Annotated in this window: 36 protein-coding genes, 2 tRNA genes and 2 pseudogenes (1 of these 40 running past the window's edge); 27 read left to right on the top strand and 13 right to left on the bottom strand. The window is 54.9% G+C overall.

All coding sequences use genetic code 11. The features are described from left to right. Positions 1-10: the beginning of a helix-turn-helix domain-containing protein gene (locus tag DQG13_RS25530; RefSeq protein ID WP_113023010.1), read on the bottom strand. It extends 782 nt beyond the left edge of the window; the window shows 10 of its 792 coding nt (coding positions 1-10); its start codon is at positions 8-10; the stop codon falls past the left edge of the window. 278 nt (positions 11-288) lie between these two features. On the opposite strand from DQG13_RS25530, the gene DQG13_RS25525 reads away from it, so the two are divergent. From DQG13_RS25525 to DQG13_RS25515, 3 genes are all read left to right on the top strand, one after another. Next, complete coding sequence (locus tag DQG13_RS25525; RefSeq protein ID WP_113023009.1) at positions 289-1,245, top strand: AAA family ATPase; 957 nt, start codon at positions 289-291, stop codon at positions 1,243-1,245. A gap of 70 nt (positions 1,246-1,315) precedes the next feature. Further along, on the top strand, positions 1,316-2,473 hold the full coding sequence (locus DQG13_RS25520; protein WP_113023008.1) for a DUF58 domain-containing protein: 1,158 nt from the start codon (positions 1,316-1,318) through the stop codon (positions 2,471-2,473). After that, positions 2,463-3,986: a DUF4129 domain-containing protein gene (locus tag DQG13_RS25515; RefSeq protein ID WP_113023007.1), complete on the top strand. Its 1,524-nt coding sequence runs from the start codon at positions 2,463-2,465 to the stop codon at positions 3,984-3,986. The genes DQG13_RS25520 and DQG13_RS25515 overlap by 11 nt, the downstream gene beginning before the upstream one ends. 376 nt (positions 3,987-4,362) lie before the next feature. Here the strand turns inward: DQG13_RS25515 and DQG13_RS25510 are convergent, their stop codons facing one another. Next, positions 4,363-4,542 carry a hypothetical protein gene (locus DQG13_RS25510; RefSeq protein ID WP_113023006.1) on the bottom strand — a complete coding sequence of 60 codons (180 nt, stop codon included), beginning with the start codon at positions 4,540-4,542 and terminating at the stop codon, positions 4,363-4,365. A 260-nt stretch (positions 4,543-4,802) separates the two neighbouring features. Here DQG13_RS25510 and DQG13_RS25505 point away from each other — a divergent pair, with 260 nt between their 5' ends. The 7 genes from DQG13_RS25505 (at position 4,803) to DQG13_RS25475 (ending at position 18,303) form a co-directional block, all read left to right on the top strand. Beyond that, positions 4,803-6,641 (top strand): sensor histidine kinase, encoded by a 1,839-nt coding sequence (locus tag DQG13_RS25505; protein WP_113023005.1) that lies wholly within the window; start codon positions 4,803-4,805, stop codon positions 6,639-6,641. Then, a complete protein-coding gene (locus tag DQG13_RS25500; RefSeq protein ID WP_113023004.1) occupies positions 6,638-8,164 on the top strand; it encodes a response regulator transcription factor in 1,527 nt (508 codons plus the stop codon). The genes DQG13_RS25505 and DQG13_RS25500 overlap by 4 nt, the downstream gene beginning before the upstream one ends. Positions 8,165-8,320: 156 nt before the next feature. Then, positions 8,321-9,304, top strand: a complete 984-nt coding sequence (locus tag DQG13_RS25495; RefSeq protein WP_113023003.1) for an ABC transporter permease — start codon at positions 8,321-8,323, stop codon at positions 9,302-9,304. Positions 9,305-9,314: 10 nt separating this feature from the next. Beyond that, positions 9,315-10,196: a carbohydrate ABC transporter permease gene (locus DQG13_RS25490; RefSeq protein ID WP_113023002.1), complete on the top strand. Its 882-nt coding sequence runs from the start codon at positions 9,315-9,317 to the stop codon at positions 10,194-10,196. A gap of 56 nt (positions 10,197-10,252) precedes the next feature. Beyond that, positions 10,253-11,953 carry a type 2 periplasmic-binding domain-containing protein gene (locus DQG13_RS25485; protein ID WP_113023001.1) on the top strand — a complete coding sequence of 567 codons (1,701 nt, stop codon included), beginning with the start codon at positions 10,253-10,255 and terminating at the stop codon, positions 11,951-11,953. Positions 11,954-12,046: 93 nt separating this feature from the next. Continuing rightward, the gene (locus DQG13_RS25480; RefSeq protein WP_181592994.1) at positions 12,047-18,052 is read left to right on the top strand and encodes an S-layer homology domain-containing protein; all 6,006 of its coding nucleotides are present in this window, start codon (positions 12,047-12,049) and stop codon (positions 18,050-18,052) included. After that, positions 18,052-18,303 carry a hypothetical protein gene (locus DQG13_RS25475; RefSeq protein ID WP_113022999.1) on the top strand — a complete coding sequence of 84 codons (252 nt, stop codon included), beginning with the start codon at positions 18,052-18,054 and terminating at the stop codon, positions 18,301-18,303. The genes DQG13_RS25480 and DQG13_RS25475 overlap by 1 nt, the downstream gene beginning before the upstream one ends. A gap of 115 nt (positions 18,304-18,418) precedes the next feature. Here DQG13_RS25475 and DQG13_RS25470 read toward each other — a convergent pair whose 3' ends face one another. Next, the gene (locus DQG13_RS25470; RefSeq protein WP_258525861.1) at positions 18,419-22,537 is read right to left on the bottom strand and encodes an S-layer homology domain-containing protein; all 4,119 of its coding nucleotides are present in this window, start codon (positions 22,535-22,537) and stop codon (positions 18,419-18,421) included. Positions 22,538-22,552: 15 nt separating this feature from the next. Next, positions 22,553-22,732 (bottom strand): annotated as a pseudogene (locus DQG13_RS31945) (S-layer homology domain-containing protein); the annotation flags it as partial. A 435-nt stretch (positions 22,733-23,167) separates the two neighbouring features. Between DQG13_RS31945 and DQG13_RS25465 the strand changes: the two are divergent. The 4 genes from DQG13_RS25465 to DQG13_RS25450 all read left to right on the top strand — a co-directional run bounded on the left by DQG13_RS25465 (position 23,168) and on the right by DQG13_RS25450 (position 30,331). After that, the gene (locus tag DQG13_RS25465; RefSeq protein ID WP_181592992.1) at positions 23,168-24,751 is read left to right on the top strand and encodes a glycoside hydrolase family 43 protein; all 1,584 of its coding nucleotides are present in this window, start codon (positions 23,168-23,170) and stop codon (positions 24,749-24,751) included. 25 nt (positions 24,752-24,776) lie between these two features. Next, entirely contained in the window at positions 24,777-26,360 is a 1,584-nt protein-coding gene (locus tag DQG13_RS25460) for a glycoside hydrolase family 43 protein (protein ID WP_113022996.1), read from the top strand. A gap of 75 nt (positions 26,361-26,435) precedes the next feature. After that, complete coding sequence (locus DQG13_RS25455) at positions 26,436-28,817, top strand: AraC family transcriptional regulator (protein ID WP_113022995.1); 2,382 nt, start codon at positions 26,436-26,438, stop codon at positions 28,815-28,817. Next, the gene (locus DQG13_RS25450; protein WP_258525860.1) at positions 28,814-30,331 is read left to right on the top strand and encodes an extracellular solute-binding protein; all 1,518 of its coding nucleotides are present in this window, start codon (positions 28,814-28,816) and stop codon (positions 30,329-30,331) included. Before DQG13_RS25455 ends, DQG13_RS25450 begins: the two co-directional genes overlap by 4 nt. A 67-nt stretch (positions 30,332-30,398) precedes the next feature. Here the strand turns inward: DQG13_RS25450 and DQG13_RS25445 are convergent, their stop codons facing one another. Next, positions 30,399-32,417, bottom strand: coding sequence for a GDSL-type esterase/lipase family protein (locus tag DQG13_RS25445; protein WP_113022994.1), 2,019 nt, complete (start codon positions 32,415-32,417; stop codon positions 30,399-30,401). Positions 32,418-32,610: 193 nt separating this feature from the next. On the opposite strand from DQG13_RS25445, the gene rbr reads away from it, so the two are divergent. The 3 genes from rbr to DQG13_RS25430 all read left to right on the top strand — a co-directional run bounded on the left by rbr (position 32,611) and on the right by DQG13_RS25430 (position 33,766). Next, on the top strand, positions 32,611-33,204 hold the full coding sequence (gene rbr, locus DQG13_RS25440; protein WP_113022993.1) for a rubrerythrin: 594 nt from the start codon (positions 32,611-32,613) through the stop codon (positions 33,202-33,204). Between the two features lie 410 nt (positions 33,205-33,614). Further along, a tRNA-Gly gene (locus DQG13_RS25435) sits at positions 33,615-33,689 on the top strand. A gap of 3 nt (positions 33,690-33,692) precedes the next feature. Continuing rightward, positions 33,693-33,766 (top strand) — tRNA-Arg (locus DQG13_RS25430). A 390-nt stretch (positions 33,767-34,156) separates the two neighbouring features. Here the strand turns inward: DQG13_RS25430 and DQG13_RS25425 are convergent. The 4 genes from DQG13_RS25425 to DQG13_RS25410 form a co-directional block, all read right to left on the bottom strand. Next, positions 34,157-35,029, bottom strand: coding sequence for a carbohydrate ABC transporter permease (locus tag DQG13_RS25425; RefSeq protein ID WP_113022992.1), 873 nt, complete (start codon positions 35,027-35,029; stop codon positions 34,157-34,159). 70 nt (positions 35,030-35,099) lie between these two features. After that, entirely contained in the window at positions 35,100-36,053 is a 954-nt protein-coding gene (locus DQG13_RS25420; protein ID WP_113022991.1) for an ABC transporter permease, read from the bottom strand. 93 nt (positions 36,054-36,146) lie between these two features. Beyond that, positions 36,147-37,682 carry an extracellular solute-binding protein gene (locus tag DQG13_RS25415; RefSeq protein WP_113022990.1) on the bottom strand — a complete coding sequence of 512 codons (1,536 nt, stop codon included), beginning with the start codon at positions 37,680-37,682 and terminating at the stop codon, positions 36,147-36,149. A gap of 346 nt (positions 37,683-38,028) precedes the next feature. Further along, positions 38,029-39,564 (bottom strand): extracellular solute-binding protein, encoded by a 1,536-nt coding sequence (locus DQG13_RS25410; RefSeq protein WP_113022989.1) that lies wholly within the window; start codon positions 39,562-39,564, stop codon positions 38,029-38,031. Positions 39,565-39,660: 96 nt separating this feature from the next. On the opposite strand from DQG13_RS25410, the gene DQG13_RS25405 reads away from it, so the two are divergent. After that, positions 39,661-42,045 (top strand): helix-turn-helix domain-containing protein, encoded by a 2,385-nt coding sequence (locus DQG13_RS25405; protein WP_113022988.1) that lies wholly within the window; start codon positions 39,661-39,663, stop codon positions 42,043-42,045. Further along, a complete protein-coding gene (locus DQG13_RS25400) occupies positions 42,038-43,141 on the top strand; it encodes a hypothetical protein (RefSeq protein ID WP_113022987.1) in 1,104 nt (367 codons plus the stop codon). The genes DQG13_RS25405 and DQG13_RS25400 overlap by 8 nt, the downstream gene beginning before the upstream one ends. Positions 43,142-43,412: 271 nt before the next feature. Here the strand turns inward: DQG13_RS25400 and DQG13_RS25395 are convergent, their stop codons facing one another. Then, entirely contained in the window at positions 43,413-43,601 is a 189-nt protein-coding gene (locus tag DQG13_RS25395; protein WP_113022986.1) for a hypothetical protein, read from the bottom strand. Between the two features lie 518 nt (positions 43,602-44,119). Between DQG13_RS25395 and DQG13_RS25390 the strand changes: the two genes are divergently transcribed. Both DQG13_RS25390 and DQG13_RS25385 read left to right on the top strand, forming a co-directional pair. Then, a complete protein-coding gene (locus tag DQG13_RS25390) occupies positions 44,120-44,686 on the top strand; it encodes a cysteine hydrolase family protein (RefSeq protein WP_113022985.1) in 567 nt (188 codons plus the stop codon). Positions 44,687-44,829: 143 nt separating this feature from the next. Further along, entirely contained in the window at positions 44,830-46,287 is a 1,458-nt protein-coding gene (locus DQG13_RS25385; protein WP_113022984.1) for a nicotinate phosphoribosyltransferase, read from the top strand. A gap of 379 nt (positions 46,288-46,666) precedes the next feature. Here DQG13_RS25385 and DQG13_RS25380 read toward each other — a convergent pair whose 3' ends face one another. The 3 genes and pseudogenes from DQG13_RS25380 to DQG13_RS25370 form a co-directional block, all read right to left on the bottom strand. Continuing rightward, the gene (locus tag DQG13_RS25380) at positions 46,667-47,293 is read right to left on the bottom strand and encodes an NUDIX hydrolase (RefSeq protein ID WP_113022983.1); all 627 of its coding nucleotides are present in this window, start codon (positions 47,291-47,293) and stop codon (positions 46,667-46,669) included. Positions 47,294-47,324: 31 nt separating this feature from the next. Then, on the bottom strand, positions 47,325-48,521 hold the full coding sequence (locus DQG13_RS25375) for a trans-sulfuration enzyme family protein (protein ID WP_113022982.1): 1,197 nt from the start codon (positions 48,519-48,521) through the stop codon (positions 47,325-47,327). 545 nt (positions 48,522-49,066) lie between these two features. Continuing rightward, positions 49,067-49,264 (bottom strand): annotated as a pseudogene (locus tag DQG13_RS25370) (helix-turn-helix domain-containing protein); the annotation flags it as partial. Positions 49,265-49,648: 384 nt separating this feature from the next. Here DQG13_RS25370 and DQG13_RS25365 point away from each other — a divergent pair. The 6 genes from DQG13_RS25365 (at position 49,649) to DQG13_RS31635 (ending at position 57,079) form a co-directional block, all read left to right on the top strand. After that, positions 49,649-52,372: a PA14 domain-containing protein gene (locus DQG13_RS25365; RefSeq protein ID WP_181592991.1), complete on the top strand. Its 2,724-nt coding sequence runs from the start codon at positions 49,649-49,651 to the stop codon at positions 52,370-52,372. A gap of 137 nt (positions 52,373-52,509) precedes the next feature. Beyond that, a complete protein-coding gene (locus tag DQG13_RS25360) occupies positions 52,510-53,523 on the top strand; it encodes a nucleotidyltransferase domain-containing protein (protein ID WP_181592990.1) in 1,014 nt (337 codons plus the stop codon). Between the two features lie 17 nt (positions 53,524-53,540). Further along, the gene (locus tag DQG13_RS25355; protein WP_113022979.1) at positions 53,541-54,329 is read left to right on the top strand and encodes a hypothetical protein; all 789 of its coding nucleotides are present in this window, start codon (positions 53,541-53,543) and stop codon (positions 54,327-54,329) included. Then, positions 54,329-54,595: a PqqD family protein gene (locus DQG13_RS25350; protein WP_113022978.1), complete on the top strand. Its 267-nt coding sequence runs from the start codon at positions 54,329-54,331 to the stop codon at positions 54,593-54,595. The genes DQG13_RS25355 and DQG13_RS25350 overlap by 1 nt, the downstream gene beginning before the upstream one ends. Beyond that, positions 54,585-55,058, top strand: a complete 474-nt coding sequence (locus tag DQG13_RS25345; protein ID WP_113022977.1) for a S24/S26 family peptidase — start codon at positions 54,585-54,587, stop codon at positions 55,056-55,058. The genes DQG13_RS25350 and DQG13_RS25345 overlap by 11 nt, the downstream gene beginning before the upstream one ends. Continuing rightward, the gene (locus DQG13_RS31635) at positions 55,055-57,079 is read left to right on the top strand and encodes an ABC transporter ATP-binding protein (RefSeq protein WP_113022976.1); all 2,025 of its coding nucleotides are present in this window, start codon (positions 55,055-55,057) and stop codon (positions 57,077-57,079) included. The genes DQG13_RS25345 and DQG13_RS31635 overlap by 4 nt, the downstream gene beginning before the upstream one ends. Positions 57,080-57,671 lie beyond the last annotated feature (592 nt).

Here is a 57,671-nt window from a genome sequence, read left to right as displayed (position 1 = left end):
GGGTGATCATAACATTCTCCTCCAAAAAACAATCCCCCAAAAGTGACGACAAGCTTCGAAGCGGAATCCGGGTACTTTTGGGGGAGCCCCCGAATGAAAACGGCGCAGCGCAGTATACTGCATTTTCGTAAAAAAAGCACAATCCGTCAGTTGCCTTTCATTATAAAGGATCGGGCGCAGTTGAACAAGGTTATGACGAGCCGCGGTGATAATGGAATTTTTTTGCTGAAGGGGAATGGGGTTTGTGGTATCCTTCTATTAAAATCTACTGGAAAGTTGGGTGCGGACATGACGGGAACAAAGGAGCTGTACAACCGCCTGTGTGCGGAGGTGGGCAAGCTGGTAGTCGGACAGGAGCAGTCCATCCGGCTGATGACGGCAGCGCTGTTGGCAGAGGGCCATGTGCTTTTGGAGGATGTGCCGGGCACCGGGAAGACCACCTTGGCCAAGGCCATGGCAAAGGGCTTCGATGCGCGTTTTACGCGGGTGCAGGCTACGCCGGATTTGCTACCCCAGGATTTGCTGGGCGGGCTGGTGTATCAGCCTCACACGGGAGAATTCACTTTGCGGAAAGGCCCCATATTCACGCAGTTTCTCCTGTTCGATGAAATCAACCGGGCTACGCCCCGCACGGCGTCGGCTCTGCTGGAGGCGATGGCGGAGGGGCAGATCAGCCTGGACGGGCTGTCGGAGAAGCTGGAGGAGCCGTTTTTTGTGATTGCCACGCAAAATCCGCTGGAATCCCAGGGAGTGTTTCCGCTGCCGGAGGCCCAGCTGGACCGCTTCCTGCTGAAGGTGCGGCTGGGTTATCCCAGTTTGGAGCAGGAGTCGCAAATTCTGCACCGGTTCCGGTCGGCTGTAACGCCGGAGACTCCGCAGGCGGTTATTACCCCGGAGATGCTGCGGCAATGCCGCTTGGAATGCCGGCAGGTCCGGATCGCTCAGGAGGTAGAGGATTATCTGCTGCGGGTGGTCCGGTCCACCCGGGAGGATAAGCGGTTCCTGTTCGGGGCCAGCCCCCGGGCCGGGTTGGCGCTGCTGGCTGTGGCCCAGGCCTTGGCCAGTCTGGACGGAAGGGATTATGTGACCCCCGATGATGTGAAGGAGGCGGTAATTCCCGTTTTTGCCCACCGTATTCAGTTGATGCCGGAATTCCGCGCCAGGGAATTTACCGAGGAGCAGGTGTTGGCGGGACTTCTGGCGGAGATTCCGGTTCCCACGGAGCTGGCGGCACAATCCGTATGAGGCGGCGGCCGGTTTTTTCTGAAAGCATGGGGAAACGGCAGGCTGCTCCGGAGGGAAGGGGGGATGCGGCATGTGGTTTTTGCTTTGGCTGGGTTTGGTGATGCTCCTGGTTGGACTGTGGGCGGCTCCTAACTATTGGGAAAGGCGGGTCTATCCCCGGGTTCGGCTGGAGGTTCGTGTGTCCCGGGATTATGCGGACCCCGGCGAAGAGCTGGAGCTGCGGATTCGGGTGGTGAATCCCACCCGTTTGCCCTGCCCGAAGATTCGCTTGGATTTTGTGCTGCCGGATGAGCTTGCGCTTCTGGGAAGCGGCGGCGAACGCCGGGTCCGGCTGGATACCTATCTGCTGGCCCGCCAGTCTGCGGAGCTGATTGTATCGGCGGTGGCCGTCCGGCGGGGAGTGGCCCGCTGGAATCAGGCGGTGCTGGAGTGTGTGGATCTGTTTGGCCTGCAGCGCAGCATTCTGACGGTGTATCCGCAGATGCAGGTGGTTATCCGGCCTGCCAGGCTGGCTCCCGGCGCGGGCCGCAGGCTGCTGGACGGGCTTATGGGGGAGATCCGGGTGCGGCGTTTTATTCAGGAGGACCCCAGCCTGTTTACCGGAGTGCGGCCTTATGCAAGCGGAGATCCGCTGAAAAGCGTCAGCTGGTTTGCCACTGCCCGTACAGGCGGGCTGATGGTGAAGCAGTTCGGGCATACGGCGGATGCCCGGGTGTGGCTGCTGCTTAACGGCCAGATGAGCACAGAGCAGTGGGCTGTGGCCTCCCGGGACCGGCTGGACAGGCTGTGTGAGCATGTGCTGCAGCTGGCTGTGCAGCTAACGGGTGAGCAGGCAGAGGTGGGTTTTCTGACCAACCTCTCGGATAGCTTGGGCAGCTCTACGGAGCTGCCGCCTGCCGCAGGGCCGGTGCAGCCTGAACGGTTGGCCAACCGGCTGGGTTCCCTGTCCCGGTATACGTCAGGCTCCCAGGCGGACATGCTCCGGGCCGCCGGCCGGGCAGTCCGTCCGGGGGATACGGTGGTGCTGGTGACGGATTACCGGGACGCGGAGAGCTCCCGGTCCCTGGAGGCGCTCCGGCGGCTGGGCTGCCCGGTGCATGTGGCGGATCTGGAGCAGGGGAGCGGCAGCGGAGAGGTTAGCCGCGGGCAGAACCGCCGCGGCCAGACCGGGGAAGTAGAAGGAGAGCAACTCCGCGGCAGGGAGGAGGCGTTGGCGTATGGCGGGTAGTGGCGGAAGCAAGGCGGAGCGTGAGTATATGGAAGGCAGTGGTGGAGGCAAGGCTGGGCGTGAGTATACGGAGGGCAGTGGCGGAAGCACGGCAGGGCGTGAGTATACGGAGGGCAGTGGTGGAAGCAAGGCGGAGCGTGAGTATATGGAAGGCAGTGGTGGAAGCAAGGCGGAGCGTGAGTATATGGAAGGCAGTGGTGGAAGCACGGCAGGGCGTGAGTATACGGAGGGCAGTGGCGGAAGCAAGATGAGCATGTGGCTGTTCTTTGCTCTGGAGGCTGCGGTGCTGCTGTGCGGTCTGCTGCCTTTTGCCCCGGCTGCCTCGGGAGGTGAGCGGCTTCTTTTGCTGCTTTTTGTTCCCTTCGCTCTTTTGACCGGATATGGGATGAAAAAGGTGGAGCGTCTATACGGCTACCGGTCCGCTTTTGTGGGCGGCGCGCTGGCCGTTTTCATTGCTGCCGCTGTGGTGCTTGCGGTTGTCGGGCGGACGGGCTTTCTGGTCTGGGAAGCGGTGCTGGCCTTTGTTTTTGTGGCCCGCGCAAGCTTATGGCTGGAGGGCTCCCAAACGGCGTCGGAACGGTTCCGCAGCTTTTTTCTGTGGGAATGCTTCGCTGTCCCGGCGCTGATCCTGGTGGGCTTCACGCATACGGCGGATCATCCGCTGTTGGCGGCTGCTGCCGCTGTGTACCTGCTCCTGCGGGGATTCGGGCTGATCTACGCCCAGCGGCTGGACGGCGGCGCAGGGGTCCCCGGTTTGCTGGGAATCCTTGTGTTCCTGGGGATTGTCCTGGCGCTGCTGTTGCTGCTGCTGGTGTTTCCGGGAGCGATGCTGGCCTTTGCCCTAGTGGGGACGGGGTTGTTTATGCTGGTGGATTGGCTGGGGCTGGACATTACCTTTACGATGGATTTAGGGGGGCTGCCTATTATAGGCGGGGGTAGTATGCAGGAGGAGCCCCCCTCTCCAGAGGAACTGGCGGCGATGGCGGAGTCCGCCCATATTCCCGGTGTGGTCTGGCTGGGGTTTGTCCTTGTGGTTGCGGTAGCGCTGCTGGCGGCCATGTACCGCTACCGCTCCCGGAAGAAGCCGGCGGAGGCTGTGGCCAATCCCGCCATCCGCCTGGTGCGGATGAAGGAGGCCGCGCCGCCGCGGCTCAGTTATGTGCCGGGAGCCACAGGCGTCCGGCAGGTGTACCAGGCCCTTCTCCGGGGCATGGAGGAGAAGGGCTGGCCGGCGAAGCCGGCCGAGACGCCGCGGGAGTACGCCGCGCGGCTGGAGGAAGCGCATCCCGCTGTGAAGCAGGAGCGGGATGCGCTGGGGGAGCTGGTGCGCCAATATGGCGCGGCGCGCTATGGGGTTGACCCGCCCCGGGGCAGCGGGGCGGGGGATGCCGGCGGCGTTTCACCGCCGCCGGAGCGGGCCAGCCGCCTGGTGGCGCGGCTGGTGGGCGCTGTCCGGCCCGCCGGGCGCAGCGGCGGCAAGGATGACCGCGGCGGTGGAGCCTTGCGGAACTGAGGAGCGCTTAAACACGAAAATATGCCGGCTTTGAGATATAGCGGAACTAAGGAGCTCTTATGCACCCTTATTGGGCGCAAATCCCGCTATTCCGGCTGTCTGCTCAGCTATAAGGGCCTCTCAGTTCCGCAAAAATGGCGGAGAGGCCCTTTTTCCCGTTTAAGCGTCGCTGAGTTCCGTTGCCATTGGAGCATCTGCAATCCGAGCCTACTGAGTTCCGTTGCCATTGGAGCAACTGCAATCCGAGCTTACTGAGTTCCGTTGCCGCCGAAAGCACGTAAACCTCTGGCGGCGCTGCGGGCTGCTTGGCGGGTAAATGGGACGGTTGGCCGATTCCATACGGATTCATTATGCCCTGCGGGCCCAGCCAGAGCAGCTAAAGCTCTTGATACCCCTTTGTTTCCTCCGCCGCGGCAGCTGCTGCCAAACCAACTGCAGTCCAAATCGTCATTCTCCAGCGGCCCGTCCGCCAGCTTGCGGTAAGCAATTCTTCCTTCCCTTCGTCCACGTCCCTCAACATGTCCCCGATATTTTTGCCCAGCCAGCCGCTGTACACCGTCTTGTATAATCCTGTTCATTTAAGCTGCTCACATTCATGGTCAACTCCCCCTATCCTGTTCCGTGTTATAGTGGTTGCGGTTGCAAATGAGATTTTTCATTGAAAAATACGGCTTTTTCATCCATCATGAAAGGAGGGCAAGCCCTTATGATTGCTCTATGTCCCGGTTGTCCGTGTGCCGGGCATTCAAATAAAATGCACAAAATAACCACACGCGGCCGGATAGGCTCCGGCTCTTGCGGGAGAGGAAAACACCCATGCCGAAACGCATTAGTTTTTCCGCACGGATCATGGTTCATATGTCGCTTATCATCATGCTTGCCTTCGTGGTATCGGGCTATATTTCCTTCCGGATCAATGTAAGCCTGTTTACCGAAGAGATCAGCAAGCAGTTTACCAAGGCGAATGAGCAGGCTGCTGCCAGGCTTGATCTTCAGCTGCGCGATATCTACCGCATCTCCAATTTCATTGTCTTCCACCCTTATATTGAGCAAGTGGTGCGGCGTTCGGGGGAATCGGAGGTACGGGAGAGCCATACGCAGCTTGTCGATCAGGATGAACTGAACCAGCTTCTGTATCAGGTCAAAAACGACGAGAACAAATTAAATTCCATGTTTCTTTATGACAAAAAGGACAACAGCTTTTTCTTCAGTGTGTCCCCTTCCTCCAAAAATTCTCTGGATCAGGAAACCTATACGGAGGTTAAGAGACGGCTGGAGGGTTCGTCGGGCAACCTGGTCTGGTTCCCTGTCAGGATACAAAATTCGACAGACGATTCCGGCTACCGGAACTTTTTCGCGGCGGCCCGCTATATGAAGAATAAGGACTTGCAGCAATATGGAACAATGGTCATGCTATTTGAAGAATCTTTGTTCTCCGAGGATTTGAAGGAATTGGTCAGCAACGAGCGGGCCAATGTGTTTTTGTTCGACCGGCAGGAAGAACTGGTATATACGGACATGCGTGAATGGGAAATGGAACAGCTTCCTGCTCCGGCGAAGTTTTCCGGCAGTAAGGTAATGACAAATGACGGAACCTCCTATTTATATGTGAAAAGCTACTCCAAGCAAGTGAATTTCACTCTAATCAGCAGGGTGGCCCTGGATTCTCTCCAGGAAAAAAGCTCGGTAATCTTCAAAATCTCCATGCTGGTGGGCATTCTGGGCGTACTGATGGCGGCGGCGCTGATTTCGTGGAGCGGCAGGCGGTTGTTTCGGCCCTTGCGCCAACTGGTGCAGGGCATGCGTCAGATGCAGGATGGAAATATGGGAACGAGAGTGGCGGTGCAGACCGGTGACGAACTGGCCTATATCGGGCACAGCTTTAACTCCATGGCGGAGAATCTGGAATTGCTGATCAAGGAGGTATACGAGCGGCAGCTGAATGAACGGGAAGCAGAGCTTACGGCGCTGCAAACCCAACTGAATCCCCATTTTCTCCACAATACCCTGGATACGATCTACTGGAAGCTGTATTTGAAGGATGACCGGGAAACGGCGAAGCTGGTGATCTCTCTTTCGAATATGCTTCGTTATGCCCTTGAACCAGCCGGAACCGTGACGGAATTGCGTGAGGAGATGGCCCAGATCCGCAATTATCTGACCATTCAGAACACCCGGTACGGAGATGAATTTGAGACCATTATCCAGATGGAAGAAGGTACAGAGCAGGCGCTGGTGCCCCGGTTGATTCTTCAGCCTCTGGTGGAGAATGTGTTCGTCCATGCCTTTGCGGACCAACTGCTGGCCAGGGCACTGGTCATCAAAGCAGCCTTTGGCCAAGCGGATTTTGATGAAGAAGGGTCCAGTCCGCAGGCGGCGCTGATCATTGAGATTACTGACAACGGCAAGGGAATGGGTGAAGCGGAGATCGAGCGTATCGTCTCCACAGCAGCAACCCCCAGAAGCGACAGCCGTCAGGAAGAAGGCCCGGTACTGGGCAGCAAACGGATTCATATCGGCATCCGCAGTGTGATCCGCCGTTTGAATTTGCTTTACGGGGAACCCTACGGGGTCAAAATCATATCTAAAGAGGGAGCGGGCACAACCATTCGGCTGCTGCTGCCGCTGGAACAAAAAGGAGGAATGAGACCATGAAGGGCGGTTTACTGATTGTAGATGACGAACCATTGATCCGCAAGGGGCTGGTCAAGCTGGTGGAGAACAATTCCCTTGGCTGGTCTGTGATCGGGGAGGCCGGCAATGGGAGGGAAGCCGTCGCCAAACTGGAGGAACTGCGGCCTGATCTGGTGATGACGGATATCCGCATGCCCTTGATGGATGGTTTGGAGCTGGCCAACTATATCGCTGCGAACTTTCCTGAAACAGCAGTTATTATTTTGACGGGCTACAGGGATTTTGAATATGCGCAAAAAGCCATCACCTGCGGCGTCAAGCAGTTTCTGATCAAGCCTTGCCCGGAGGAGGAGGTATGCCAGATTCTGCAATTGGCATACGAGCAGTACCGGCAGCTGGCTGCTGCAAAGGAGCGGGAAGCCAGCCAGCTTAGGGACAAGGAGGATCAGCAGCTGCGGGCTGTTTTGCTCCAGCTGCCGTATGATGTGGAGGAGGCAACGCGCCTGGAAAAGGTACTGGCAGGCAGTGAGCTGTGGCTGCTTCAGGTGAACAGCTATTACCCGGACAACCGGCAATTTCGGCGGGAGGACTTGAAGCTCCTGCAATTCGCCATCGGCAATATTCTGCAGGAATTGCTTGCCGCCAGGCCGGGGAACAGCCGCTGGATCACCCTGGAATACGACTGTTTTGCATTTTTCCTCTCGAAGGATGGGGAGAATGAACCATTATTCACGCAAGCGGCGGCTATCGTTCACAAGCTGTTGGGGATTGTGCTGACGGCGAAGTGTTTAGGCATTCCAACAAGTTTAAATCAGATGGAAATATGGGTGGAGGGACAGCTTAAAACCAGGGAAGAAAGGGATTCGGCAGCGGCAGGAGATTCACGGGAATTTTCGGTTAATGAAACCAACGTGAAGCTTATCCGCAGTGAACTGGCGGAGCTGCTGCTGTTGGGGCGGCCTGCCGAGCTGCATGATTATCTGGCGGGGATACGCCAGTCGGTGCGGCAGCCCTCCATCTCTTTGGAGGAGGCAAAGATCGGGGCGTTTTGTGCAGCTATGGGGATGCTGGACGTAAGAAAAAAAGAACTAAATTCAAAGCCGATAGGAGACATCGGCAAACGGGTGGCGGAGCTTAACCTGATCCATAGCAAGCCGGAAGTGGAGCGATGGCTTGACGGTCAGATCCGCGCCTTCGAAGATGCGCTCTCCAACTGGCAGAATCAACGCACCAGCGGCATTATTAACCGGGCAGTGCTTTATATTGAGGAGCATTACACAGAGGATTGCAACATCGCTGCCGTAGCCGCCCATTTTCACCTGAGTCCCAACCATTTTGGAAACCTGTTCAAGCGTGAAACCGGGGAAAGCTTCAGCGGGTATGTTGCCCGCCTCCGGATGAATAAGGCCAAATTTCTTCTGAAGAACACGGATTTAAAGGTGACGGAAATTGCCCAAGGAGTGGGCTATCTGGACTCCAACTACTTCGCTACTGTCTTCCGGCAGACCGTTGGGCTCTCTCCTACGGAATACCGCAAGCAATAGGCCATATTTTTTGTTGTTCTCCGTGCAGTCGTGCAATATTAGAGATTTTCCGTTGCAGATTAAAGACTCGCCGTTGCAATTTCAAGGATTCTGTTTCCGGCCTATTCTATAATAAAATCCTAGCACGATATGAGAGCGTGAAAGGAGAAACCAAGAATGGCCGTTACACAATCTGCCGCATCATCCGAATCCGGCATAGAAAAGTCAACAAATGAAGAAGCTCCCTCCAAAACTGCACGAAGAATTACAAAGCGCATATGGAAGGCCAATATCCCCCTCTTCCTGCTGTTCCTTCCGGGAGCCCTGTATTATATTTTGTTCAAATACATGCCCATGGGCGGCCTGATTATTGCGTTTAAGGATTATAACTTTGCCGATGGGGTGTTTCATAGCCCCTGGGTGGGAATGGACAATTTCCAAACCATTTTCCGCCAGCCGCAAACCCTGAATATCATTCGCAATACGGTGGTTTTATCATTCCTGAACGTGTTCGTGGGATTTCCCTTCCCGATCTTGCTGGCCATTATGTTAAACGAAGTGCGGAGAGGCTGGTACAAGCGCATTATTCAAACGGCAGTATATTTGCCCCATTTTTTCTCCTGGGTCATCATTGGAGGTTTTGTGATCACCTTGTTTTCTGTGGAATCCGGTACGATCAATCACTGGATTGAGGCGCTGACGGGAAAACCTTATCCGTTTTTGTTCAATGAAACTTCATGGATTGCCATTTATGTCGGTTCAGGCATATGGAAGGAAACAGGATTTGGGGCGATTATTTACTTGGCTGCATTAACGAGCATTGATCCCAGCCTCTATGAATCCGCCAGCCTGGACGGCGCCAGCAAGTTTCGGCAAATCTGGCATATTACTCTCCCCGGGATCAGCTCGACAGTTGTCATTATGTTCATTCTGGCTATGGGCAGGCTCATGGAGGTTGGATTTGATCAAGTGTATGTGCTGCAGAACAGCGTGGTTTCCAATGTGGCGGATGTGATCAGCACCTTTATGTACCGTGTGGGGCTGCAGGGGGCGCAGTTCAGTCTGACATCTGCAATGGGGATGTTTGAGTCCTTGATTGGCTTATCCCTTGTTCTGACTGCCAATGCGCTGGCGCGCAAATTCGATAGAGGACTTTGGTAAGGAGGACAACATGAAACCCACTGTTGGAGAAAAAATCTTTTATTTCATCAATGCCTTCCTGCTGCTCCTGCTTGGAATCAGCTGCTTGTTTCCGCTGGTTCATACGGTGGCGCTGTCACTCAGCGATCTGCATGCCATCGTATCCGGCAAGGTCACATTTTATCCGGTGGGATGGAACACAGACGCCTACACCTCCCTGTTTAACGGAACGCGAATTGTGCCGTCCTTCCTGAACAGTGTTGTGATCACCGTCGTCGGCGTTTGCCTGTCCATGCTTGTTACGATTATTACGGCCTATCCCCTTGCCCGCAAAATTTTTATTGGCCGGCGCTTCTTCACCCTGGCAATGGTCTTCACGATGATGTTCAGTGGCGGATTGATTCCGACCTATCTCGTTGTCAAATCCTACGGACTCATTAATTCGTACTTTGCATTGTGGCTGCCGGGATTGGTTGGTACGTATAACCTGCTTGTGATGCGCACATTCTTCGAGAATATACCGGATGAGCTTGACGATGCTGCACGAATTGACGGCTGCTCGGATGTGAAATATCTCCTGCGGATTGTACTGCCGCTGTCCATGCCAGTATTGGCAACGATTACCCTCTTCTACGGTGTAGCCTACTGGAATGCGTTTATGAATGTGCTTATTTACATCAACGAGACGAGCAAATTCAATCTGACTGTATTGGTGCAGAATATGATCAGAAGCCAAAGTCTGCTGCAGGAGATCGTAGCGGCCAGCGGAAATGCGGAGGAACAGATCCAAGTGGTGCCTGAATCGTTGAAAGCGGCAGGTATCCTGGTGATGGTAGTACCAATGCTGCTGGTCTATCCATTCCTGCAAAAGTATTTTGTCAAAGGCGTGATGCTTGGCTCTATTAAAGGCTAAGCTTCTGCATATATTCATGTTTGCTCTCATGACCAAATACGAAAGGGGTAACAGATGTGAAAAAGACAAAATGGATGAAAGCAGGGCTGGCAGTTTTATTGGCAAGCGGCGCCACTCTGGCCGGCTGCGGAGATGAGAAGCCGAAGGGAGACGCAAGCAGTTCGCCAGGCGGGCAGGCATCGTCGGCGGCCAGTCCCGAGGTGAAGAAGGATATTACGGTTTCCATCTATGATCGCGGGATCGTTTCCCCGGAGGAAGGCACAGTAGAAAACAATCGTTGGACCAAATGGATGAATGAGAATGGGCCGGCCCATGTGAACTATGTGGCTATTCCACGGACGAATCCGGCGGAAAAAATCAACGTTCTCTACGCATCAGGCAGCGCTCCGGATTTGCTTCTTGAATATTTACCCGCCATTCGCAATACCTTATACGACCAAAAGCAATTAATGCCGATTGACGATCTGGTTGAGAAGTACAGCACTGTTTACAAGAAGCTGCTGGATGAGAACCCCATCCTCAGAAAAGTCGGCACGAAGGCTGACGGAAAGCTCTATGAATTCGGCAAACTGAACTGGATAGTCCCGCAGCGCGGCATTCTGATCCGCACGGACTGGTTGACCAAGTTGAATCTGAAGGCGCCTGCAACAACAGAGGAGCTGTATGAGGTGGCCCGGGCTTTTACGGAGCAGGACCCGGATGGCAATGGAGCCAAGGATACCTATGGATTGGCCATAAGCAGCCAGTCTGCCTCAACCTTAATGCAAGTTTTCGGCGCCTTCAGCAAATGGAAGGTAAAGGATAACCAACTGGTATTGAGCTGGGAGCCCCAGGTGGAGTACCATACCTTTGTTAAAAAATTGTATGACAACGGCATTATAGACCGGGACTTTGCTACGGATCAGAATGGCAGCAAGGCCAAGCAGGATTTCATCAACGGCAAGATCGGCATCTATCCTTATCAGAACGGGGATGCCATGAATATTTTGCAAAGCTTGATCGACCCGCTGAAGAAGAATGTGCCTGCTGCAGATGTAACCTTTATTCCTTATCCCAAGAGCAAGGAAGGGGCCTTCGTTCCCACATTGGGCAATCCGGTTCAGATGACAGCCGTGATCAGCGCTACGGCCAAGAATCCGGATGCTGTTATGAAATACGTGGATTTCAATATGAGTGAAAGCACAATCAGTACATTGGGGTATGGAATAGAGGGTGTTCATTACAAAATCAACAGTCTGGGTGTCCGGGAAATTATTGATGCCGCCAAGTACAAGAAGGAAGTAAGCGATATCACTCAGGACATGCGGACCATGATGAACAGCTCCGCTCTGACCTTCAGCAAAGAGGATCTGCCCTATTTCAAATTTAACAGCGATGCCCGCAAGGAAGAATATCAGAAATTCTATGATTTGCACCGTGATACGTATTTAACCCTTGACAGGCCTTATTCCGAATTAACCGGCTCCGAGCATATGCCTGTGCTTCCCAAGGAGCTTGCTACCTCCAGTACCAATGCGGATAAGGCTATCGGTGATTTGTGGCAGAAGGCGGTTGTAAGCGGCAGCAAGTATACCGTGGAGCAGGCGCTGGCGGAGGCCAAGAATATCTGGCAGAAGAGTGATGGCAAGGCCATTGAGGATTGGCATAAAAAGTGGTATGAGGACAATAAAGATAAGGCGCTGTTAGCCGGAGATATTTATGATTTCGCCAAAGCGCAAATTGAAAAATACAAAAAGATTAAGCAGGAAATAAAATAACGTTTGATTTGCAGGCGGGGCATCTGAATGGGGAAAGACTTATGAATGGAGATGCCCTGCTGCAGCTTACATTTCAAAGAAGGGAAGGGCAAAATGATGAAAAAACGCTTCATATCCCTATTGATTGCGTTTGCGCTCCTTTATGGTGTTCTGCCTCTGCCGGCAAGGGTTTTAGCAGATAGTGGTTCAGGCGGTGAAGCCCCGGTAGAGTATTCCCAACTCGTCAACGATGATTATCAGCAGCAAAGCAGCACATTGTTTATTACCCCCAAAACCAATCGGTACGAATATGTTGCGGAAGGAGATGGAAACGTATTCCTGAATTTAATCAGGAAAACAAATGCGGATATCACCATGGATTATGTGAGTACGGCCAAACCGATTAAAGCCAATTCTTTCTATGTGGAATTCGATACGAAAGGGATGCCCTCATCCACCCCAACGGGGCCGAGAGGAGTCGTGCAATTCCGCAACACCGGAGACAGTGACGGCTTAAACAAGAAATACAGCAAGCTGTTTACACTGAACCCCAATGGCACCCTGACATTTGATCCCACAAATACGGTCATTCCCCAGTTTTCTTCTGAAGGGTGGACGACGGTAAAGGCTGTTGTGGATTTGGCGAACAGAACCGTAACCTTGTATGTGAATGGTGAAGAAACGGTAACGAATGCTGCCATGCATAATGCTGCGGCTTTTGAAGACAATGTTGACATTGAATTGATTCGCTTTCAACTGTTTAACGATAATGGCTATGGAGGCTGGGGGCTGGATAATGTAAAGCTGTTCCAAGAAAAAGAGCCGGAGGTGGAATATTCCCAGCTGGTCAACGACGATTATCAGCAGCAAAGCAGTACGTTCTTCATCACCCCCAAAACCAATCGGTACGAATATGTTGCGGAAGGAAATGGAAACGTTTTCCTGAATTTGATCAGGGAAACAGCTTCGGATATCACCATGGATTATCTGAATATGGCCAATCCGATTAAAACCAATTCTTTCTACGTGGAGTTCGATACGAAAGGGATGCCCCCATCCACCGCAACGGGGCCAAGAGGAGTCGTGCAATTCCGCAACACCGGAGACAGTGACGGCTTAAACAAGAAGTACAGCAAGCTGTTTACCTTAAATCCCAATGGCACTCTCACATTTGATCCCACAAATACGGTCATTCCCCAGTTTTCTTCTGGAGGGTGGACGACGGTAAAGGCTGTTGTGGATTTGGCGAACAGAGCCGTAACCTTATATGTGAATGGGGAAAAAACGGTAACGAATGCTGCCATGCATAATGCTGCGGCATTTGAAGGCAATGTTGACATTGAATTGATTCGTTTTCAGCTGTTTAATGATAATGGCTATGGAGGCTGGGGGCTGGATAATGTAAAGCTGTTCAGAGAGAACGGACCGGAACCGGAGAGGAAAAGCGTGTTTCCCGATGATTCCGAGGCGCTGAGTCTGCTTCAGGGAAAAACGGCCGTACAAATGGGCTCTGGGGCGTATTATCTAAATGATACAAAAAAGGCGCCATTGTACAACACATTGATTCGCAACAATGCTGCCATGGTTCCGGCTCAAATGGCAGCGGAGCTTTTGAATTGCCCGTTAGTTTGGAACGAAGGGACGCAAACCATCCTGCTGGATAACCGGATTTCCATTCCCATAGGCAGCAATATGGCTAATGTGGACGGCGTTTCCAAAGAAATGGAAGCGATTGCATTTGTTGAAGACGGCGTTCCCTATGTTCCCATTGTTTCGGTGGCGGGGTTCTTTGGCAAGAACGGCCTGTTTCATGAACGCAGAAATCTGGTTGTGATCAGTGACAATGCGATTACCTTGACCGATGCGGAAATTCAGCTGATGAACGGATATCTGCTTTACGACCGTCCGACGAAGGAGCGGATTCAGGAGGATTTCCTCGCAAAGAATCCCAATAACAATCACCCGAGGATTATCGCCACTGCCGAGGATTTCAACCGAATCAAGCAGACTGTCCAATCCAACCTTTTGCTAAAAGGATGGGTTGACGGACTGATTGCAGCGGCGGACAGCCAGCTTACGGCACCTACCGCCCAATATATCATCTTGGACAATAAGCGGCTTTTGGATCAGTCGCGGGCCGCCCTGAAAACATTCGAAGCAGTAAGCTTCGCTTATCAAATGACAGGGGACCATAAATATGTGCAGCGCGCTTGGCAGGAAATTCAGGCGGTGGGCAGCTTTCCGAACTGGAATCCGATCCATTTCCTTGATGTGGCCGAGCTTACTGCCGGCGTTGCCCTGGCGTATGATTGGATGTATGACGCCTGGACACCGGAGCAGCGAACATATATCGAAGGCATCATTACCGACTTCGGCTTGAAGCCCGCGGAGGATACCTATTACGGCGCTGGTGTTTCTGGTACAAAATGGGAAAAAGCTACACAGAACTGGAATATCGTGTGCAACAGCGGAATCTCCATGGGCGCTCTGGCTATCTTTGAAGCCGATCCCGAATATAACAGCATGATTCTGGCCAATGCGGTGCGCTCTGTTGAATATTTGTTTGACCAGTTTGCTCCTGACGGTGGATATGATGAAGGGCCGGGGTATTGGGAGTATACGCTGAATTATGGGGTGAAGTTTTTCTCCACGCTGGAGAATGGATTTGGTACAGATTATCATATAACCGATGCCAAGGGCTTGGACAAAACGGCGGATTTTGTGCTTCATGCCGACAGCAGCTACGGTGTGAATAATTATCACGACGCCTCTCTGGGACATGTAAATCCATCCTGGCTGTTCTATCTGGGAACGAAGTATAAGAATCCCGGAGTCATCAGCGCCAAGCTGAGGAAGAACGAGCTGCTGGGGACAAAACCAACCATCTATGACCCTATTTTTTATAAAGATACCTCAATTACCGCTTCCGGCATTCAGCTTCCCTTAGATGCTTATTTCAGAGGGCCGGAATTTGTGGCCATGCGCAATTCATGGGATGCGGCAAAGGATAATTATTTATCTTTCCATGCCGGCCAGCTTAATGTCAACCACTATCACGTGGACAGTGGCAGCTTTGTCTATTATGCCATGGGTGAGCCATGGGCAGTGGATCTGGGGATGGACAATGTAACCTACAAGGTCGGATATGGAATCCGAAATGACATCTACCGCGTTCGTGCTGAAGGGCATAATTCGCTGGTGATAAACCCGGATCTGTCTCCGGGCATGGTTCTGGATTCTTTTAGTCCAATCACAGAATTTGTGTCCAAGGACAGAGGAGCGTTCTCTATTGTGGATCTTACACCGGCTTATGCCAATCAGGTTTCGGATTATAAGCGGGGATATATGATGTCCGATGACCGGAAAGGCGTTATCGTACGTGATGAAGTGCAGCTTAACGGTCAGTCCGAGCTGTACTGGTTTATGCACACTGGGGCAAATGTAGAAGTGATTGACAATCATACAGCCATTTTAACGCAAAATGGAAAGCAGCTCCGTTTCGAGTTTGTAACGGATGCAGGGGATGTTGCCCTTAGTGTCATGGAAGCAAAGGCCCTCCCCACTTCGCCGACAACCTACCAGTCACAGGAAGCATCCAACAGCAAATTCAGAAAAATAGCCATCAGAATGAACACTTCCGGGGAATTGAATCTTGAGGTGCGGCTGATTCCCGTGGGAGATCCCCGTGAGTATAGCGGTGTCCCCAATGTTAAGCTTGCGGATTGGGTCATCCCGGATGGGGCGCTGCAGGCGCTTCCCGAATTGGATCAAATTCTGGTGAACGGGGAACCGCTTGAGAATTTCAGCAAAGACATCTATCAATATACGGCAGACGTTGCTAATAATAGTCCGTCTCTCCCTTTGGTTGAGGGGCAGGGCGCCAATCTTGCCATTGAGAAAACCATTACGGAAGAGAAGGCCATCCTGAAGGTGTTCTTTCCGGAAGATCCTGAACGGTATAATTTGTATGTGATTTCCTTTCACTATGTTGATCCTCTGTCCAGCATGGCCGGTTATAACCGGTATCCCATTTCCGCCGTTTCGGCAAGCTCTGTTCCCCAACCGGAAAATCCGCCGGAAGCGGTGATGGATAGTGATTTGTCCACGCGCTGGTCCGCTTCCGGAGAGGGAGAATGGATCGCCATTGATTTGGGTGAAAGCAAAAAGGTGGATGCCGTCGGTATTGCATTCTATAACGCGGTGGAGCGAACCTATACTTATGCCATAGAAGCATCTTCGGATGACATTCATTATGAAACGGTTTATTCCGGTCCCTCCAAATCCATTGATGGCTATGAGATTGTCCGTTTGGATCATCCGGTGAATGCAAGATTTATTCGCTACAAAGGAAACGGAAGCAACGTGAACAGCTGGAATAGTGTATTGGAGCTGCGGGCTTTGTCCACGAAGCCGCAATACCAGCAGCATTCAGGAGCACGCATCACCGGGCCGGCTGTTGTCAGCTCCGGGGAACTGCTGGAGGCCACTTTTCGGCTGGAGAATGTAACGTCAAGTGTGTATGCCATGCAAACAACAGTTTCATACTCACCCGCCCTGCTGCAATTGGTTTCGGTGGCCTCCCTTGCGGACGGCTTCTCCGTTACCCATTCGGTCTACGGAAACGGCCAGGCGCAAATCGCGGCCTCCAATCCGGCTCGGGATAGCGGAGTGTCCGGCTCGGCGGACCTTCTCCGGCTGAGCTTCCTGGCACTGCCTGCCGCGCAGACGGTAACCGGCACCGTGTATGCGGCGGATGTCCGCGTGGCCGACCGCCAGGGACATGTAACGGAGCTGGATGCCGGAGCGGCGTATAACGTCAGCATAACCGCGGCTCCCGCGGTTGACCGTGAAGATGATGCTCCTCCGGAAGAGGATGCTCCGGCAGCGGAACCATCACCGGCGAATAAGGAAGAGGTACAGGCGGAAGTGTTCACCGGTGCAGGCAAAGGGACTGTAAATGTGGAGATGGACAAGGAGAGAAGGGCGGCGAGGGTAAACTTGAACGGCAGCTTGCTTGAGCAATTCGCCAAGGATGCGATGGATCAACGGCAGTCGCTTGTTTCGATTCCAGTGGTGCAAGGAGCCCAATCTTATGCCCTTCGAATCCCCGTCTCCCTGTTGGATTCCCAGAATGGCGGCCTCAATCTAAAGCTGGCTACGCCAGAGGGTTCCATCGTCTTGAAAGAGGCTTTGCTGCGGGAGTTGGCAGATGAGGATGAACAGACGGCATTCATAGAGATCAAGTTTGAACCGGCATCCCAAACAGAGCTGTCTGCTGCTGTCCGGGAGGGAATTGGCCAACGGCCGCTGGTTCGAATCAGCGCAGCTGTCAATAACCGAGTGATTGCCCCGCCGCTTAACACCACATTTGCAGTCGAGCTTCCTTACAGCCCTGCGAAACATGAATTGTCCGGGCATGAGCATCTGGTGATTTGGGCTATTGATGAAGCGGGAGCAGCACATCCGGTTCCTAACGGCAGATATCAACCTGTGACAGGCACGGCTGCATTCACAACCCAAAGCTTTGGCCCATACGGAATTGCCTTCGTGCAGAAAACCTTCTCGGATCTTGGGCAGGCGGAATGGTCGCGTAAGGCTGTGGAGGTGCTGGCTTCCAAGGGCATTATTGATGGAGTGTCTGCTTCGCAATTTGCCCCTGAGCATTTCGTGACGCGGGGAGATTTCCTGAAAATGCTGATTCCCGCGCTGCAATTAGAAGCAAGTGGAGGGTTGGCACTGCCCAGCTTCGAGGATGTGTCGCCGGAAGATTATGATTACGAAGCGATAGGTATCGCACAAGCTCTGGGCATCATCCAGGGTACCGGGGATAACCGCTTCTCCCCCAGGGCACTTATCAGCAGAGAGGATATGTTCGTTATGGTGCACCGGGCGCTGCTGCTGGCGGGGGTTGAATTGAAATCGGAGAACGCGGCGGGACTGAAGCGCTTTGCGGACTACGAGAAAATCGCGGATTATGCTTCCGCGGACACAGCAGCCTTGGTCAATACCGGTATTGTATCCGGCGACGGCGACAAGCTGAATCCGAAAAGCACCGCAACACGGGCAGAAAGCGCCGTTCTGCTGTACAGACTCTACAATCTGCAAACGGTGGATAAATAATGGCAATGGCAAAGCCCCTGTCGGCGCTGCAAGGCATAGATGAAGAGCTGCGGGAAGTGATGCGGGATTCCCTGTTTATCGACGCTGCCCGCCGCGACGCCCTGTGCGCAGCTTTATTGAGGCGCATCGACATGCTGGCCGAGTTTGTCCGCTCCCGAAGCTCCACATCCTGGCGGGATGAGCGCAGCGCCGATGTTGTTGAAGATATTGCTTACAGCGGCGCGCAAGCCGAGGAGGAGCGGGGGCAATAATTGCTTATGAAGCCGCCTGGGTGGCGCAAGGGCCAAAAAAAAAGATCGGGTACAGAGGCGGAAACCCGCTCCTGTACCCGTTTTTTTGTTTACGGTCCATGCTCATGCAGCGTGGTTAAGGGTGAACTGTTCCTACTGATTGATCAGCACCTGCTTCGGGTGATACACTACCGCCACCGCCGCCAATACCACCTTCAGAACCATTATCGCTATCCATGATTTCCATGGGTAATCTGACATAAAAAAATACGGAATTTTCACCCGGCGCCAGAGCTTCAATGGGTATTTCGGTCCCCGGTTCGCCCTTGGCATAAAGTACAAAGTTGCCGTTTTTATCGGAATAGGTATCGATCACGCCGCCCTTCAGCAAGGTGAAGGGTTTGGCAGTATAACCTGTAACTGTTACAATCCCGCCCGGATAATCATATAGATTGCTTGTCACAACAGGAGGAATGGTAACATCTGCCGACCAGTCCTGCTCTACGTAAAACTCGACTTGACTGGGATTGCGGCCAGGCAGTTGTGCGGTAACCCTCAAATTTTGATTCAACTGTTTAACATTGAATGTAATTATGTCTTTTTCCAAGTGATCTCCCGGTTGTCCAATCCAATCTCCGCTGTCCAGCAACTCGCCGGCCTGGTTGTAAATGGCCACATAGGAGCCAGCAGGGGCTTCCATTTCCAGCCTAATATTGGTCCCGCCTGACACGATCTTTTGAGGTACTATCGGTTTAGGCGTTTCTCCTTGCGCAGAGTAAACAGCCAGAGTAACTGTCTGACTGGGAACGAAGCCGGGTAACTGTGCTGTCAGATGCAAGGAAGTTTCCGACACCAGGCTGGGGCTGGGAATGCCTATTTGGAAGAGACCAAAAGCATCGACTGTATTTGTAGTCACGATTTGACCTGCAGCGTTGGTCACTGTAATAACGGCGAAAGGTTCCGAACTTCCTCTAATGGTTTCAACCGCATTGGTGCTTCGGTAAACGGTTTGGGTGACGGTCTTTAATTTAGTGGCATGAGGATCATTATAAATGGAAATCTCCACCGGATCGCTGGGATCTTTACCATGTTCCTTAATGGAGACGAGAAGCCGTGAGCTTCCGTTAATCAAGTGTTGATCCACCCTATACCGGCCGCCAAAATATTCTGCAGGATCATACCATATGCTCTCGTTTGTATCGGTTGACTTGATCTGGACGCCGAATTTGTAAGCATCGGATAGGATAGAAAGCACAGGAGCTTCCATATGCTTCAGCAGAGTTCCTGCAACCACCAAGGGCGTCTTCGTTTTTCCTTGATTCGCCTGTACCTTTAGGGAGCGTACTGCGCTTGGCGCCTTGCCTGGAGCGGTTGCTGTGAGATATACGGTTTCTCCGCTGACAAGAGAGGTGTTTAGGTGTATGCTGTCCAACAGCACGATATTGCTAAATTGCTCCCCCTGCTGACGGTAGATCACTGTACCATCCTGTTTCTTCAAAGTAACAACGGAGCCATTGTCAGCCGTAACTTTAAGATTCACACTATCGGTATAAACAATCCCCGAGATGGAAGAGACGCTTGTTTGTTTAAGGATGCTTAACTCTTGAGGGTCGCTTTTGGCTTTGCCGGCAACTTTTGCATAGATGATAACCTTGCCTCCTCCGTATATTTCGGGAGCACCAAGCATCAGCTTGAAAGGATAACTTCCGTTAGGACCGGCGCCCAGTTGATATGCCAGGCTTTTGACGCCGTTGGAATTAGGCCATTCGAGGAGCAAGGTTGCATAATTCGGGAAAGAGCCTTCAATAACTACAGTTCTATCCATAAAAGATACATTCGCCGCAGGCTTTTGCGTTTTGCCGCTTGTTGTTTTTGCTTGAATGGTTAAGGGAGTGCTAGGATTCTTTCCGGTTTCTTTCACTGTGACGGCAACCTGGTCTCCTGGATTCAGATTCCAATCTGTAATCTGAATAGTGGCTAAGCCTGCCAAATTGGCTACTTGTTGAACGGTTTGGCCGTTATGGACAAGTGTCACCAGGGCACCGGCAGTAGAGCCGACATTCATTAGGAAATCACCCGCATAAACATCGCTTATCTCGGGTTGTTGGGAAATTCCTGAAGCAGCTTGCACTTGGAACCGGACCGGTGCGCTGGTATTCCGCTCCTGAAACATACTTCTGGCATATGCAGTGAGTATCTCGCCCGGGGTGGATTGTACTGCTCCATTCGGGTAAAGGGAAGCTCCTGTATAGGAGTAAGTATTCTGATGCAGGATTACCTGTCCTTTTTCATTTACTACCAAAATAAATTGCTGGTCTTGAGGCTGGTTATTGCCATAATCAAGCTTGATAGGGTCCCCTTGATAATAGGGTTGTATGATAGCCGGTGCAACGGTTGTTTCAGTAGTAGAGGTGGTGACGGGATAGCTTTTTTCAACAGAGTAGCTGCTCCCCGGCCGCTGTGCCTTTAAGCTAAACGAGTCTCCGGCTTTAAGGGGAAATATGGAAGGATCATAAAGCATAAAAATGCCATATTCATCCGGAACGGCCTCTGTCACGAAAAGCTTGCTTGAACCGTTGGCAAATGTGAATTTTTCCAGGGTGATCTTGACGCCAGGCTGAGCTTTTCCGTAAATGGCCATGTCCCCTGCAAGGGTTCCTGTATAAAGATGTATGTAATTTAAATCAAGGAAGGACTTCAAGCTGGACCAGTTGTAATAACCTGACAGCTCATGCGTCTGATTTCCCCAGTTTATGGCGGCATCAACAGCTTGTTGTGCTGCGGCGATGGCTTCTTCATAATTATAAATGTCCATCCAGCTTACATCAGCATCTGCTGGCAACTCACTTAGTTTGTTCACCGCCTCGTCTTTGGTGAGGGCCTTCATTTGGATCTGGGCGGCTTGCAGCTGGTTTTTTAGTTGCGCGTTTATGGCGTCAGCCATATTCATCTTTACCAGGGCGTTGTACTGGCTCACGGCCTGCAAAACCTTTGCCTGATCCGCCAAAACAAGCTTGCTGGTATCCCCTAAGGCTTGGATGGATTCCTTGGTGGTTTTTCCTGTGTTTTCCTTCAGCACAGCCACTTTGGCGCCGCTGAGATCCACTTCCACATTCGGGTTCAGGATGCCGTACCCGCTCACATTTCCATCCGCTTGCACCCGGCCGTTGGCTTCCATGATCAGGCTCTGCACGGAGGCGCCGTCGCGGACCAGGATGGAAGCATCAGCGGCTTGGCTGCGGACGGTTCCGTTGATGCTGCCGCGAAGCTCGATGGTTTTGCCCGCGGCTGAAGAGGGGATAATCACTTCACCGGCGGAGCCGGCCGATGCCTCCAGTATAGCTGCCGATTCCACAAGGGTTCGGGCAATGGCGGTGCCGGATTGGACCAAAATGCGCACCGGTGTGCCTTGACTGCCGGTGTTGACGGTGAGGGAGCCGGATACCTTCACATCCTGAAGGATAACGGAGTGATCCGATCCGGACAGTACCCGCAGATCAGCTGCTTGTATATTGCGCAGGGTTACCTCGCCGGATGGTCCCGGGTTGACGGTGAGCGTACCCGATATGACGGCAGCTCCCGTCTGCGGTCCGAATACGGTAACGCCCGCCGCAACGGTGAAGCTGCCGGTATAGTTGCCGGCAGGCAGGTCCGTCAAGATACTCCCGTCTGCCGGAGCAGGAGTGGGGGTTGCAGTAGGTTTGGGTGTTCCGGCACCTGGTCCTCCGCCCCCAAATCCCCCACCGCCAAAAGCAGCGGACGGAGACGGGGAGGGAGAGGGAGTAGCCGAAGCGGCCGGGCTGGCCAGCGCCGCCGCTTTGTCCAAATATGTATCCTTGTTTTCCAGCAGCTCATACGCCAGCCGCGCCAGCGCCTGACGGTCCGCTTCCGCCTTCGGACGGTACAGAAGCTTGCCGTTGTCGTCCTGGGAGCCTTGGAGGAATCCGATTTGATAAGCAAAGGAAACGTAGTGCTGGGCCCATGGAGAAATATCATTAAAATCGCCAAAGGCGGAGGTGTCAACAGGCAAGGCCTCAGCCGCTTCGCTAAGCTTGAGCGCCCGCATAAAGAAGGCGGCCAGCTCTTCCCGGGTTACCCATTGCTCCGGCGCAAACTCATTGTCGCTGACGCCGTCGGTAATCCCCTCCTTCACAAGCGCTCCCGTATAGCCGGCATACCACGAGTCGGCAGGCACATCGCGGAAACGGGAGGCGATTTCCGGCTCTGCTTCCAATTTGAGAATGCTGGCGATCACCTTGGCAAACTGCGCCCGCGTAACCCGTTCCGTGGGGCGGAAAGTGCCGTCGTCGAAGCCGTCCAGAATGCCGGAAGCGGTCAGAGAGGCAATTTCCTTGGCCGCGTAGCTGGCGGATAAATCCGAATAATGGGCAGCCGGACTGGCTGCAGCGCTTTCCTCGGCTCTGGCCGCGGGCAAGGCAGGTGAAAGCATGGAGGTCAGTAGCGCGCCGCTCATCAAGAGCGCCGCCCATTTGGGTTTCCACCGGGGTTTGGCAAATAACATAGATATACCTGCTTTCTCAAAGTTTTTATGAGAATCCATTATAAGTATAGGAGATAAGTGGAAAATGGAAAAGAAAAATTATGCGGGAATGAGGGGGAAAATCGTTTTTTCTGGCGGAAAGGCTCAAACTAACGAGGGGATCATAAGGATGGTGGAAATAATCCAGAAAAAGGTCTTTATATGGCGAACTCGGGGCTCCGCAAAAAAATCCTGAGTTAATTTGTTTAATGAACAAACAAATATATATAATAAATGAGAAAGTAATCAACTGAATTCAAAGATTTTTTATGTATCTATGTTAAACTATTGACATTAGATACTGTGGTTAAAAAAGTTCTTTTGTGAAAGGAGTCACGACTGCAGATGACAAACCAGCAAAGCTTTACCCCGGTGTGGCAGGCGGATTTGGGGGATGGGCGTTTCCAGAATCCGATTTTGTACGCGGATTACTCCGATCCGGATATTGTGCGTGTAGGCGACGATTTCTATATGACGGCTTCCAGCTTCGTCAGCTCCCCGGGGCTGCCGATTCTCCATTCCAAGGATTTGGTCAACTGGACCATTATCGGCCATGCGGTGGACCGGCTGCCCGGCGGCTACGACGGCAATGTGCGGCATGGCGACGGCGTATGGGCCCCGGCTATCCGTCATCATGACGGGAGGTTCTGGATTTTCTTCAGCGCGCCTGACGAAGGCATCTATATGACCACTGCCGTGAATCCGGCGGGACCGTGGACGCCGCTTCATATGGTCAAGGAGGTCAAGGGCTGGATCGACCCGTGCCCGTTCTGGGATGACGATGGACAAGCGTACCTGGTTCACGCCTTCGCCAGAAGCCGCTGCGGCATCAAGCACCGGCTGAAAATGTGCAGAATGAAGCCGGACGGCACGGCGCTGCTGGATGACGGCGAGGTGATTTTTGACGGGGAAATCGATCATCCGACTATGGAAGGCCCCAAGATGTACAAGCGCAACGGCTACTATTATATCTTCGCTCCGGCAGGGGGCGTGCCCACAGGCTGGCAGACCATTCTGCGCTCCAAATCCGTGTACGGTCCCTATGAGGATAAAATTGTGCTGCATCAGGGAGACACTCCAGTGAACGGCCCCCACCAGGGCGGCTATGTGGAGCTGGATTCCGGCGAAAGCTGGTTTGTCCACTTCCAGGACAGAGAGGCATACGGCCGGATTGTCCATCTTCAGCCCATGGGCTGGGAAAATGACTGGCCGGTTATGGGCGTGGACATCAACAATGATGGCGTCGGCGAACCGGTGCTGGTCTACCCGAAGCCCAATGTGGGCAAGGAATATCCCGCAGCTGTCCCGGAAACCAGCGATGACTTCAACGCAACCGTGCTGGGCCTCCAGTGGCAGTGGCAAAGCAACCGCAAGGAGGAGTGGTATTCCCTCGAAGCCAATCCCGGATTCCTGCGGCTCTACGCCCAGCCGCTTCCGGAAGGGGGCAGCATTCTCTATCACGCTCCCCATGTTCTCTGCCAGAAGCTTCCCGCGCCGGAGTTTGCCGCTACCGCCAAGCTGGAGCTGAATCTGGCTCAAGGCGAGTCGGCGGGACTGACCGCCTTCGGACATGATTATGCGTATGTAGCGGCGGAAGCAACGGAGAACGGACTGCGGCTTGTGTATGCCGACAGCTTCGGCAACAAGGAGAAGGAAACAGCTCCCGCCGAAAGCCGGAAAGCGGAGCTTGATCTGCCTGCCGGAACCAAAACCGTATATCTGCGGGCGGAATGCAGGCTGGAGGCGGTATTCACCTTCTTCTACAGCCTGGACAATGAAACCTATCTTCCCATCGGCGAATCCTTTACAGCTGTGCCCGGAGGCTGGGTGGGGGCCAAGGTGGGGCTGTTCGCCCTGAAACCAACGGCGGTTGCTCAAGGCGGTTATGCCGATGTGGATTGGCTCCGCTTTGATCTCTTGAAGGCATAAGCGGACAAAGGAGCGTACAAACCATATGGCGACTTTTCGCAACCCGATTATTCCCGGCTTCAATCCTGATCCGTCCGTTTGCCGGGTAGGCGATGACTATTATCTGGTGGTATCCACCTTTGAATATTTTCCCGGTGTGCCCATCTTCCACAGCAAGGACCTGGTGCATTGGCGGCAGCTTGGCCATGTGCTGGATCGGCCATCCCAGCTGAATCTGGATGGCACTCCCTGCTCCAAAGGGATTTATGCCGCTACCATCCGGCACCATCAGGGCATCTTCTACATGATTACCACCTTCGTGGAGAGTGTCACCGGGGCCAGACGAAATTTCTATGTGACGGCAGAGGACCCAAGCGGTCCCTGGTCCGATCCGGTTTGGCTGCCGGAGGCTCCCGGCATTGATTCCTCCCTGTTCTTCGACGATGACGGCCGGGCCTATATCATGGCTAACCGCCAGCCTCCAGGCGGGCAGCAGTATCCCAAGCATATGGAGATTTATTTGCAGGAGCTGGACCTGGCTGACCGCAAGCTGGTAGGGGAGAAATACAGTCTTTGGGACGGGGCGCTGAAGTTCATTCACGCCCAGGAAGGTCCCCATTTGTACAAGGTGGATGGCTGGTACATTCTCCTGATTGCGGAGGGCGGCACCGGACACACCCATTCCATTACCGTCGCCCGCAGCCAAAACCTTACCGGCCCTTACGAGGGCTGCAAGATGAACCCCATTCTGACCCACCGCCATCTGGGCAAACGCCACCCCATCTCCAACGTGGGCCATGGCGATCTGGTACAAACCCAGAACGGCGACTGGTGGATGGTGTGCCTGGGCTCCCGTCCCTACGGCGGATATTACCGCAATCTGGGCCGGGAATCCTTCCTGGTGCCGGTGGAGTGGGAGGACGGCTGGCCTGTGGTCAATGCCGGCAAGGGTATGGTGGAAATGGAGCTGGAACGTCCCAACCTTCCGCAGCACCGGTTTTCGCCGCCTTCGGCCTGCGATCATTTTGACCAAAACAAGCTTGCCCCTTCCTGGATGTTCATCCGCACCCCGCGGGGGAATTTCTGGTCCTTGGAGGAGCGCCCCGGTTATCTGCGCCTGCGGCTGAAGCCCGAAACTCTGATGCAGGAGGCCAACCCCGCCTTTGTGGGACGCCGCCAGGAGCATATGAGCTTCGCGGCGCGGACGGCGTTGGAGTTCACTCCGCAGACGGAGCAGGAGGCTGCCGGGATTGTGCTGCTGCAGAACACCGAGTACCAGTACCGGATGGAAGTGGCGCTGGACCGCGGGAAAACCGCCGTGCGCCTGATCCGCAGAACCGCGGGAGCCGATGAGCTGCTGGCTGTTCAACCGCTCCCTGGGGCGGAGCCGGGCAGCCGGATCTACCTGAAGGTGGAAGCGGTTGGCCAAAGCTACAGCTTCTACTGGGCTGTCCGCTCCGAGGAGTGGCAGCCGCTTGTGGAAGGAGCGGACGGCACTATCCTGAGCTCCGATGTGGCAGGCGGCTTTACCGGCTCTGTGATGGGCCTTTATGCCACCTCCCATGGGACCGCCAGCCGCGGGTACGCCGACTTCGACTATTTTGAATATTTGCCGTTAAACGCCGAGTAGCACGTGTACAGTTTAGAGCCCTGCCGGGAAATTCCAAGCGGCGGGGCTTCTTTTCCTATAGAAGGGGGGCCGCCCATGCATAAATATCTCACCCGCTTATTAACTTACAGTCTGCTGCTGGGAGCTTTGCCTGCGGTTCTCATCGGAATCATCTCCTACTACATTGCTGCCCATGATATCAAAGACAAAGTGAATGAAGCCAATGAGCAGCTGCTGGCCCAGACCCAACTGAGAGTGGAGCAAACCCTGCGGTCCATGGAGCTGTCCGCCATGCAGTTCGCCAATTCCAGTCTGGTCCAAGCCGCCATGGACAAGCCGCTTACCGCCGAGGACTTTATGGAAGTGCGCAGCCTCATGACCGAGCTGTTCCAGCTGCAGACCCAAACCATTATCAATCAGGCGTATTTGGTGAATCTGGAGCATAACTGGATGATCAGCCATCAGGCGCTGGATACCCTGTGGAACCATCCTGAAAGCGCGGAATTTTTGTCCTATGCCAGGAACGGCCGGGATTTTTTCTGGTCCTCCGTCAATCTGGACAGCATCGGCAAAGCACCCGGGAGCGAGGAGGAGGAAGCTCCGGAGAAGCCGGCGGATATGATCCGTCTTGTCCAGAAGATTCCCATGATTCCCGGCAGCACCACGCCCAAGGGCCTGCTGGTGCTGCAGATTTCCGCCGCGGATATCAAGAGCCTGCTGACCCCGGATAATGTGCTGGGCACCCAATATATTTTGGACCGGAGCGGCAGCGCTTTCCTTTCTCCTGTGGAGGAAATGCGCCGTTATGAAGCTGTCAATCTCCGCATCTCCAGCCAGGTAAGCAGGCTTTCGGAGGAGGGGGCGGCAGGGCTGGAGCCGGTGACCCGGTTCTTCTATTCAGAATTGACCGGGTGGAAGGCAGGAATTACATACCGGACCTCCAGCTTAAACGGCTGGACCTATGTTTCTGTGGTTTCCGTGGCCGACATCACCAGGGAAAGCTCCAAAATCGCCTGGGCCACTGTGCTGGCCAGCCTGCTGATTCTTGCCGTTGTCCTGCTTTTGTCCCTTTTGGGCACCCGGCACATGTACCGTCCCATCCGCCGTTTGTTGGAGTTCTCCAAAAGGGTTGCTCCCGCGGATGGCAGGGACCGGACGGGCCGGAACGAACTGGAGCTGATTCAGGAGAGCCTGCAGCTTCTCTCCGCCTCCCGCAACCAGCTGGACAAGGAGATGGAGTCGCAAACCGCCCACCTGAAGGAATTTTATATGCTGAAGCTGTTTACGGGCCAAATGTCCGATGACGAATATTTGCGCAAATCTGCCATGTACGGCTTTCCCGCCGAATGGAAAAGCCTTGGGGTGCTGTCCCTGCAAATCGATCTGCTGCCGGACAGCCGGTTTCAGGAGCAGGACCGGGAGCTGCTTTTGTTCGCCGTCAACAACATGGTGGTGGAGCTTCTGCCTCCCCATTCCCGTTTCAGCCCCATCCTCCTGAACGATTCTCAAGTAACTCTGCTGGCGCTTACCACCGATGATCCGGAGGCGGGAAAAGCCATGCTTTACAGCTTCGCCGAAACCGTCCGCTCCAAGGTGGAGCAATATCTGAAGCTTCCGGTCAGTATTGGGCTGAGCCGCCCCTTCGCCCAATTGTCAGGCACCGTCAACGCCTACGGGGAGAGCCTGGCCGCGCTGAAGGCGCGGATTAATCTGGGGACGGACATTATCGTCCATTATGATGATTTTATGGTCCGGAAAGGCTCCGGCTCCGCCGTCTATTCCCGGCTGAAGCTGGTGGAGGAGCAATTGGCCCAATCCGTCCGCGAGCTGAAGCCCGGCAAAGCGGAGGAGGAGCTGCGGGAGTATATGGGGATGCTGCTGGATGAAAGCAGCGACCGGGCGGAATACCATATTCCGCTCCTGCAGCTGGCCATGCGGCTGTTGGAAATTGCCCAGGAGCAGGGAGTGCCCGTGTCCCAGGTGCTGGAAGGGGAAAAGGAAATCCAGCGGTTTCTGCGGCTGCAGACCCGGGAGGAGCTGCTGCTGTGGTTTCAAACCAGGCTGTTCGCTCCCCTTATCCAGCTGCTTGCCGAGAGGAATGAGCATCAGTATACCAATATTGCCCAGCAAATGGCCGACATCATCCACAGCCATTATGACAAGGAACTGTCGCTGGAATCATGCGCGGCGATGATGCATTTTCACCCTTTTTACCTGAGCCGTGTGTTCAAAAAAGAAATGGGCATTACCTTCAGCGACTATGTGGCGGAGTACCGGATGAATATGGCCAAAATCCTGCTGGAAACCACCGATCTGAAGATCGCCGAAATCGGCGCCAAGCTTCAATATAAGAATAACAGCGCGTTTATCCGCAGCTTCCGCAAGGTGCACGGAATAACTCCGGGACAGTACCGGGAGCACGCGGAAAAAGGGGGCAGCCCGGCCAACGATGCAGCTGAAGGAGGGGAGAAGCCATGAGGAGGAAACTGGCGGCGGCATCTGCAGCGGGGGCAATGGCGGTGGCGCTTCTGGCGGCAGGGGGTTGGTTTTGCGCCGGACGCGGCGGCAATGGAGCAGGGGAGCAAAACGAGGGGGAGCCGGAACTGGTGCTTAGTATGGTGACCAATCAGGTTGGGGAAGTCCCTGAGGAGAACAATCTGATGGAGCAGGCCATTCAGGCCTATACCGGCGTCCGGCTGAAGATCGGATGGGTTCCGCCCACCGCATATGATGACAAGGTCAATGTGATGCTTGCCGCAAGGGAGCTGCCCAAGCTCCTGAAGGTCAATTATACCCCCACCGTAATCAGCTCCCTGAAGGCTGGACTTTTTTGGGAGATTGGCCCTTATGTCCAGCAATACCGGAATTTCTCCGCCCAGCCCCGGGCTTTCTTCGACAACGTGGCGGTGGAGGGCAAGCTTTACGGCGTTCCCATCTTCCGCAATATGGGCCGGGTTTCCCTTGTATACCGCAAGGACTGGCTGGATGCCCAAGGCTGGACGCTTCCGGTCACTCTTGAGGACTGGTACCGGGTGATCAGGGCGGGGACTGTGGACGACCCGGACGGGAACGGCAAGCAGGATACCTACGGGATGATGCTGGACAAAAATTACAATCAGGGCACCGCCTCCACTCTAAGCCGGCTTGCGGTGGCCCAGGGCGCTCCCAACAAGTGGGGCGTGGACCGGGAGGGGAGCTTTATTCCCGAGTTTGTCTCGGCGGAATATCTGGAGACCATGCGGCTGTTCCGGCGGCTTTATGCGGAGAAGCTGATCAACCCGGATTTCGCCGTGGTGGACGCCTCAACCATCGACAAGGCCTATGAATCCGGCAAGGCGGCTTTCCGTTTGACCGGAGGCAATGCCCAAACCATTCAGAACCAGCTGGAAAAGCTGAATCCCGCCGCCCAGGTGGACAGCGCGCCGCTTAAAGGTCCAGAGGGCATCCGGGTGCCGGGAGAGGGAGGCAATGCGGGGATGCTGGTGTTTCCGAAAAGCGCCGTCAAAAGCGAGCAGGAGCTTCAGCAGATTCTGGGCTTTCTGGACAAGCTGATGGACCCGCCAATGGTGAATCTTCTGGTGAAGGGCATTGAGGGGCGGCATTACAAGGTGGAAGGGGAGTTTACGGTTCCCCTGGACAAGGATTTGGACTTCAAGGAGGTGAAGCCGTACCGGGACACCTTCCCCAACCGGGACGAGCAGTATCATATGGACAAACCCTCCAAGGACACGGACTTGGCCCGCAAAAGCAAGCTGATCGGCTACGAAAATGAGCAGCATGCTGTCCCTAACCCGGCGCTGACCTTGGACTCTCCTACCTATGCGGAGCGGGGGAAGGAGCTGGATCAGCAGATCGCCGATGCCCAGACCCTTTATATCATGGGAAAAATAGATGACCGGGGCTGGCAGGCGGAGGTGGAGCGCTGGCGTTTGGCCGGCGGGGACAAGGTTGCCCGGGAATATAAGGAAGCGTATCAGCGCGTTGTGCGTTGATAGGCAGGAAAAACACCGCCTGTCCGGGCTTTAAGCCGGGGGCGGTGTTTTGGTGCGGAGCGGGTTGTTACAAATATCCCACATCATTCTCCTGCTTCACGGGATGGGCCAGCACCCACATGAAATAAAGGGCTTTGGCCGCCTTTTCCCGGCTGACCGCAAGCTTGGGCTCCAGCAGGTCGCCATTCGCCATGCGGCCCCGGACAAGGCCGTATTCGGAGCGGATCAAACCCAGCCCGTAGGCCTCCTTCAGCTCCGGCTCCAGAGCGGCGTCCACCTGCTCCGTATCCTTCAGCTGCTCCCACGGGACCAGCGGATCATAACGAACCCCCTGGGCGCCGGAGCTCAGGTTGGGATCGTAGCCGGGCATACCCGGCAGGAGAGTAGCGCCGTTGTAATCCGTCATATAGGCGGGCTTGGAGGTGAAGGCGGCGTGATAGGCTTTTGCCAATAGTATGCCCATCCGCTCCCGGGTGAGAGGGCCGGCGGGCCATTCGGCCGTTGGCAGCGGCGCCAAACCAAGGAGGCGATAAAGCGCCTTGGCGAACGTTTCGGTATCCATGGGCTCATAGGGCCGGAAGCGGTTGTCCGCATCCTTCTCCAGCACGCCCAGTTGCAGCAGCTTTTCGATCTGGTTCCGGTAATAGGCTCCCCGGCCGGTGGTGGTATCCGCCGCCATCTGGGGGAAGAGGGGCGCCCAATGATGTCCGGCGATGGCCGCCTTCACCTCCGGCTTCAGAAAAGCGGCAATGGCGGCTGCTGTCCGGTCGCCCCGGGCTCCCATTTCCGCCAGCTCCTCCGCCACCATACGGGCCAACTGCCGGGCCAGCGCTTCCTTATAGTGGGTACCGTCGATTTTGTTGGACGGGTGGCCGTTGGCGAAGCTGCCGTCATTGGTTTTTCCCGGGGTTTCCCCCGCCTCCAGGGACATAAATAGGGCTATGGTGGCCTCTGCTCCGATTTCATTATAATAGTCCACGCTGCGGGCGTTTAAATCCAGCAGCGTGACGCCTTCGGCCAGAGCCGCCTGCTTCATCAGCGCGGGAAACCGCCGTGTCTGGAAAGAGTCAGCAAACACATGGCCGGGCTGGGCCTGGCCGTTCACCCGGGATACCGGCGTGATCAGAACGGGGATCACGCCGCGGGAACGGATGGCCGGCAGATGCACCTCCCGCAGATACTCCTCGTAGGAGGCCTCCGTATTGCCCCGGCCGAAGCGGTGCAGCTCATCCTGGCGCTCATCATTGTGGCCGGATTGGAGCAAGAGGTAGTCGCCGGGATAGGCGGAGAGCAGCAGATCGTTGAACCGGCCTTCCCAGTAGCTGTTCTTGAGGGAGCGGCCGCCCATGGAATAGTTGATGACCCGGACCCGCTCAAGCTCGAACAGGTCGTCAAACACCTGCCCCCAGCCGCAAAGTGGCGCTTCCTCAAAGGTGTAGGATTTGACGGTGGAGTCCCCAAGGGTGTACACGGCGGGAAGCACATCCGCAGGCCGTTCCTGAAGCAGCAGGGAGGTGATCCGGATTTCCTTGACGCCAACGGCGGCGCCGGGCTGTTTGGGCTCGATTTCAATATCCACGATATTCCGCCCATTCACATAGTGATAGCGCCACTCCCGGGCAGATGGGGAGACGGAGGCGGGATGGCGGACGGGAATGAGGCCCGCGGCATCCCAATGGCCGCCCTCCAGGATGCGCCCCGGATGCAGGCCGGAGATGGACACATCCGTTATCTCCAGCGGAGTGGCGGTAACCACTTCGATTTCATAGGCTCCGGGAGGAATCCGCACCCGGAAGGCCATGCCGAAGCGGTTGTAATGCTCCTGCTCCAATCCGGCAGGGGCTTCAAACTCCCGTACCGCCGCATAGAAACCGGAGGAATCCGCCGTAATTTCCTCCCATTGAACCGGGCGCGGGGGGACTGCGCAGGTCTGGCGGACAAACCCCCAGCCTCGCTCTTCATTATATATAGGCGGCGCTCCGTGGTATGGAACGTGAATAAACCCAAGCTTGTCCGCGGATTCAAAGTTAAATCGCAGGGTCAGGGAAGTCTGTGTCTGTGTGGAGATGGATGGTTGAGAAGACATAAGCGCGAGTGTCCTTTCTTTTACGCAAATTTGGGAAGCGGCCGGTCACAGTAGGCCATCTGTCTATTATACCGCAAAATTATGAACGAACTGCTAACCTTTTGCGGGATGCTTAAAGAGCCTTGTGAAACGTGGTACAATATAGGAGAATTTCATTATATATATAGATAGAGAGAATACGGAGGATAACACAATGAAAAGCTTGAAAGGCACACAAACGGCAGAAAATTTGCTGAAGGCTTTTGCCGGGGAATCCCAGGCCAGAAGCCGGTACACCTTTTTCTCTGAAGTAGCGGAGAAGGAAGGCTACCATCAAATCAAGAAGATTTTCATGGAAACCGCAGAAAATGAAAGAGAGCATGCCAAGCGCTTCTACAACCTGCTGGTGGCGGGTTTTGCGGGTGAGCTTCCCGTAGGCTTGGAGATCAACGCCGCTTACCCTGTTGCTCTGGGCACCACTCTGGAGAACCTGGCCGCTGCAGCCCAAGGCGAGAACGAGGAGTGGACCGAGCATTATCCGGCTTTTGCCAAGGTTGCCCAAGAGGAAGGTTTCCCGGAGGTGGCCGGCGCCTTCAAGCTGATCGCTTCCGTTGAAAAGCACCATGAAGAGCGGTATCGCAAGCTGTATGCCAATGTGGAAACCGAGGCTGTGTTCAAAAAGGAAGAAAAGGTTCAATGGAAATGCGACAAATGCGGCTATATTCACGAAGGCCCCGCAGCGCCGGGCAAATGCCCTGCCTGCCAAGCCGAAAAGGAATATTTCGAGCTGGCCAGCGAAAACTATTAAGGTGCTACAAAATAACAGGTGCGAAGCCTTTTGGCTTTGCGCCTTTTTTGTAATGTTGGAAAACATCAAGCCGTCGCGGACACAGCGTCCGTTATTTTCCTCATTTGGCCCTTCTACCGATTTTCGCGGCCAGACAATCCGTTATTTTGCTATGGAAGCATGGAAACCCCTTGTTTTTTCACGCTTAACGGATTCTGTGTCCGCTCCCGCGGAAAAAAGGCCATTTTTTGCGAAATAACGGAATCAGGGTCCGCACAAGGAGCGCATGAGCAGGAAGCAGGAAGCAGAAAGCGCAGGGAGCTCGGAGGGGCGCCCGTTGAAGGGCCATACTTAGAAAAAAAATACTTAGAAAAAAGCTTGTCTTTTCCCACAGGCGGTGGTATACTGATATTCCTGAGTAAAAATCAGATGCGGACGTGGCTCAGTGGTAGAGCATCGCCTTGCCAAGGCGAGGGTCGAGGGTTCGAATCCCTTCGTCCGCTCCATATGCACCCTTAGCTCAGCTGGATAGAGCGTTTGACTACGAATCAAAAGGCCGGGAGTTCGAATCTCTCAGGGTGCGTCAGCAATCAGAAAACGGATGGCGGAGCAAGTCTCTGCTGTCCGTTTTTTTGTGGTTTGCGTGCGTGCGGGTCACACGGGAGCACGCTTGTTGCAAACGGACGGAACTTAGCGACTCTTATGGCGGCAAAAACGGCGATTGGGATTTTTAACGGAACTGACCGCTCCTTACGTGCTCTGATACGGCAAAAATGGACGGAAAAAAGGCCGCGGCGGAGAATAAGCGCTTCTCAGTTCCGCAAGGACGCCCAATGGGCCTCAAAGCTGCTGTAAGAGTCGCTAAGTTCCGTTGGCGGTCTACCCGGCCACTCGCCCTGCCATAGCCTTGACGCGAAGAAAGCCCCGGAGCAGCTCCGGAGCTTTCTTTTTTGCCGGCGTGGCTTTCTGTGGATCAGCCCTTGACGGAGCCAACCAGCGCGCCCTTGGCAAAGTACTTTTGAATGAACGGATACACCATCAGAATCGGAAGCGTGGACACGACGATAACAGCCATCTTGATGGTTTGTTCCGGCGGCTTGATAAAGTCGTTGTCGGTATCGGCAGCCATGCCGCTTGCCGCGATAACGATCTGGCGCAGCAGAACCTGCACCGGCCATTTGTCCGCATTGTTGATGTACATAATGGCGCTGAAGTAGGAGTTCCAGTAGGTTACCGCATAGAACAGGGAGATGGTGGCGATGGAAGGCAGGGACAAGGGCAAGACGATTTTGAACAGAATGCCGAAGTCTCCGCAGCCGTCCAGCTTGGCCGATTCCTCCAGACCTTCGGGAAGACCCTGGAAGAAGCTCCGCAGAATGATCAGGTTAAATGCACTGACTGCGGAAGGAATAATCATGGCGAACATGCTGTCGATCAGGCCGACTTGCTTCACGACCAGGAAGGACGGGATCAGACCGCCGTGGAACAGCATGGTGAAAACGATCATCAGGTTGAAGAATTTGCGGCCGTCCAGATCGCGGCGGGTCAAGCCGTATGCCATCAGGGACGTAATGAACATACTGATCAAGGTGCCGATGGCGGTGACGAAGATGGACACGCCCAAAGCCTTGAAAATCGTCGGTGTAGACAAGATATAGCGGTATGCGTTCAGCGTGAACTCTGTCGGGATCAATACAAAGGGCTTGCGGGCCATCTCCTCCACCGTGGTGACCGATCCGGCCAGCACGTGGATAAGGGGGAGTACAGTCACTACCCCGACAATGGTCAAGAGCAAATAGTTAAGGGCGTCAAACAGCCGGTTGCCCAATGTTTTATCTTGAATCATCCTGCTTCCTCCTTAAGTAAGAACGAGCTTTGCGATGCTTACGAAGTTGGCTTTTTCTAATAAAAAGCCCTTAGTATACGCCCTCTTCGCCAGCTTTTTTCGCCAGCCAGTTGGAACCCATAACCAAAATGAAGCTGACAACGGATTTGAACAGACCAACGGCGGTACTGAAGCTGTATTGTCCTTGCTTTAAGCCTGCCGTGTACACGTAGGTGTCCAGAATTTCCGCTACATCCTTGTTCATGGAGTTCAGCAAGAGGAAGATATGTTCGAAGCTTGTATCCAGCACGCTGCCGACCTTCAGGATCAGCATAACCACGATAACGGTGCGAATGCCGGGAAGCGTAATATGCCAAATTTGACGAAGCCGGCTTGCGCCGTCCATCCGGGCGGCTTCATACAGACCGGGATCTACTGCGGCCATAGCGGCCAGATATACGATGGTTCCCCAGCCCGCTTCTCTCCAAACGACTTGGAGGACGTACATGGGATAGAACCAGCTTGAATTCATCAGGAAGTTAACGGGTTTAAAGCCGAAATAGGTGAGCATTTCATTGATAATGCCCCCGTCCATGGTAAACATAACGAAGGAAATCGATACGATAATAACCCAGGACAAGAAGTGAGGAATGTACACAAGGGTTTGCACAAAGCGTTTGAAAAAAGCGTTGCCCACTTCATTCAGCATCAGGGACAACAGAATCGGAACCGGGAAGTAGAACGTGACGTTAACCACAAATACGAGAATGGTGTTTTTGAAAATATTCCAGAATTCGGGTTCACTGAACAGCCTGCTAAAATGCTTCAGACCCACCCAGTCGCTGCCCATGATTCCTTTGTACGGCAGATAATCCTGGAAGGAAATAACCAGACCAAACATGGGAATGTATTTAAAAATCAGGAAGTACAGGAATCCAGGAAGGATCATCAAATAGATATACCGATTGCGGATGATTCTTCTCCAGACCTTACCGCTGGATTCTTTGTATTTCACCAGCCCCGCTTCAGCAGCCGTGTTATTCATAGCAGTATCTCCTTCTCCTAATAATCAAAGTATGCAGCAACCCTTTCAACGAAGGCCGGGGTTAGTCCGGCCTTCGTTGGAGGAAGGTGCGTCTTATTTCTTGTTGATGGCAGCGTATTGCTCGTTGAACTCGTCGATAATCTTTTGTCCGCCATCCTTCAGCCACTTGTCGGTTGCAGCCTTGAAGCCGGCTTCATCGATTTTGCCCATGATGAACTGGTAAGTAGCGTCCTTGATTTGCTCTTGGAGACGGGTGCCGCGCTCAGCATAGGTTGCGGAATCCAGAGCGGCGGTCGGGTCGGTAATCATGAACTTGGCTGCTTCGTTGGACAGGTTGTTGGCCTTCTCCAGAGTTGCGGAAGCATACTTCTGCGGAGAAACGTTGGTGGTTTCAGCCAATGCGATGTTCAGGTAAGGACGAACTTCCTTCTCCACCAGCTTGGTGTCGGTGCTGGTTACGATCTTGCCGTCAGCGTCAAGGGTGTAGTGGTTCTGATCCTTCAGACCAAACTTCAGAGCGTCAGCCAGCTCCTTGCCGTAGAATTGGTCGAATACGCCCAGGATGCCCTTCAGCTCAGCTTCGCTCTTCACAGCGGATTTCGGGAACAGCAGGATAGTGCCGTAGCCGTTGGTGCCCCAGGTGGTCTTCTGGCCGTCCGGACCCTTCAGGTCGTTGGAAACGTCATATACGGCATTGGGGAAGTTGGCGGCCGTTTTGTCCTGCATGGTCTTGGCGTCGCCCATGGTTCCCACGTACATGCCGGAGCGTCCGGTGTACATCAGGTTTTGCTGGTCGTTCTTCGAGGTAACCGGGAAGTCCTGGTTGATCAGGCCTTCGGTGTGAAGCTTCTTATAATACTTCAGGGTGTCCATGTAATTGGTGGTCATGAAGTCCGGAGTCAGCTTGCCGTTCACAACGCCCCAGCCGTTGGGAGTGCCGAACATGGTGGCGATGGTCTTGAAGGAGCCATACACCAGGTCGTTGCGGTCAGCCAGCGGAATGGTTTTGCCGTTGCCGGCCAGATCGGCTTCCTTGAACTTCTTCAGCACGTTGTAAATCTCGTCGGTAGTGGTCGGTACGGTTGCGCCAACCTTATCCAGCCAGTCCTTGCGGAAGATCAAACCGGAACGGGCAGGCTGTCTTTCCTGGTACAAGGAGTAGATCTTGCCGTTTACCTTGGTGTTGTCCAGGATTTTGGTGTCCAGCTTGCTCAGGTTCGGGTAGTCCTTCAGATAAGGCCCGATTTCCCAGAATTGGCCGTTCTTGATGGCGTCGCGCATCAGAATGAAGGAAGCGGCATTCTTCAAATATACGGCTTGCGGCAAGGTGCCGGTTGCGAAAGCAGCCTGGAATTTCTCATCATAAGATCCGTCCGGAACCCATTGGATTTCGATTTGGGAGTTGGTTTTCTCCTCAATAAACTTTTCGAGTTTATCGGAAGGAACTTCGGGAGTCTGCAGGTTGGCCATAATGGTGAACTTAACAGGTCCTTGAGTTGTCGCTGCGGGAGAAGGGGTACCGCCTTCAGCGCCTTTCTTTTCACCGCTGTCTCCGCAAGCTGCCAGCATGCTGCCGGCTACTGCTACAGTAGTCAGAGCTGTTATCCATTGGCGTGTCTTTTTTGCCATTTGATCATAACCTCCATTTTTGAACTCGTCTAAAGCGTTGTGTTTGCCCTTGACACGATTAACTATACGGTACAGGTTTGCGTTTTGAATATAATCACTGCCCCACACTCCGCTGTTGCGGACCCCCAAAACAGGGCAAAAATCCGCTAAAATCGGGGACCTGGGATAATGATTATCCCTGTTACGCCTGAGCTGGAGACACTTTGGAGATTTCCGGCGGGATTTTATCGCATAATAAAAGGCTCCCCCAATTACAGGAGAACCTATGCATGAATCGACAGGATTGCCATCGGTTCGCGCAGGCTTCCTTCGGGGGAACCTGTACATGAATGAGTATGAACGGGGCTTAAGGCTTGCCGGTCCGGAGGGCTTCCTCCAGCTCCTGGATGACGGCTGCGCCGCCTTTTTCCATCCAGTTATTGACTTCCTCGCGGAATCCGGCTTCGTCAATTTTGCCGAGAATAAAGTTATAGGTGGCGTTGTTGATAATAAAATCCAGCTCCACGTTGCGGGCGTCGTAGGTGTTGGAGGACAATCCCACGGTAGGATTCTGGATCAGCATGGTGGCATTGTCGTCAATGAGCCTGTTGACCTCCACCAAAAGCGGGTCTGTGCCTTCGGGATTGCGCTTGTACAGATGCGGATTGGTTACACTGGAGACAAGCAGGGAGGACAGGGGCAGCACCTCTGTACCGGCCAGCGAGTACATGGCGTTATCCTTGTAGCTTACCTTGCCGTCCTTCAGAATATAATGGATATTCTCAATGCCGTAAAACAACAGATTGCTGATATCGGGGTCCATGGTCCGGTCGAAGAAGGCCAGGACATCGCGAAGCTGCTGCTCTGTCCGGAGGTTCTTCTTCGAGAAGAAGAACATGCCCCCGTTCCCGGACATGGACCAGATGCCGTACCCCTTGGGGCCTTCAATCCGGTTGAGAACGGCAAAGTCCGCTTGCGGATTCACCTGGCGGGTTTCCTCCAGAAGCCTGGGGGCATCCGCCAAGCTGCCGATATACACGCCTGCCTTGCCGGTAATCATGCGGTAGCGCTGGACGGCCTTGCTGGTTACGGGAAAATCCGTGTTCACCAGTTGCTCCGTATACAGCTTCTTCATGTAGTTCATCGTATTCATATATTCGGGAGTGGCGAATTCCGGCGTCAGCTTGCCGTCCGAAAGCGCCCAGCCGTTGGGGGTGCCAAAATAGGAGCTTAAGGTTTTGAAGGCGCCGTAATACAGATCGTTGCGGTCCGTAAGCCCTACGGTATCGGCTTTGCCGTTGCCGTCCGGGTCCTGCTCCGTGAAGGCCTTGAGCACCCGGTACAGCTCGTCCAAGGTTTTGGGCTCGGTTAAGCCCAGCGCGTTCAGCCAATCCTTGCGGATAATGACACCCTGACGGGATTCGGGGCGTTCATTGTAAAGCCCGTATATTTTCCCGTCGATGGTCATGAGCTTCGCGGAGAACCGTTCCAGGGCCCGCAGATTCGGGTAATGGTCCAGATAAGGCCCGATATTCCAGAACATGTCCGAGCGGATGGCATTCTTGATGGCAGTCAGATCCGTCGGCTTTACGAATACGGCCTGGGAGGTTTCCTTGCTCTCCAGATTATTCATCAGCCGGTTGGAATACACCTCGTCCGGAATCCACTTGATGTCCAGCTTGTAGCCGGTCCGCGTCTGAATTTCCCGAATCAGGCTGTCCGGCGGCGGAGTGGACTGATGGAGCGGAAGCATGATGCTAATTTGGCGGACGGCATTGTCTGACGGGGCAGTTCCATCCGCAGGCTTGCGGATCAGGCTGGCCGCAATTGCCGCGGCAAGAGCCGCAACAAGCAGAACCGCCAGCGCCGGTATCCAGACACGCTTGTTCAGGATAAGCTTCATACGGCATTTCCTTTCTATGGGAGTTGCTATTCAGGGACGAGGCTTGGTACAATATTTCTATCATATCATGAATGAACCGACGTGGGAGTGAAGGTTGTGGGGAAATCCAATTTTTTGACCAAAATGACCGTGTTCAGTTTTGTGCTGTGTATTGTTCCGGTCATGATTATCGGATTTTCTTCCTATCTGAACGCATCCCGGGAAATCAAGAAGCAGGTCAATCAGAGCCAACACCAAATTCTAAGCCAAATGAGTTCAAATGTCGAGCAGACCCTGCAAACGGTGAAGCACGCCCTGAACCAGTTGGTGGATTCCTCGGCCATGAGCCGGGTTTTTGGCAATGCGCTGACGGAGCAGGACTTTATCCTGTACCAGGACCTCCGCAAGGAGATGCTGAATACCCAGAATTTCTATACGAATCTGGAGGATGTGGTCATCGTCAATCTCCAGCAGAACTGGATGATGAAGAACTCCGGATTTTATACCTTTGACCAATATCTCCATTATTCCCAGATTGCCAATCAGATGCTGCTGTTGAATAATTCCTCCTGGGTCCTGAATAGTACCCTGTGGTTCTACAGCGAAATGAAGGCCAATGTGGACGTATGTCCGTATACCATCAGCCTGGTGCAAAAGCTGCCCTCGTATTCCTCGTACAAAACGGGCATGGCGTTTGCCAATATTTCCAGCTGCGCCATGCCGTCGATCATTAATTATACCCCGCGGCAATCGGAAACGGTGATGATTCTGGACGATCAGGACCGGGTGGTGTACCACAATGATCCCGCCATGATCGGACAGTACGCCCGGAGCACAGGCTTTATTCCCAACACCATGGTGCTTCAGGGGAAAAGCGGGCAATTCCAGACGGTGGTCAACAAAAAGGATTATACCGCCACCTATTTACGATCGGATTTGAACAATTGGGTGTATGTCTCCATTATATCCATGGAGAGTCTGACCAAGGAAGCGGTCAAAATCCGCAATATCACCATCGCCACCATGATCGGGCTGGTGGCCGTATTTATGACGCTGGCCTGGTTTTTCTCCCGAAGAATGTACTCTCCCATCCAGAAGCTGGTGCGCCAGACTACCGGGAATATTGTCATGTCCGCCAAGGACAATGAGTTTGATATGATCAGCAACTCCTTCCAGGACCTGTTCACCTCCAAAACCCGGCTGGAGCAGGAATCCTTCCGGTATCTGCAGCAGGCCCGGGACTTTTTCCTGATCCGGCTGTTCCAGGGAACCATGCGCAGGCAGGATATTCTGGAGAAGATGGAGCAGTTCGGGTATCTGCCCCGGATCAAGGAGTGGAAGCCCTATTCCGTGATCGTGCTGCAAATCGATACCCTGGATGAAACCCATTACCGCAAAGAAGATATTGACCTTCTGCTGTTTGCAGTTCAAAATATGGTGGAGGAGCTTGTTCCTGAACAGTACAGATTGGCTCCGGTGGTATTCGACTCCACGGTTTCGCTGACTGTCGGACGCGGGGATCTTCCTCTGGAAGAGTTCAATGCCTGGATCTACAGCTTGACGGAGTCTATTCAGCAGACGGTGATTTCCATTCTGAAGCTGACGGTTAGCATCGGCATCGGTCTGCCCTTCACCGACCTGAAGAATACCCATGTGGCATTCCGGGAGGGTCTGGAGGCGCTGAAGCACCGGATTCACCTGGGAGTCGGGGTGATTATTCACTATGCCCACATGAACCGCGGCTTGCCCCAGCAGAACCTGGATTATCCGTGGCTTACGGAAAGCGAGCTGTTCGATGCCATCCGGCTGGCGGATGAGGAGAGGGCCAGACATCTCCTGCAGCGGCTGATGACGGGGATCTTCAAGCATGAGATGACGCCCCAGGAGTATCAGGTGCCCATCAACAAGCTGCTGAACAATACGCTGGTGATGATTCAGGAATCCGGCGTGCGCTTAAGCCAACTGATTGAGGGAGGCGAATCCCTGTACGAGGAGCTGCAGAAGCTGCCTTTGGCCAAGGAAATTGAGGACTGGTTCTGGAGCCGGATTATCCATCCGTTAATCCTGCTGTTCCAGGAACGGCAAATTTCCCAGTACCAGAACATTTCGGATATTATTCTGGACCGGATTCACCGGGAGTACGACACGCCGCTGACCATTGAGGGGCTTGCCGCGGAGCTGCATTACAACGCCAATTATTTGAGCAGCGTATTCCGCAACCAGACGGGGCAGACCTTCAGCGATTATTTGTCCGCTTTCCGGTTCACCATGGCCAAGAAGTGGCTGATCGAAACGGACATGACGGTCAAGGAGATTTCCGAGCGGCTGCAGTACCAGAACTCCCAGAATTTCATCCGCTCCTTCCGCAAGCAGGAGGAGATGACCCCGGGCCAGTACCGGGAGATGCACCGCAAAATGCCTGACATGCCTCCCGGCGGTTATGCACACGTGAAACCGGTCGGAAATAAAGGCAACCTTGAAGGAGACGATCAGCATGGATGAGCAGAGGATCATTACAGACAGGACAGTGTCTCTTCTTGAACAGATGGACGGGTTGTTTGACGGTTTTTTTGGATGGCTGAAGGGGCAGTACGATTCGGAAAGCGGGGGGTTCTTCTATGCCCGCAGCTCGCGGAGCATGAACCAGCTTCCGGATATTGAATCCTCCTCCCAGGCCTTGAATATTCTGGAGCGGGTGGGGCTGCTTGAAGGCTGGGATGCGACGAAGAAGGAGCAGGCTATCCGTTTTTTCCAGAACAAGCAGGACCCGGCCAGCGGGTATTTTTATGAAGAAAACCCGGATATGCGCGGCGATGATGTAATGGTGGGACGGGCCCTGAGCTACAGTGTAGCCTCCTTGCGGAAGCTGGGCGGAGCTCCGCTGTATCCGCTGCCCAGCCAAACGAACAGCATGCCGGATTATATGGACTCCCCGGACAGCTATGAAGCGTGGCTTAACGCCATGCCGCTGACCAACAGCTGGCGTGGCTGCGACCGGCTGTGCAATTCGGCCCCCTATATCGGCCAATTGCCGGAGGCGGCGCAGGAGGAGTATCTGAAGCGGGCCTTTGCTTTTTTTGCCCGGATTCAAGACCCCGAGACAGGACTGTGGGGAGAGGGAAGCGGCTATGTCCGCATTTCCGGCTCCTTCAAGCTGGAAACCTTCTACAGCCGCTTCCGGATGCCCATGCCCCGCGGGGAAGCGCTGTACCGGAGCATTCTTCGTATTCTGCGGGAGGAGACGGCCCGGGATATGTGCTATATTCGCAATCCGGTGAATCTGCTGGGGTATCTGCGGCCGCAGATTCCTCCGGAGGAGTTCGAGGAGATTGTGGAGATTACGGTGCGCAACATGGGACGCCTGCTCCAGGCCGACGGCGGCTTCTCCCGGGAGCTGGGGCATTCCCCGAAGGCCACCAATGTGGCCCAGGTGAAGGAAGGCGAATATTATCCCGACATGCCCAAGGCGGTGCCCATTGGTCTGGGACTGGCGGAAGGAGACATGAACGCCGGCACCCAGGTGCTGTTGATCCGCTCCATCTGCTACGAGCTGGCGGGGTTTGTGCCGCCGGAGTTGGATACCTCTGCATGGAAGTGAGAAAAACTTCTATCGAAGGATTTCGAGGATGAGCGACCGCGTTTAAGCGGAGGTTTTTATCGCCAATCCGAATGTTTACCTTACATGCTTTAGTGCTGTAAGGAACTTAAACATTCTAATGTGGTAACAAAAGAAAGCCGTCCGGCAGCAACCTGCCGGGCGGCTTTCCCTATATCCGCCAGTACACGGCATTTTCATAAAAAAATCCCGCCCTTCCCGGAACGGAAGGCGGGATTACCGTCGAATGGGGCATATTGGAGAAAGGATGGGCCTACACCTGCTCATCTTCGATAATGCCGCATTTTTTGGCCAGCGTCGGCCAGCGGGAATGAAACATTTGCTCCCACTTGTGCTCGGGCAGCGCTTTGATCCAGTCGGCGATCTGGTTGAGTCCCATTTGGTCAAGGGTCGCCACGGCATGGGCTCGGTCCTTTTTATCCACCAGTAACAGCACGTTCATCCACCTCATATCCTCGAGTATTCAACAGAACATATTTATGCTCACAATGGAAAAAAGGTGACAAACGGTCTAAAATATTTTTTAAGCCTTCATTCGCCGATTCGGCTGCACTGCACATCCGGACAGACGATCCGTTATTGGACAGAAAACGGGTGCTTTTTCGTTTGAACGGACCCAGGTTCCGTTATGTGCCGGAAAAGAGTCGTTTTGGGCGGCTTGTGGAGGAAATAACGCATCGTGTGTCCGCGAAATCAGCAGAAGCCTGCATTTTGGCAAAATAACGGACCCACGGTCCGGATAGCCGGATCTCCAAAACAACGTGGCATCTGTATGGGGGGATACATCGGAATTGGAGTTTAGCATGGCTTAGTTCCGATCCAAGCCCAGGCGCATCAGCATGATTTGAGAAAAAAATACCAAACCGGTTGACACATTTTTTATATAGTGTCATATTGATAATATCAAAATAACATTTTTGGTGGACCGCTAATTTGCCTAAAACAAGGAGGATGAATGATATGAGAGCGCTGATTGTGATTGATTATACCGTGGATTTTGTCACCGGGGCATTGCCCTGCGGCGAACCGGCCATTGTTATTGAGGAGCGGATCTGCGGACTAACGGAGGAATTTGCGGAGCGGGGGGATTTTGTGGTGATGGCGGTGGACCTGCATGAGCCGGATGATCCGTGGCATCCCGAGAGCAAGCTGTTCCCGCCCCACAATATCCGGGGAACCGAAGGCCGGAAGCTGTACGGGAGATTGGCGGAGGTATATGAGCGGAGCCGCAGCGATATCTATTGGATGGATAAAACCCGGTACAGCGCCTTCTGCGGGACGGACCTGGAGCAGCGTCTGCGGGAGCGGGGCATTACCGAGCTGCATCTGGTTGGGGTATGCACCGACATCTGCGTGCTCCATACGGCTGTAGACGCCTACAATAAAGGCTTCCGTCTGGTCATTCACGGGGACGCGGTGGCCAGCTTTAATCCCGCCGGACATGAATGGGCGCTGGGGCATTTCCGGGGGACATTGGGAGCGGAGGTGCTGGCCGCCGGCCAAGCGGCAGACGGCGCCCAAGCCTAAAAACAATCCCCCAAAAGTGACGAGATGCTTCGAAGTGAATTCCGGGTACTTTTGGGGGAGCCCCTGGATGAAGAGGTGCTAACGGCGCCTTTTCACAGAAAAGCGAAAGAGACAGAGGCTGACATCAAGGAGGAGGAGATTCCATGAGTTACGAAGATTACGCGCTGCATACGGACAAATACCAGATCAACATGATGTATGCCCATTGGGTGCAAGGGACCCACAACCGCAAGGCGGTGTTCGAGGCTTATTTCCGCAAGCTGCCCTTCGGCAACGGCTTCGCCGTATTTGCCGGCCTGGAGCGGATTGCCGCTTATATCCGGGAGCTGCGGTTCAGCGAGGAGGACCTGGCTTATCTCGCCGAGCAGGAGGAGAATTACCGGCCGGAGTTTCTTCAGGAGTTAAGACAGTTCCGGTTTACCGGGCAGCTGCATGCTGTGCCGGAGGGCACGCTGGTATTTCCCAACGAGCCGCTGATCCGGGTGGAGGCCCGTATTTTTGAGGCGCAGTTGGTGGAGACGGCTATTCTGAACTTTATGAACTACCAGACCCTCATCGCCACCAAAGCCGCCCGGGTGAAGCTGGCGGCAGGCGAGGATTCCCTGCTGGAGTTCGGCACCCGCCGGGCCCAGGAGGCGGACGCCGCCATTTGGGGAGCGCGGGCCGCGTATATCGCCGGCTTCCACGGCACCTCCAATCTGCGGGCCGGCAAGCTGTTCGGCATTCCCGCCAAAGGCACCCATGCCCATGCCTGGGTACAGGCCCACGCCGAAGAGGAGGATGCGTTCCTCCGCTATGCCGAAGCGCTGCCGGATCAGGTGACCCTTCTGGTGGATACCTATGATACGCTGAAAAGCGGCGTGCCCAATGCCATCAAGGTAGGCCGCAAGCTGGCCGCCCAGGGCAAAAAGCTGTCCGGCATCCGCCTGGACAGCGGCGACCTGGCCTATCTGTCCCAGCAGGCCAGAGGGATGCTGGATGAGGCCGGTTTTGCCGACACCAAGATTATGGCCTCCAATGATCTGGATGAGAATGTGATTTTCAACCTGAAGGCGCAGGGAGCCCGGATTGACGCCTGGGGCGTAGGCACCCAGCTGATTACCGCCGCGGACCAGCCCTCGTTGGGCGGAGTATACAAGCTGACCGCCCGGGAGCGGGGGGATGGCAGCTACGAGCCGGTGATCAAGGTATCGGGCAATCCGGAGAAGGTGACCACTCCCGGCAAAAAGGAGCTGTACCGGATTATTGACCGGAAAACAGGCAAGGCCGAGGCGGACTACATTTCTCTGGACGGGGAAGAGGATGTGAAGCGGAGGGAGCGGATCAAGCTGTTTGACCCGGTTCACCCGTATCTGCACAAGTATGTGGAAGATTATGAAGCGGTGGAATTGCTGCAGCCGGTATTCCGGGACGGGGAACTGCTGGCGGAGCTTCCGGGGCTGGAGGAAATCCGGGCGTACCACAAGAAGCAGCTGTCCCTGTTCTGGCCGGAATATCTGCGCAAGCTGAATCCGGCCGTCTACCCGGTGGACTTAAGCATCGCCGCCTGGGAGAAAAAGATGGAGCTCTTGCACCGCCGCGGCGGGGAATTGCGGGGATAACGCCAGCGCCCGCGCAGGGAATGCACTGCACTGCCCGTCTCCCAAGACGGGCAGTGATTTTTTGACAGTTCCCTAGTTAGTCGCACAGTTGATGGGAACCGCCGCCTTATGATAACGCGCAACAAATGTTCGCTATTAAGGGAAATCCCCGCTAATTTTCCGAATAAGAAACACATAATGTATGCTATGGGCCAGAAACGTTCGATTTTTGAGCAGCAATGGGGGAAATAGCAAACATTTTATGTTCGCTAAATGGACGTATTCGGCCGGATCAGGGGAATAGCGAACATTTCATGGCGCTTACATCAGCTAAAGCCAAAACCACCCTCCTTCGCCGCGCCTAGTCGCACAGCGCCTGGGCCAGGGGGCCGAACCGCGCCTAATCGCACAGCGCCTGGGCGTGCGGGTCCGCATACAGCCGGACCATGGTGAGCACCTGCTCCTCCGTGTTGCGCTCCAGGGACAATGGCGGCAGGCTGTCCGGGGCGAAGAAGCCCACCTCGGAGGTTTCCAAGGTGCCTTCCCCGCCGGCGGCCGCACCGCCCACAAGGGAGCAGGCGATAAAAATTTTGTAGCAATGCCACGGGGAAGGCGGATGCCCATGGAACTGTTTGTCCAGCACGGCCAAGAGCCGCTCCGCCTTCACCTCATAGCCCGACTCCTCCCGGGTTTCCTTCACGGCGATCTGAAACGGCGAATACCCCACGTCGGCCCAGCCTCCCGGCAAGGACCAGCCGCCGTCCGTCCGTTCCCGCACCAGCAGCAGCCTGCCGGCCTCCATCACAACGGCGCGGACATCGGTTTTGGGCGTGGCATAGCCGGTATCGGAAGCGAAGGCGGCGCGGATATGCTCCTTGTCCGCATCCGAATGCTGCTCCATTATCTCCACCGCCAGCTCCCGGAGCATCTCGTAGCGCTCCTTGTCATAAATATCTCTCACATAGGCCAGTCCCGATTGGGAAATGGCCTGAATCTGCTTCGCCCATTTCAGCCATTGGGGGTCCATGGCAACACCTCCTCTTTCTTGGCAGCTCCGCTCAGTTCTTCCCTGCGGCGTCCGGAAGCCCGCAGGCCAGGAATGCCTGCTCCAGATCCCGGATAATATCGGCGGCATCCTCCAGGCCGATGCTGAACCGCAGATGGCCGCCGGCAAATTCCGGCGGATAGAAGTGGTTCCGCTCATCATCCGGCCCCACGTATACCATCAGGCTTTCATCATGCCCCACGGAAACCGCCTGAATGATCAGCCGCAGCGCATTGAGAAACCGGTTGTGCAGCTCCGCGTCCCCATAAAGTCCAAAGGACATCACTCCGGAGTACATCCGCATCTGCTTGCGGGCAATGGCATGCTGGGGATGGCTCTCCAGACCGGGATAAGCCACAAACCGGACAGCCGGATGCCCCTCCAGATAACGGGCCACCGCCATGGCCGATTCGCTGTGCTGCTTCATCCGCAGGGGCAGAGTTGCCGCCCCGCGCATAATCAGCCAGGCGTTGAAGGGGCTGATGGCCCCGCCCAGATTCACCATGGCTTGCCTTTTGATGGCGTCCACCCGCTCCTTGCTGCCGATTACCGCGCCGCCCATGGCATCCCCGTGCCCGTTTATGTATTTGGTGAGACTGTGGATCACCAGGTCGGCTCCCAGGGTGAGGGGCTGCTGAAGGTAGGGGGAGGCGAAGGTGCTGTCCACCGACAACAAGGCTCCTCCCGCATGGGCAATGGCGGCAATGGCTTCAATGTCGCTGACCCGTGTAGTGGGATTGCCCGGGGTTTCGATATGGACCAGCCGGGTGTTGGGGCGCATGGCCTGCCGCACTGCCTCCGGATCGGCGGTATTCACCAGCGTAGCCTCGATCCCATATTTGGCAGGGTAATACTCGTTCAGCAGCCGGTACACGGCAATATACGAAACATTGGAGCAAACCACATGGGCCCCCGCCTCCAAAAAGGTGAAGAATACCCCGGCCAGCGCCGCCACTCCGGTAGCCAGCACCACACAAGCCTCGCCGCCCTCCAGATCGGCCAGCTTTTCTTCCAGGTAGCTCTGGTTGGCGGAGGTATTGCGGGTGTAAATCAGCTGGTCCGCGCTGCTCCAATTCAAGGCCGATGCATCCTCCGGCAGCCTGTAGCTGTTGGCCATGGTGATAGGACGCCGGATGGCCCCGGTTTCCTTCTCGATATCATTCCCCGAATGGACACAACGGGTATGAAATCCGCTTTCCTCCTTGCGCATGGATAACCCCTCCATTTCCGATAAATTGGTATAAGTTTACCACAATTCCTGTCGGGAAAGGAGGGGTTTCCGGCAAAACAAAAAAAGCCTGAGACATCGCCTCAGACCGGAGTGTAATGACAGGTGGCTGCCGGATGCCGCATCCTGCAAGAGCGTCCCCGGCCAAGCGGGAGGAGCGCCCTTGCTATGGATGACTGCTGTCCATTGCCCTGCCCGCCTTAAGGGTTGTAGGGGTCCCAGGTTTGGTCAGGGTTCACACAAATATCTCCGATACCGGGAGCTGATACCGGTACGCTGGGAGGATTGCAGGAGGACACGGCGGTTTCGAATGAAATCGAAGTATGCTCCAATACTGCCGGTTTGACATAGTTTAGCTTCATACTGTATCACCCTTTCTTTAATATAAGATACAAAATGTATCTTTGTAGTTACTATACAAGATACATTTTTACTTGTAAAGTCAAAGTTTGGGGTTTTACGGAAATCTTTTTTTGACACCGTTTACTTCACAGGCCACGGCTTTCTTCATAGTCCACGGACTTCGGTGTACGCCCGAACAGAAAATCCAGGGATACCTCGAATAAATCGGCAATATCGCTCAGAAGCTGAAACTCCGGCTCTCTCCGGTTTTTTTCATAATGGGAGAGGGCGGACCGGGAAATGCCCAGCTTGCTTGCAAGCTCCTCCTGGGTGAGTCCCTTCTGCTCCCGCAAGTAGGTGATCTGTTCCCCGCAGCTGATCATATCATACCCCTTTCTCTATAAATAAGCTTTTCTAATAGATCCCGCTTTTCTTCCTGGAGACGCCGTTCCGGTTTTATTGAAACTCTCCGCAATATCCGATACAATGTGTATCATAATATATCATAATCAATTTGCCCCCAAAAGAAAAGTCCCCAAATGGGACAAATACTGGAGTCCCTCGTCCGCCTGTAGGCATAGCATAGGATGAGGGCGTGAAAGAGAGGAATTGTGTTGGAAAAAAAACTGCTGCCCGCTGCAAAATTGTTTTTTTGTTCTTTGCTAATGATGGTTCTTGTCCTTTATCCCTCCGCAGATTCCCGTATCCTCCCCAATACGAGCGCCCTTGCCGCTGGGGAGAACACCACGATACAAGGAGGGACAAACATGCCCTATGCTGACTGGATTCAGCAGGAAATCGATTTTGGCACCCATTCCTTTTATTATTCGCCGTGGCGGGCGTATATGGATACCTGGGATGCCAACAGATGGAGGGAAACCCTGGGGATTGTCTTCAATGTCAATCCCAACGAAGCGGATGCCACGGCGCAGCTTCTGTCGGAAACCGGCTTCACCGCCGCCCGTGTGGAAATCAACTGGGGAAATTTCTCCTACGATGACCCTTCAAGGCTGGACCCGGCCAGAGAGCAGCAGTTCACCACCATTCTTCAAGCGCTTAAAAAATACAACATCCGCCCGCTGATTCTTCTGAATGCCAATTCCGGCAACCCTGTTCCCACCAAAGGCTGGAAGGTTCAGCTGGTGAAGGCCGCCCCCAAGGACAGTACGGAAATCCAGGTGGACAAAACAGACGGAATTGTGCCCGGGTATACGGGATTGAAGGGAATGGCCTATCAGACCATGTATCCGGTTATTACCGGCTGCGATCCCGCCACCGGCATCTGCAAGCTGTCCGCCCCTCTTCCCAAGGCGCTGTCCGCAGGCGCTATTGAATTAAACAAGCTGATCGTTCAGCCCATGAGCGGAACCGCGTTCGCCGACGGCACACCCAATCCGGCAGCCCAGGAGACATTGGACGGCTGGTTGGCCTACGTGAAGAATACGGCGGCTTTTGTCAAAAAGATCATGAACACGGGAAATCCGGCCGATGCCGGGTTTGATCTGGAGGTCTGGAATGAAATGACCTTCGGCTCCCATTTCCTGGACATCAACAACTACTATTTGCCCAAGCTGGAATTTTCCAAGTATTACACGTATAAGCAGGGGGACAGAGAAATTACCGGCTCCGAGGTGCTGCTTCCCCATACGGCGGCGCTGGTGGCCAATCCCAAGAATAATCTGCCCGGCGTCAGAGTCATCAGCGGCTTCTCCAACCAGCGGCCCTGGGACAACGGGGTGGAGCAATGGGAGGGCCAAAGCGGCTTCAGCCGGCACTACTATACCGGTTATATGGACAATAATTCCATGATCAACGCCCAAGCCTATGCCAAGCGGGATGAACCCACCCTGAACGCTCTGGGAGCCATCGACGGCACCCTGAAGCCCAATTCCTCCAACAAAATTGTGCCGGGCACCAATTATGTGCCTACCCATATTGCCTCCTTCCCGGAATACTGGTTTTCCGGGTACAAGACGGAGAATGTGGTGCGGGATTTGCAGCCCTTCCCCAATTCCTTCCCCATGCACTTCCGGTACGCCAATCCGGGCAACGGCAAGCAGGCGGAGGTGTGGATGACCGAGGGCAACTTTGACCGCCAGGGGTGGTCCAAGTCCATCCAGTCCCTGGGAGTTGCCGCTACCGATCCCCGCTACGCTTCGCTGATGCACAGCCTGGGCGCCAAAACCACCTTGCGCAGCTTCGCCTTTTTTGGCCATAAGGGCGTTCAGACCTACACCATCTACGCGGCCAAAGGCGGGGACGGTTCCCTGGGAGTGATTCCGGAGGCATTCTTCACAGCGCTGGCGGAGGCCAAGTATGTGCTGACAGACTCGGTGCGGGCCAAGGCAGGCCCGCAGCTGGCCGCCATTGCCAACGTGACGAAGCTGATGAAGCCGGGAGTGGACATTGAGAATCCGCGGCCCCTCAAGGTGGAGGAATGGACCCACAAAAATCCGAAGGTAGTGGTGAAGGGCAACGGAACCAAGGAGCATCCGGACATCTACATGTCCCAGGACTTTGCCGTTCTGCCCTATCAGCTGGCCGCCAATAAATTCGCCATCGGCTATTATGTGGTGACCCGCGACGTGGCTCAGGTCTGGGATGTGACGAAGAATGTAGCCGATCCGGCCCGCTATGCCCTGCCGCCGCAGATGTTCACCCTGACCCTGTCCAATGTAAACGGCAAGGGAGCCCAGGTCCAGAGCTACGATCCCATTACCGGCGTCACCTCGGGACTGGGTGTGGTCAAGTCCACAGACACCACCATAACCGTTCAGGTGGATGCGGTGGATTACCCCCGTTTCCTGATGATTGAGGAGGCGGGCGAAGGGCCGGTGATTTCCTCTCCTGTGCTGAAGAAGAATGCCAACGGCACGGCAGAGCTGACCTTTGTGTCCAATGTGGACGGAACCGCCGTCATTAACTGGGGGGCCTATCCCTACAGGCAAAAGGGAAGCTTCAAGGAGGAATATTACCAGGATGCCGCTTTCCAGAAAAAGGTCTACGAACGGCGCGTCTCCAATATTAACTACAACAAAAATCTGCCCCCTCAAACGGGATCATACCGCTGGGGAGGGACCGTGATTCCCGAATTTTCCGAACGGTATACCTTTTTGGCCTTCTCCGGCGCCTGCAACAATGAGCTGACCGTCAATGGGCGGAAAATCATCAATCCCTGCGCAGGCTTACTGCGGGGAGAGGCGGATTTGAAGGCGGGGGAGGCTTATGATCTGAGCCATCAATATGTTTCCCGCTACAATTCGCCGCAAACTGTTATGCTGTATTGGGGCAGCGAAAGCCAGCCCAAGCAGCTGGTGGCCCCTGCCTCCTCCCAAGGCAAGACCGTTGCGGTGAAGAAAAATGAGAAGGTCACTGTAACCATTCCCGATCTCCTGGTCGGCGAAGGAGTCAAAATATCGCTGGAAGCCAAGGGCCTCACCACCCGTTTTCCCAGATGGGACTATGATGTGAGAGGCGTTCTGTGGCCATAACGGAAAGCTGTCATTGGCGCCCGGGAGGGCGCCTTTGCTGTTAAATTTCCAGTTGCCCTTGACTTCGGAAAAGACCTGTAATAAAGTAAAATCACGATACAAAATGTATCATGCATAGTCCGGGAGGTTTGAGCCCATTGATCGCACTGCTGGAGCCGATATTCGAGAGTGGTAAGCCTCTTCCCGAGTGGGAAGACCAGGATTACGAGCTGGCGCTGAAGGACATCCGATTGTCCGGCGTGGGGCCGCAGATTTGCCATTTTTTGCGGAGGAAGGGGCTGTTGGAGGAAACGCCCGCTTTTTTCCGGTACGCCTTGAAGCAGGATTACCAGCAGTCTCTGGTTCAAAATCTTTATATTCAAAAGATGGAAAAGGAAATTTTGGCCGCCTTTGACGCTGCAGGGATAGCGGTTATCCCGCTGAAGGGTCCCCGGCTTGCCGAGAGCTATTTTGGCCATATGGGCGCGCGGCCCAGCTCGGATATTGATCTTCTGGTTCATCCGGAGGATTTGAGGCGGGCGGAGCAGCGTGTGGAGGCCCTTCATTTCCAGAAGGATAAGCAGGTGCATAATCATGTAGTGCTGGCCAAAGCCACCGCACCCGGCCAAGACCCTTTGGCGGTGGAGCTGCATTGGACTTTGGACAAGAAAAATTGGTCCAGCCTGGATGACCGGCGGTTCTGGGAGGAGGCCGCCCCGATTGCGGGGTACCGCCACGTGAAGGAGCTAAGCCCCACCCATACGCTGTATTTTATTTGTTTGCACGGCATGCGCCACCGGATGGATTCCATGAAGTATGTGATGGACATTGTCCAGATTCTGATGACAGCGGGGGAGCGCATCGATCTGGGGCGTTTGCTCAAGGAGGCGGCGGCGGACAAAACGGCCAAACGGGTAAAAATCGCCCTGTCCATTGCCTGCGGGCTGTTTCCGGAGCTTGCCGCTTCCCGGTCTTTGCCGTTTCCCCTTGTAGAGACAGCATGGACCTATTCCGCCATTGTCAAAAAACAGACAGGCGTCAAGGATATGGAGTATTACCGGTATGTCTCCTTTTTCAAATTCCAGATTTTCGACACCCTGAAGCACACCATTATGTCCCAGAAGCAAATTTACGAGCATACGGCCAAATATTCATCCTTTGAGGGGAATTGAAGGAGGGGGACGGTTTCATGATATCTATCATTGATACAAAAGTCGGGGAGCATCATATCCGTTTTTTTACACAGGCAAAATGGATGGACGCTTATATCCGCGCCAAGTTCCGGGTCCTCGAGGCCTCCTCCGGCGGGGAGCCGGATTTGGAGGTGGAGCTGACTGGGGACTACGGGGGGCCTTTTGTCAGCTTTGATGTAGCCGCTTCGGTGGAGGCGGAGGAGATTTTTTTCCGGCGGACGGATTACCGGATTCGGCTCTCCGGGGATTTCCGGCAGGCGCAGGTTTCCGTGTACGATGACTTTGCCCTGAAGCATGCGCTGATGAATCTCTACAGCTCCTACATTGTGCACAAGGGCTGGGGGCTTCTGGTCCATTCCTCCTGCGTCCTGGAGGCGGGCAAGGCTTATCTCTTCGCCGGCCATTCCGGGGCAGGCAAGTCCACGGTGGCCTGGCTGTCCCTGCCCCGCCAGGTTCTCTCCGATGAAGCGACCATTTTGAAGGTGGAGCCGGATCGGGTGACGGTGTTCGACTCCCCTTTCCGCAGCGGCCTGGAAATGCCGTATCACGGCGGCGGCTGCGAGCTGGCGGCCATCCAGTTTCTCCGCCAATCCTCCGAGATCAAGCGGGTTACCCTGGGCAAATCCGACGCCCTGATGGAGTTGTTCGGCAAGATATTCTATTGGCCCCACATGCCCGGTGAAACGCTGAAGATTATGAAGCTGTTCCAGCATCTGATCGCCAATATTCCCGCATATGAGCTGTATTTTCAAAAAAACGACGCCTTCTGGAAGGAGATCTGCTGATGGCAACCTATATCCGGGCAACCGATTCGGAAGCAGTGGAGCTGGATCAGGAATGGATTATTCTGCATCCCGACCAATTTACCGTTACCAAGATTAATGAGGTGGGCGGCGTGTGCTGGGGACTTCTGAAGGAGCCGCAGACCGTCTCTTCCCTGGCGGGGCATATTGCCCGGCAGTATGAAATCGACAGCGAGGAAGCGGAAGGGGATATTGAGGCATTCCTGCTTCATATGGAGCAAATAGGAATGATCCGCCATGCAGGCTGAAGCGGCGGTCCTTGTCCGGCTGATCCGGGAAAAAGGAGAACTGGAACTTCCCGCCAGTGGTACCAGTATGCGTCCTTTGATCCGGGAGGGCGACCGCTGCCGGTTCGTTCCTTTGACGAAAGCGCCGCGCCTGGGGGATATTCTCTTGGTGGCGGAAGCCGGCGGACGGCTGGTGGGACACCGCCTGATCCGTATAGCGGGGGCAGGGGAAGAGGCGCTGTATATCTGCAAAGGTGACTCCAATGTGAACCCGGACGCCCCGGCGGCTGCCGGACAGATTATCGGGAAATTGGCGGACATTCGCAGGGGCAGAGCTACGCTTCGAGCGGACCAAGGCTTGGCCCGCTGGTGGGGGCGGCTGCTGGTTCGCTGGCCGGGGCTGTCGCGGGTGGTCCGCGGTTATTTGCGGGCGGAGCGGCGGCTGGGTCGGATGCGGCGGGGGAAGGAGCGGGGGGCACTATGAGCGTAGTGGAAAAAGAAAAGCGGCGCGGCAGCCGGTTCCGGCAGCTGCGCCATGCTTTGGGGCTGGGCGAGATGCGGCGGCCTGTGGGTTTGCTGTGGCGTTTTGTCAAGCCGAGCAAATGGCTGTATCTGCAGCTGGTAGTGTACATGCTGGGCGGCATCGGCATGACCATGATTTTCACCTGGTTTTTGCAGCAGCTGACCGATGCGGCCTTAAGCGGCAATGTGGCCAAAATTACCGGCCTGCTGGTCCAGGGCATTCTGGTGATGATCATAAACGGCCTGCTCACCTATCTCTCCAGCTACATCGGCACAGCCGCGGTCCAGCAGGTAAAACGGGATATGAAAAACGCCGTTTTTGCCCACATGATCCGGCTGGAGGCGCGTTATTACAACCGGCACCATTCCGGGGAATTTGTCTCCAGACTCACCAATGACATTCAAAATCTGGACGGCGCCATTGGCGGCAATCTGGTGCAGATGATCCGGCTGCCCCTGATGGCAGTGGCCGCTCTTTTGTACATGCTGACCATCAATTGGCGGCTGTCGGTAATTTGTTTGATGCTGATCCCCGTGGCTGCGGCAACCGGGGCAGTCTTCGGGAAGCTGCTGCGGAAAAACACCCGGCTGATTCAGGAGTTTTTAAGCCGGATGCAGGGCTTTCTCCATGAGACCTTCTCCGCCAGCCCCATTATCCGCTCCTTTACCCTGGCCGGTCTGATGACCCGCCAGTATGAGAAGCAGAACGCACATCTGATGGGGCTGGAGATGAAGCAGGCCCGCATCCGGGGGCTGTTCCAGGTGGGGTCCGGGGCAGTAGGCTCGGCCACCTTTTTCTTAAGCATGGGGCTGGGAGCTTATTTTGTGGCGGAGCAAACCATGTCCGTGGGCAATCTGGTGGCCTTCAACAATCTGATGCATCAGATGGTGGCTCCCTTGTCGGGACTGGCCGGGCTGTGGGGCGGGTTTCAGCGCTCCCTTTCCTCCGCGGAGCGGATCGTCCATGTGCTGGAGGAAAAGGCGGAGCCCGGCTTTCCGGAGGAGGAGCAGGGGAGGCAGGAGGAGCAGCGCACGGCGAAGGCTGCTGGCGGGGCAGAGCAGGAGTTGGCCGACGGCGGCAGTAGGGCGGAGCAGGAGTCGGCAGGTGTCGGCGGCCGGGTCGAGCGGGAGTTGGCCGATGGCGGGACGGAGTGGAAAACGGCAGGCGCTGGCAGCGGAGCGGAGCGGGAATCGGCCGACGGCGGCGCTCTGCCTCCCGAAATCGCCCTCCGGGAGGTTTCCTTTGCGTATGAAGACGGCGCTCCTGTGCTGGAGCGGCTGAGCCTGACGGTTCCTGCCGGCAAGGTGGTGGCGCTGGTCGGTCACAGCGGAGCGGGCAAAAGCACCCTGCTCAGCCTGCTCCAGGGCTTCTACAGGCCGGACCAGGGCGAATTGCTGCTGGATGGAATGCCCATGGGGCGGATTCCCCTGGGAACGCTGCGGCGCTCCATTGCTTATGTGCCCCAGGAGACCTTCCTGTTCTCCGGCACCATCCTGGAGAATATCGCCTACGGCCGTCTGGGGGCGGGCCAGGAGGAGATTGTGCAGGCCGCCAGGGCGGCCAATGCCCTGGAATTTATCAGCCAGCTGCCGGAGGGCTTCGAAACCCAGGTGGGCGAGCGGGGAGCCCGGCTCTCCGGGGGCCAGCGGCAGCGCATTGCCATCGCCCGGGCGATTCTGAAGGATGCGCCGGTGCTGCTCCTGGACGAGGCCACCTCGGCCTTGGACACGGAGACGGAGCATCTGGTCCAGGAAGCCTTGGCCCGGCTGATGCACCGCCGGACCACCATCGTCATCGCCCACCGGCTGTCCACCATCCAGAATGCCGATCTGATTGCCGTGCTGGACCATGGAACCGTAGTGGAAACCGGCACCCACTGGGAGCTGCTGCGCCGCAAGGGCCATTACTTCCGGCTGTACCAGATGCAGTTCAAGGACCAGCCTGCCGCCTCCGCAGATGCAGTCATCCGGCAGATTACATGAGCATGGTGTGTGCGCATGAAGTACGTTCAAACCCGCCCATTCCGGCGGGTTTTTTGCATCTCCGCGGAAAGGGGGAGCCGCGAGGAGCATAGCCGCCGGAGGAGCACCTCTCTCACCCCGCCGCGGCCCGTAAGAGGGCAGGTGCGGGTGAGGGCGGCACCTGCAACCGGGTGGGGTGGACAGTGTAACTGGGTGGGGGTGGACGGCGTAACTGGGCGGACGAGGGTAATACCGTAATCTGGTAGGTGAGAGGTGTAGGCAATGCTCATAATCAGGTGGTGATGGGAGTAGGCGTTACTGGTAATCGGGTGGGGAGCGAGAGCGGTGCTTGTAATCGGGCAAGTGGTGGAAGTGTTGGATTTATGACAGCAGCGTGCGTTTTTTTGGCGGGGGCCTGCTGCTACGGAACTCAGCGACTCTTATTGCGGTAAAAACGGGAATTTGAATTTTTAGCGGAACTGAGCGCCCCTTACCGGGCCATATGCGGCGAAAATGGCGGGAAATGAGGCAGCGGTGGGCAATAAGCCACTAGCGATGCATCAAACCTTACATGAGAAAGGAAGCAGAAATCCTTCTCCAAATGTTCATAGAA

Origin of the sequence: Paenibacillus sp. YN15 (assembly GCF_003285005.1) — a bacterium.
Taxonomy (GTDB): Bacteria; Bacillota; Bacilli; order Paenibacillales; family NBRC-103111; genus Paenibacillus_AR.
Note: the sequence above shows the minus strand (reverse complement) of the source record. Positions and strands in the feature narration are given on the sequence as shown.

What these genes read in the sequence shown, in the direction of transcription:
- DQG13_RS25415 (WP_113022990.1), bottom strand. Translation starts at nt 37,682, where the DNA reads ATGGCAAAAAAGACACGCCAATGGATAACAGCTCTGACTACTGTAGCA.
- DQG13_RS25475 (WP_113022999.1), top strand. Translation starts at nt 18,052, where the DNA reads ATGGCAATGGCAAAGCCCCTGTCGGCGCTGCAAGGCATAGATGAAGAG.
- DQG13_RS25525 (WP_113023009.1), top strand. Translation starts at nt 289, where the DNA reads ATGACGGGAACAAAGGAGCTGTACAACCGCCTGTGTGCGGAGGTGGGC.
- DQG13_RS25520 (WP_113023008.1), top strand. Translation starts at nt 1,316, where the DNA reads ATGTGGTTTTTGCTTTGGCTGGGTTTGGTGATGCTCCTGGTTGGACTG.
- DQG13_RS25505 (WP_113023005.1), top strand. Translation starts at nt 4,803, where the DNA reads ATGCCGAAACGCATTAGTTTTTCCGCACGGATCATGGTTCATATGTCG.
- DQG13_RS25515 (WP_113023007.1), top strand. Translation starts at nt 2,463, where the DNA reads ATGGCGGGTAGTGGCGGAAGCAAGGCGGAGCGTGAGTATATGGAAGGC.
- DQG13_RS25460 (WP_113022996.1), top strand. Translation starts at nt 24,777, where the DNA reads ATGGCGACTTTTCGCAACCCGATTATTCCCGGCTTCAATCCTGATCCG.
- DQG13_RS25395 (WP_113022986.1), bottom strand. Translation starts at nt 43,601, where the DNA reads ATGAACGTGCTGTTACTGGTGGATAAAAAGGACCGAGCCCATGCCGTG.
- DQG13_RS25400 (WP_113022987.1), top strand. Translation starts at nt 42,038, where the DNA reads ATGGATGAGCAGAGGATCATTACAGACAGGACAGTGTCTCTTCTTGAA.
- DQG13_RS25345 (WP_113022977.1), top strand. Translation starts at nt 54,585, where the DNA reads ATGCAGGCTGAAGCGGCGGTCCTTGTCCGGCTGATCCGGGAAAAAGGA.
- DQG13_RS25385 (WP_113022984.1), top strand. Translation starts at nt 44,830, where the DNA reads ATGAGTTACGAAGATTACGCGCTGCATACGGACAAATACCAGATCAAC.
- DQG13_RS25500 (WP_113023004.1), top strand. Translation starts at nt 6,638, where the DNA reads ATGAAGGGCGGTTTACTGATTGTAGATGACGAACCATTGATCCGCAAG.
- DQG13_RS25365 (WP_181592991.1), top strand. Translation starts at nt 49,649, where the DNA reads ATGCCCTATGCTGACTGGATTCAGCAGGAAATCGATTTTGGCACCCAT.
- DQG13_RS25355 (WP_113022979.1), top strand. Translation starts at nt 53,541, where the DNA reads ATGATATCTATCATTGATACAAAAGTCGGGGAGCATCATATCCGTTTT.
- DQG13_RS31635 (WP_113022976.1), top strand. Translation starts at nt 55,055, where the DNA reads ATGAGCGTAGTGGAAAAAGAAAAGCGGCGCGGCAGCCGGTTCCGGCAG.
- DQG13_RS25450 (WP_258525860.1), top strand. Translation starts at nt 28,814, where the DNA reads ATGAGGAGGAAACTGGCGGCGGCATCTGCAGCGGGGGCAATGGCGGTG.
- DQG13_RS25445 (WP_113022994.1), bottom strand. Translation starts at nt 32,417, where the DNA reads ATGTCTTCTCAACCATCCATCTCCACACAGACACAGACTTCCCTGACC.
- DQG13_RS25490 (WP_113023002.1), top strand. Translation starts at nt 9,315, where the DNA reads ATGAAACCCACTGTTGGAGAAAAAATCTTTTATTTCATCAATGCCTTC.
- DQG13_RS25390 (WP_113022985.1), top strand. Translation starts at nt 44,120, where the DNA reads ATGAGAGCGCTGATTGTGATTGATTATACCGTGGATTTTGTCACCGGG.
- DQG13_RS25350 (WP_113022978.1), top strand. Translation starts at nt 54,329, where the DNA reads ATGGCAACCTATATCCGGGCAACCGATTCGGAAGCAGTGGAGCTGGAT.
- DQG13_RS25410 (WP_113022989.1), bottom strand. Translation starts at nt 39,564, where the DNA reads ATGAAGCTTATCCTGAACAAGCGTGTCTGGATACCGGCGCTGGCGGTT.
- DQG13_RS25375 (WP_113022982.1), bottom strand. Translation starts at nt 48,521, where the DNA reads ATGCGCAAGGAGGAAAGCGGATTTCATACCCGTTGTGTCCATTCGGGG.
- rbr (WP_113022993.1), top strand. Translation starts at nt 32,611, where the DNA reads ATGAAAAGCTTGAAAGGCACACAAACGGCAGAAAATTTGCTGAAGGCT.
- DQG13_RS25495 (WP_113023003.1), top strand. Translation starts at nt 8,321, where the DNA reads ATGGCCGTTACACAATCTGCCGCATCATCCGAATCCGGCATAGAAAAG.
- DQG13_RS25425 (WP_113022992.1), bottom strand. Translation starts at nt 35,029, where the DNA reads ATGATTCAAGATAAAACATTGGGCAACCGGCTGTTTGACGCCCTTAAC.
- DQG13_RS25465 (WP_181592992.1), top strand. Translation starts at nt 23,168, where the DNA reads ATGACAAACCAGCAAAGCTTTACCCCGGTGTGGCAGGCGGATTTGGGG.
- DQG13_RS25455 (WP_113022995.1), top strand. Translation starts at nt 26,436, where the DNA reads ATGCATAAATATCTCACCCGCTTATTAACTTACAGTCTGCTGCTGGGA.
- DQG13_RS25420 (WP_113022991.1), bottom strand. Translation starts at nt 36,053, where the DNA reads ATGAATAACACGGCTGCTGAAGCGGGGCTGGTGAAATACAAAGAATCC.
- DQG13_RS25380 (WP_113022983.1), bottom strand. Translation starts at nt 47,293, where the DNA reads ATGGACCCCCAATGGCTGAAATGGGCGAAGCAGATTCAGGCCATTTCC.
- DQG13_RS25480 (WP_181592994.1), top strand. Translation starts at nt 12,047, where the DNA reads ATGATGAAAAAACGCTTCATATCCCTATTGATTGCGTTTGCGCTCCTT.